The sequence below is a fragment of the Aquirufa sp. ROCK2-A2 genome (assembly GCF_054558485.1).
In genome coordinates, this window is sequence record NZ_JBPXKA010000010.1 from 1 (window position 1) to 57,671 (window position 57,671).

The 57,671-nt window shown below is 36.2% G+C and carries 53 protein-coding genes and 1 tRNA gene (1 of these 54 running past the window's edge); 30 read left to right on the forward strand and 24 right to left on the reverse strand.

What is annotated here, in order from left to right; translation table 11 throughout:
• Positions 1-52: 52 nt before the first annotated feature.
• A complete protein-coding gene (locus V7S76_RS11570) occupies positions 53-1,249 on the reverse strand; it encodes an IS256 family transposase (protein WP_459508595.1) in 1,197 nt (398 codons plus the stop codon).
• Between the two features lie 289 nt (positions 1,250-1,538).
• Here V7S76_RS11570 and V7S76_RS11575 point away from each other — a divergent pair.
• From V7S76_RS11575 to V7S76_RS11585, 3 genes are all read left to right on the forward strand, one after another.
• A tRNA-Asn gene (locus V7S76_RS11575) sits at positions 1,539-1,612 on the forward strand.
• 71 nt (positions 1,613-1,683) lie between these two features.
• Positions 1,684-1,998 (forward strand): nucleotidyltransferase family protein, encoded by a 315-nt coding sequence (locus V7S76_RS11580; RefSeq protein ID WP_459510267.1) that lies wholly within the window; start codon positions 1,684-1,686, stop codon positions 1,996-1,998.
• Complete coding sequence (locus V7S76_RS11585; protein WP_459510268.1) at positions 1,985-2,314, forward strand: HepT-like ribonuclease domain-containing protein; 330 nt, start codon at positions 1,985-1,987, stop codon at positions 2,312-2,314. Before V7S76_RS11580 ends, V7S76_RS11585 begins: the two co-directional genes overlap by 14 nt.
• 117 nt (positions 2,315-2,431) lie before the next feature.
• Here V7S76_RS11585 and V7S76_RS11590 read toward each other — a convergent pair whose 3' ends face one another.
• Positions 2,432-2,779, reverse strand: a complete 348-nt coding sequence (locus V7S76_RS11590) for a winged helix-turn-helix transcriptional regulator (protein ID WP_459510269.1) — start codon at positions 2,777-2,779, stop codon at positions 2,432-2,434.
• A 164-nt stretch (positions 2,780-2,943) separates the two neighbouring features.
• Here V7S76_RS11590 and V7S76_RS11595 point away from each other — a divergent pair, with 164 nt between their 5' ends.
• A complete protein-coding gene (locus tag V7S76_RS11595; RefSeq protein ID WP_459510271.1) occupies positions 2,944-3,627 on the forward strand; it encodes a LamG domain-containing protein in 684 nt (227 codons plus the stop codon).
• Positions 3,628-3,783: 156 nt separating this feature from the next.
• On the opposite strand, the gene V7S76_RS11600 is transcribed toward V7S76_RS11595, so the two are convergent.
• Positions 3,784-4,146 carry a MerR family transcriptional regulator gene (locus tag V7S76_RS11600; protein WP_459458660.1) on the reverse strand — a complete coding sequence of 121 codons (363 nt, stop codon included), beginning with the start codon at positions 4,144-4,146 and terminating at the stop codon, positions 3,784-3,786.
• Between the two features lie 109 nt (positions 4,147-4,255).
• Between V7S76_RS11600 and V7S76_RS11605 the strand changes: the two genes are divergently transcribed.
• Both V7S76_RS11605 and V7S76_RS11610 read left to right on the forward strand, forming a co-directional pair.
• The gene (locus tag V7S76_RS11605) at positions 4,256-5,071 is read left to right on the forward strand and encodes an SDR family oxidoreductase (RefSeq protein ID WP_459510272.1); all 816 of its coding nucleotides are present in this window, start codon (positions 4,256-4,258) and stop codon (positions 5,069-5,071) included.
• Between the two features lie 3 nt (positions 5,072-5,074).
• Positions 5,075-5,569 carry a hypothetical protein gene (locus V7S76_RS11610; RefSeq protein ID WP_459510273.1) on the forward strand — a complete coding sequence of 165 codons (495 nt, stop codon included), beginning with the start codon at positions 5,075-5,077 and terminating at the stop codon, positions 5,567-5,569.
• Between the two features lie 187 nt (positions 5,570-5,756).
• Here the strand turns inward: V7S76_RS11610 and V7S76_RS11615 are convergent, their stop codons facing one another.
• A complete protein-coding gene (locus V7S76_RS11615; RefSeq protein WP_459510274.1) occupies positions 5,757-6,203 on the reverse strand; it encodes a DinB family protein in 447 nt (148 codons plus the stop codon).
• A 206-nt stretch (positions 6,204-6,409) separates the two neighbouring features.
• On the opposite strand from V7S76_RS11615, the gene V7S76_RS11620 reads away from it, so the two are divergent.
• The 6 genes from V7S76_RS11620 (at position 6,410) to V7S76_RS11645 (ending at position 10,966) form a co-directional block, all read left to right on the forward strand.
• On the forward strand, positions 6,410-6,604 hold the full coding sequence (locus V7S76_RS11620; RefSeq protein ID WP_459510275.1) for a hypothetical protein: 195 nt from the start codon (positions 6,410-6,412) through the stop codon (positions 6,602-6,604).
• 2 nt (positions 6,605-6,606) lie between these two features.
• On the forward strand, positions 6,607-7,065 hold the full coding sequence (locus V7S76_RS11625; protein WP_459510276.1) for a hypothetical protein: 459 nt from the start codon (positions 6,607-6,609) through the stop codon (positions 7,063-7,065).
• A 438-nt stretch (positions 7,066-7,503) separates the two neighbouring features.
• Positions 7,504-8,367: a dienelactone hydrolase family protein gene (locus V7S76_RS11630; protein ID WP_459510277.1), complete on the forward strand. Its 864-nt coding sequence runs from the start codon at positions 7,504-7,506 to the stop codon at positions 8,365-8,367.
• 269 nt (positions 8,368-8,636) lie between these two features.
• A complete protein-coding gene (locus V7S76_RS11635) occupies positions 8,637-9,761 on the forward strand; it encodes a dienelactone hydrolase family protein (RefSeq protein WP_459510278.1) in 1,125 nt (374 codons plus the stop codon).
• Between the two features lie 89 nt (positions 9,762-9,850).
• The gene (locus V7S76_RS11640; protein WP_459510279.1) at positions 9,851-10,204 is read left to right on the forward strand and encodes a VOC family protein; all 354 of its coding nucleotides are present in this window, start codon (positions 9,851-9,853) and stop codon (positions 10,202-10,204) included.
• Positions 10,205-10,417: 213 nt separating this feature from the next.
• Positions 10,418-10,966 carry a GNAT family N-acetyltransferase gene (locus V7S76_RS11645; protein ID WP_459510280.1) on the forward strand — a complete coding sequence of 183 codons (549 nt, stop codon included), beginning with the start codon at positions 10,418-10,420 and terminating at the stop codon, positions 10,964-10,966.
• 102 nt (positions 10,967-11,068) lie between these two features.
• Here V7S76_RS11645 and V7S76_RS11650 read toward each other — a convergent pair whose 3' ends face one another.
• Together V7S76_RS11650 and V7S76_RS11655 are read right to left on the reverse strand one after the other, a co-directional pair.
• Positions 11,069-11,785, reverse strand: coding sequence for an SDR family NAD(P)-dependent oxidoreductase (locus V7S76_RS11650; protein ID WP_459510281.1), 717 nt, complete (start codon positions 11,783-11,785; stop codon positions 11,069-11,071).
• 280 nt (positions 11,786-12,065) lie between these two features.
• Complete coding sequence (locus V7S76_RS11655) at positions 12,066-12,746, reverse strand: ABC transporter ATP-binding protein (RefSeq protein WP_459510282.1); 681 nt, start codon at positions 12,744-12,746, stop codon at positions 12,066-12,068.
• A 1,168-nt stretch (positions 12,747-13,914) separates the two neighbouring features.
• Here V7S76_RS11655 and V7S76_RS11660 point away from each other — a divergent pair.
• Together V7S76_RS11660 and V7S76_RS11665 are read left to right on the forward strand one after the other, a co-directional pair.
• The gene (locus V7S76_RS11660; RefSeq protein ID WP_459510284.1) at positions 13,915-14,355 is read left to right on the forward strand and encodes a DinB family protein; all 441 of its coding nucleotides are present in this window, start codon (positions 13,915-13,917) and stop codon (positions 14,353-14,355) included.
• Between the two features lie 421 nt (positions 14,356-14,776).
• Positions 14,777-18,178 (forward strand): glycosyl hydrolase, encoded by a 3,402-nt coding sequence (locus V7S76_RS11665; protein ID WP_459510286.1) that lies wholly within the window; start codon positions 14,777-14,779, stop codon positions 18,176-18,178.
• A gap of 80 nt (positions 18,179-18,258) precedes the next feature.
• Here the strand turns inward: V7S76_RS11665 and V7S76_RS11670 are convergent, their stop codons facing one another.
• Positions 18,259-18,870: a beta-class carbonic anhydrase gene (locus tag V7S76_RS11670; protein WP_459510287.1), complete on the reverse strand. Its 612-nt coding sequence runs from the start codon at positions 18,868-18,870 to the stop codon at positions 18,259-18,261.
• Between the two features lie 266 nt (positions 18,871-19,136).
• On the reverse strand, positions 19,137-19,640 hold the full coding sequence (locus V7S76_RS11675) for a GNAT family N-acetyltransferase (protein WP_459510288.1): 504 nt from the start codon (positions 19,638-19,640) through the stop codon (positions 19,137-19,139).
• 309 nt (positions 19,641-19,949) lie between these two features.
• Here V7S76_RS11675 and V7S76_RS11680 point away from each other — a divergent pair, with 309 nt between their 5' ends.
• From V7S76_RS11680 to V7S76_RS11690, 3 genes are all read left to right on the forward strand, one after another.
• Complete coding sequence (locus tag V7S76_RS11680; protein WP_459510289.1) at positions 19,950-21,077, forward strand: acyltransferase family protein; 1,128 nt, start codon at positions 19,950-19,952, stop codon at positions 21,075-21,077.
• A 342-nt stretch (positions 21,078-21,419) separates the two neighbouring features.
• Positions 21,420-22,115, forward strand: coding sequence for a hypothetical protein (locus tag V7S76_RS11685; protein WP_459510291.1), 696 nt, complete (start codon positions 21,420-21,422; stop codon positions 22,113-22,115).
• A 9-nt stretch (positions 22,116-22,124) separates the two neighbouring features.
• Positions 22,125-22,490 carry a hypothetical protein gene (locus V7S76_RS11690; protein ID WP_459510293.1) on the forward strand — a complete coding sequence of 122 codons (366 nt, stop codon included), beginning with the start codon at positions 22,125-22,127 and terminating at the stop codon, positions 22,488-22,490.
• 37 nt (positions 22,491-22,527) lie between these two features.
• On the opposite strand, the gene V7S76_RS11695 is transcribed toward V7S76_RS11690, so the two are convergent.
• Complete coding sequence (locus V7S76_RS11695; protein ID WP_459510295.1) at positions 22,528-23,094, reverse strand: hypothetical protein; 567 nt, start codon at positions 23,092-23,094, stop codon at positions 22,528-22,530.
• A gap of 56 nt (positions 23,095-23,150) precedes the next feature.
• The gene (locus V7S76_RS11700) at positions 23,151-26,048 is read right to left on the reverse strand and encodes a triple tyrosine motif-containing protein (protein WP_459510297.1); all 2,898 of its coding nucleotides are present in this window, start codon (positions 26,046-26,048) and stop codon (positions 23,151-23,153) included.
• 194 nt (positions 26,049-26,242) lie between these two features.
• Between V7S76_RS11700 and V7S76_RS11705 the strand changes: the two genes are divergently transcribed.
• The 4 genes from V7S76_RS11705 to V7S76_RS11720 are packed head-to-tail and all read left to right on the forward strand — an operon-like array spanning position 26,243 to position 33,017.
• On the forward strand, positions 26,243-29,338 hold the full coding sequence (locus tag V7S76_RS11705; RefSeq protein ID WP_459510299.1) for a SusC/RagA family TonB-linked outer membrane protein: 3,096 nt from the start codon (positions 26,243-26,245) through the stop codon (positions 29,336-29,338).
• 18 nt (positions 29,339-29,356) lie between these two features.
• Positions 29,357-30,862 (forward strand): RagB/SusD family nutrient uptake outer membrane protein, encoded by a 1,506-nt coding sequence (locus tag V7S76_RS11710; protein WP_459510301.1) that lies wholly within the window; start codon positions 29,357-29,359, stop codon positions 30,860-30,862.
• A 17-nt stretch (positions 30,863-30,879) separates the two neighbouring features.
• Complete coding sequence (locus tag V7S76_RS11715) at positions 30,880-32,163, forward strand: PKD domain-containing protein (RefSeq protein WP_459510303.1); 1,284 nt, start codon at positions 30,880-30,882, stop codon at positions 32,161-32,163.
• Positions 32,163-33,017, forward strand: a complete 855-nt coding sequence (locus V7S76_RS11720) for a glycoside hydrolase family 16 protein (protein WP_459510305.1) — start codon at positions 32,163-32,165, stop codon at positions 33,015-33,017. The genes V7S76_RS11715 and V7S76_RS11720 overlap by 1 nt, the downstream gene beginning before the upstream one ends.
• A 219-nt stretch (positions 33,018-33,236) precedes the next feature.
• On the opposite strand, the gene V7S76_RS11725 is transcribed toward V7S76_RS11720, so the two are convergent.
• From V7S76_RS11725 to V7S76_RS11755, 7 genes are all read right to left on the reverse strand, one after another.
• Positions 33,237-33,992 carry a LytR/AlgR family response regulator transcription factor gene (locus V7S76_RS11725; protein ID WP_459510306.1) on the reverse strand — a complete coding sequence of 252 codons (756 nt, stop codon included), beginning with the start codon at positions 33,990-33,992 and terminating at the stop codon, positions 33,237-33,239.
• Positions 33,989-34,999 (reverse strand): sensor histidine kinase, encoded by a 1,011-nt coding sequence (locus V7S76_RS11730; protein ID WP_459510307.1) that lies wholly within the window; start codon positions 34,997-34,999, stop codon positions 33,989-33,991. The genes V7S76_RS11725 and V7S76_RS11730 overlap by 4 nt, the downstream gene beginning before the upstream one ends.
• 20 nt (positions 35,000-35,019) lie before the next feature.
• Complete coding sequence (locus tag V7S76_RS11735; protein WP_459510308.1) at positions 35,020-36,021, reverse strand: hypothetical protein; 1,002 nt, start codon at positions 36,019-36,021, stop codon at positions 35,020-35,022.
• A 109-nt stretch (positions 36,022-36,130) separates the two neighbouring features.
• Entirely contained in the window at positions 36,131-37,054 is a 924-nt protein-coding gene (locus V7S76_RS11740; protein WP_459510309.1) for a polysaccharide deacetylase family protein, read from the reverse strand.
• Positions 37,055-37,102: 48 nt separating this feature from the next.
• Positions 37,103-39,445, reverse strand: coding sequence for a TonB-dependent receptor (locus V7S76_RS11745; RefSeq protein WP_459510310.1), 2,343 nt, complete (start codon positions 39,443-39,445; stop codon positions 37,103-37,105).
• Between the two features lie 144 nt (positions 39,446-39,589).
• Positions 39,590-39,862, reverse strand: coding sequence for a DinB family protein (locus V7S76_RS11750; protein ID WP_459510312.1), 273 nt, complete (start codon positions 39,860-39,862; stop codon positions 39,590-39,592).
• 11 nt (positions 39,863-39,873) lie between these two features.
• Positions 39,874-40,044, reverse strand: a complete 171-nt coding sequence (locus tag V7S76_RS11755) for a hypothetical protein (RefSeq protein ID WP_459510313.1) — start codon at positions 40,042-40,044, stop codon at positions 39,874-39,876.
• A gap of 433 nt (positions 40,045-40,477) precedes the next feature.
• On the opposite strand from V7S76_RS11755, the gene V7S76_RS11760 reads away from it, so the two are divergent.
• From V7S76_RS11760 to V7S76_RS11770, 3 genes are all read left to right on the forward strand, one after another.
• Complete coding sequence (locus V7S76_RS11760) at positions 40,478-40,924, forward strand: winged helix-turn-helix transcriptional regulator (protein ID WP_459510314.1); 447 nt, start codon at positions 40,478-40,480, stop codon at positions 40,922-40,924.
• 150 nt (positions 40,925-41,074) lie between these two features.
• Positions 41,075-41,623, forward strand: coding sequence for a hypothetical protein (locus V7S76_RS11765; RefSeq protein WP_459510315.1), 549 nt, complete (start codon positions 41,075-41,077; stop codon positions 41,621-41,623).
• Between the two features lie 294 nt (positions 41,624-41,917).
• Positions 41,918-42,538 (forward strand): hypothetical protein, encoded by a 621-nt coding sequence (locus V7S76_RS11770; RefSeq protein ID WP_459510316.1) that lies wholly within the window; start codon positions 41,918-41,920, stop codon positions 42,536-42,538.
• 5 nt (positions 42,539-42,543) lie between these two features.
• On the opposite strand, the gene V7S76_RS11775 is transcribed toward V7S76_RS11770, so the two are convergent.
• Positions 42,544-45,477, reverse strand: coding sequence for an AMP-binding protein (locus V7S76_RS11775; protein WP_459510317.1), 2,934 nt, complete (start codon positions 45,475-45,477; stop codon positions 42,544-42,546).
• A 3-nt stretch (positions 45,478-45,480) separates the two neighbouring features.
• The gene (locus tag V7S76_RS11780; RefSeq protein ID WP_459510318.1) at positions 45,481-46,503 is read right to left on the reverse strand and encodes a hypothetical protein; all 1,023 of its coding nucleotides are present in this window, start codon (positions 46,501-46,503) and stop codon (positions 45,481-45,483) included.
• Positions 46,504-46,679: 176 nt separating this feature from the next.
• Between V7S76_RS11780 and V7S76_RS11785 the strand changes: the two genes are divergently transcribed.
• Complete coding sequence (locus V7S76_RS11785) at positions 46,680-47,714, forward strand: prenyltransferase/squalene oxidase repeat-containing protein (RefSeq protein ID WP_459510319.1); 1,035 nt, start codon at positions 46,680-46,682, stop codon at positions 47,712-47,714.
• Positions 47,715-47,744: 30 nt separating this feature from the next.
• Here the strand turns inward: V7S76_RS11785 and V7S76_RS11790 are convergent, their stop codons facing one another.
• From V7S76_RS11790 to V7S76_RS11800, 3 genes are read right to left on the reverse strand one after another with little or no spacing between them, the layout of a single operon-like run.
• A complete protein-coding gene (locus V7S76_RS11790; protein ID WP_459510320.1) occupies positions 47,745-48,737 on the reverse strand; it encodes a UbiA prenyltransferase family protein in 993 nt (330 codons plus the stop codon).
• A gap of 5 nt (positions 48,738-48,742) precedes the next feature.
• Entirely contained in the window at positions 48,743-49,711 is a 969-nt protein-coding gene (locus V7S76_RS11795; protein ID WP_459510321.1) for a glycosyltransferase family 2 protein, read from the reverse strand.
• The gene (locus tag V7S76_RS11800) at positions 49,704-50,867 is read right to left on the reverse strand and encodes a glycosyltransferase family 4 protein (RefSeq protein ID WP_459510323.1); all 1,164 of its coding nucleotides are present in this window, start codon (positions 50,865-50,867) and stop codon (positions 49,704-49,706) included. The genes V7S76_RS11795 and V7S76_RS11800 overlap by 8 nt, the downstream gene beginning before the upstream one ends.
• A gap of 244 nt (positions 50,868-51,111) precedes the next feature.
• Here V7S76_RS11800 and V7S76_RS11805 point away from each other — a divergent pair, with 244 nt between their 5' ends.
• The 5 genes from V7S76_RS11805 (at position 51,112) to V7S76_RS11825 (ending at position 54,966) form a co-directional block, all read left to right on the forward strand.
• Positions 51,112-51,609, forward strand: coding sequence for a helix-turn-helix domain-containing protein (locus V7S76_RS11805; RefSeq protein ID WP_459510324.1), 498 nt, complete (start codon positions 51,112-51,114; stop codon positions 51,607-51,609).
• Positions 51,610-51,617: 8 nt separating this feature from the next.
• A complete protein-coding gene (locus V7S76_RS11810; protein ID WP_459510326.1) occupies positions 51,618-51,863 on the forward strand; it encodes a hypothetical protein in 246 nt (81 codons plus the stop codon).
• 95 nt (positions 51,864-51,958) lie between these two features.
• Complete coding sequence (locus tag V7S76_RS11815) at positions 51,959-52,573, forward strand: class I SAM-dependent methyltransferase (protein WP_459510327.1); 615 nt, start codon at positions 51,959-51,961, stop codon at positions 52,571-52,573.
• Between the two features lie 150 nt (positions 52,574-52,723).
• Positions 52,724-54,580: a sialate O-acetylesterase gene (locus V7S76_RS11820; protein WP_459510328.1), complete on the forward strand. Its 1,857-nt coding sequence runs from the start codon at positions 52,724-52,726 to the stop codon at positions 54,578-54,580.
• A 14-nt stretch (positions 54,581-54,594) separates the two neighbouring features.
• Entirely contained in the window at positions 54,595-54,966 is a 372-nt protein-coding gene (locus V7S76_RS11825; RefSeq protein ID WP_459510329.1) for a DUF2200 domain-containing protein, read from the forward strand.
• Positions 54,967-54,992: 26 nt separating this feature from the next.
• On the opposite strand, the gene V7S76_RS11830 is transcribed toward V7S76_RS11825, so the two are convergent.
• Together V7S76_RS11830 and V7S76_RS11835 are read right to left on the reverse strand one after the other, a co-directional pair.
• The gene (locus tag V7S76_RS11830) at positions 54,993-55,922 is read right to left on the reverse strand and encodes an alpha/beta hydrolase (protein WP_459510331.1); all 930 of its coding nucleotides are present in this window, start codon (positions 55,920-55,922) and stop codon (positions 54,993-54,995) included.
• Positions 55,923-55,925: 3 nt separating this feature from the next.
• A protein-coding gene (locus tag V7S76_RS11835; protein WP_459510332.1) for an alpha-amylase family glycosyl hydrolase crosses the window boundary here: on the reverse strand, positions 55,926-57,671 show its 3' portion. It continues 1,038 nt past the right edge of the window; the window shows 1,746 of its 2,784 coding nt (coding positions 1,039-2,784); the start codon falls outside the window, past its right edge; its stop codon occupies positions 55,926-55,928.

Here is a 57,671-nt window from a genome sequence, read left to right on the forward strand (position 1 = left end):
GACACTATCCCATAAACTGTGTAAGTAAAAAACAGGGGCTTCGGATTTGCTTTTAAATTCGGAGCCTTTTTTCAAATATAGCCAAAAATTGATTCAAAATAATTCCCCAGTTGTGAATTGGCATACCCCATTTCTTGGTGGCTTCGTTGATTGCTAAATAAACGGACTTCATTAGTGCGTCATCTGTGGGAAACGAGAGCTTATTTTTGGTGTACTTACGGATCTTTCCGTTCAGGTTTTCAATCAGATTCGTCGTGTAAATAATCTTTCTAATTTCGAGAGGAAAATCAAAAAAGACGGTTAGTTCATCCCAATTGTCTTCCCAAGAGCGAATAGCGTAAGGATATTTCTTACCCCATTTAAGGCTAAAGTCTTTGAATGCGGCTTCAGCTGCTTGTTTGGTAGGAGCATCATATATGTGTTTCATATCGCGCGAGAACTCTTTTTTATCCTTCCAAACCACATAGCGACAAGCATTGCGAATCTGATGAACAACACAAATTTGCGTTTGAGATTCAGGAAAAACTGCTCGGATTGTTTGCGTGAAACCGTTTAAGTTATCTGTTGCCGTAATTAGGATATCCTCAACGCCACGGGCCCTTAAATCCGTTAATACCCCCATCCAGAAGCTTGAACTCTCATTTTTTCCTAACCACATTCCAAGTACCTCTTTGCGTCCGTCTCGATTTAATCCAATGGCTAAGTAGACTGTTTTGTTTACGACCTTGGAATTCTCTCGAACCTTAAAAACAATCCCATCCATCCACACCACTAAGTATACCGCATCAAGTGGGCGATTCTGCCAGGCGATAGAATCCTCCACAATTCGCTCTGTGACACGTGAAATAGCCGAGGTAGATAGTTCGAACTGATAGATCTCTTTAATCTCTTGTTCGATGTCACTCACGCTCATTCCTTTGGAATAAAGCGAAACAATGAGGTTTTCAACACCTGTAGAATACCTGCTTCGTTTAGGAACCAGTATAGGATCAAAGCTGGATTCTCGGTCTCGTGGAACCTCAATTTGGGTTTCTCCAAATTCAGTTTTAATCACCTTTTTCTGCGTGCCATTACGAGCATTAGAACTAGGTGTTTTTTCGTACTTGTCGTAGCCCAAATGAGCATCAAGTTCTCCTTCAAGAATCTTCTCCAAGCCTCGCTTGTGAATATCTCGTAAAAAAGCTTGGAGTTCTTCTCCAGTCTTAAGTTGCTTTAAGAAAGCATCTGTTAATGAATCTTGTGTTTTCAATTCCATCTCATTAATGTTTAAATGTAAAAAAAAAATAGTGAAGGCCGAAACCAACACTATTTTTCACTTACACACTTTTTGAGATGGTGCCGTAATAATTATAAGTTGTAGTGTATGTGTTATTAGTTATTAATATATCTAACTGATAATTAAGAGATTAAACTGTAAATAATTCATAATTCATACTTCGTACCTCATAATTCATACTTCATAATTCATAATTTTTTCCTTTAGTGCTTGCAAATTTAGAAATCTCCTCCTATTTTTGCAGTCCCAATAGGGAAGAAACTCCTTCTTAGCTCAGTTGGTTAGAGCACATGACTGTTAATCATGGGGTCCCTGGTTCAAGCCCAGGAGAGGGAGCAAACAGGAAAGTCATCAGAAATGGTGACTTTTTTTGTGTTAAGTCAAATTAAATTTCTAATTTTCCTCAAATGCATGCTGAGAAAATACATACGAAACAAGATTTATTAGAAGTGCTATTTCAACATGGCGCTACGATAAAGTCGTATGGGGTAAGCAGCTTGGGTTTATTTGGTTCGTTTATCAATGGAACATACACAGAAGAAAGTGATATAGATTTCTTGGTTGACTTTGAGCCATCGAAAAAGAGTTTTGACAATTTTATGGACTTGTCCTTTTTTTTAGAGGATTTATTAGGTCGAAAAGTGGAATTAGTGACAACTCAGTCTTTGAGTAAATTTATAGGGCCACATATATTAAAGGAGGTACAAGATGTCAGCCTCTAATCTAGAATTGGTTCGCCATATCTTGGTGGAAACCACATTTATTTTACAGCATACCGAACAGAAATCTAAAGAAGAAGTTATCAACGATGAAGTTCTTTGCCGTGCCGTTGTGCGTAGTTTGGAAATAATAGGCGAGGCAACCAAAAAGTTGGATGATGAATTTAAGTCAATCCACAATCATATTGAGTGGAAAAAGATAGCAGGAACAAGAGATAAATTAATTCATGACTATTTCGGCATTGATTACGATATTGTTTGGAATATCATTGAAACTAAAATTCACTATTTAGACTATTTTTTGAAGGAGTTGGTATAAATTTTGGTTGTAACATCCGACAAAAGGGGGAGCCACACTGGACAAGCCATTCGTCAGCTGACGAATGGCTTTTTCTTTGTCTATCAGTGAGTTAGGCTAGTTGTATCATTCTAAAAATCAAGTAAATTCTTTAATGATCTTTTTAGCAGTATAAGTACTACCCCAATTTGCAAGTTCGTGTAATAATGGGAGTAACGATTTGCCAGCGTTAGTTAAAGAATATTCTACTCTTGGCGGCATTTCAGTGAATTCAATTCTTTGAATCAATCCATATTGCTCTAATTCTCTCAATTCACCGGACAATACTTTATTTGAAATCGATGGTATGATTTGGTTTAGTTTCCCAAATCGAATTGTCCTGTCTCCAATACAGTTTAGTATGATGGGCTTCCATTTACCTCCAATGATACTTATTGTGCGAGTTACGGGGCAATTTAATGGGTTGTCGATAAATTTGCTACTCATAATTGGGTTACCTCTTGGTTACTTGTATTTACTAAATTAGTTACGAATGTATACCATTTGAAATAGATTTGTAAAAAAAATATAAAATGAAAAATTACATACAGATTATCAGTTTTTTATTAATTAAGCTCGTTTTTGTTTCCTCCGTTTTTGCTCAAACAAAATTGACTTTAGGGAAACAAGTTTTTGAATTACATAACGTGACAGGATCAATCATTAGGTTTCAAGGTGAACCTGTCCTTAAAATTGAAAGAGATTTAAACTCTTTGCCATTCGACCCAAATAGATTAGAGGCTACTGTAGATGAAAAACATTATGCAAAATTAGTTGGATTAAATGATTTTGAAAATGGAATCATAGAGATTAAGATGTACAGTCAAATTCAAGATCCATCCCCTTTTGCAGGAGCTGCCGGTTTTATTGGTTTGTATTATCGAATAGCTGCAAACGATTCTGCGTTTGAGTCAATTTATTTGCGACCTAAAGCAGGAAGAGCTCCCAATCAAATGCATAGAAACCACGCTGTGCAATATTTTTCTTATCCGGATGCAAAATTTGAAACACTTAGAAAAAATTATCCTCCTGGCTCGTATGAGGGTTCAGCACCAGTTGCTTTAAAAGAATGGATAACAATGAGAATAGAGGTAAATGGAGAAACGGCCGAAATGTTTATTAACAATATGAAATATTCTTCTTTCATCGTTGATAAAATGTTGGGTAAAGTTAAAAAAGGAGGAGTTGGACTTTATGTTGATATTGCGACAGTTGGATACTTTAAGGATTTGAAAATAATAAAAAGACCTTATAAAGCTCCAATTAAGAAAGAAGTAAAACAGGAAGGTATTTAAACTCTCTGTCAATTTACACGAAGTTCAACCCTTCAATTTCCTAATAGTCACATACTCAATCATCGCATTATTTTGCATCTTTCGTCTATAAGGGGAGCGAGTAAAAAGATAAAAGGGTTATACTTTGATAGTATGGCCCTTTTTTTATTCATAAGTCTAACACCTGTCATTTACCACGTCATCCTTGAACTGAAGTATCTGTTTCTTCATCTCCTTAATCTCCTTAATCTTCTGTTCCAAAGAAATTAACTTGTCATCAAGAATTTCAAGTTTTTGTTTCTTGGTATATTTCCTGCTATACCAGGCGTCAATGATTTGACCTATTTCTTTAATGGTAAATCCAACCGATTTGGCATCACTAATGAACTCCAATTTTTCAACGGTTACCTCATCATAGTGAAAGTAATTATTCGATTTGACTGATTCATCTTGTTTGCCCTCAATCAACCCTGATTTTTCATAAAATCGGATTGTGTGGATTGAGATGCCTGTTTTTTTGGATAGCTCGTTTATTAACATATCACAAATATAGGGTGTTGAAAAATAAATATCAACTATAGACTATGCTCTACTGTTGTAGGTTTAAAATTATCACAATATGTTTGTGAATCAAACAAATAATTAGATAATGAGACAAACAATTTTAATTACAGGCGCAAGCAGTGGTATAGGAAAAGAAACAGCAAAATTCTTTCAATCAAATGGATGGAATGTTATTGCAACAATGAGAAATCCTGAAAACGAAACTGAATTGAATGGTTTGGAAAATGTTTTTGTGACGAAACTTGATGTATTGGATTTGGAATCAATCAACCAAGCAATTAGCAAGGGGATTGAAAAGTTTGGAGGAATTGAGGTATTGCTTAACAATGCTGGATATGGTGCTTACGGCCCATTAGAATCTTTTCCAAGAGAAAAAATTTTACGTCAATTCAATACCAATGTTATTGGACTTTTGGATGTTACTAGAGCTATTCTACCGCATTTTAGAGAGAACAAAAAGGGAATTGTAATGAACGTTTCCTCAATGGGAGGTAAAATGACTTTCCCATTAGGTTCATTATACCACGGGACAAAATTCGCTGTTGAAGGTATTTCAGAATCATTAAGATATGAGGTGGAACAATTTGGGGGGAAAGTTAAAATAATTGAACCCGGCGCAATAGCCACAGATTTTGCAGGTCGTTCTTTTGATTTTAATAATGATGAAAAGTTGAGTGCCTATCAAAATATTGTAGGTAAAATTATGGCAGCCTTCCCACAAATGATTAAAAATGCATCATCAACAAATGTGGTTACTGAAGTTATTTATGAGGCAGCAACAGATGGAAAAAATAGATTAAGATATATGGCAGGAAAAGACGCCAAACTTTACAATCTATTGAATAAGTTATTGGGGAATGGCTTCATATTCAAAATGAATAAAAAGTTTTTCAAATTGTAAGATATGAATCCGATTGTTAAATATTTTACTGGTGAAAGGTTAGAGAGCTTTTTGTTTTTGGGTTTGGGAATTTTAGGATTTGCCATAGCGATATTTTTTTATTTTATTCTCAAAACATCTTTTCTAAAAGGAGTTGCCATTCCCTTTCTTTTAGTTTCTTTTTTAGAAATAGTTGTGGGGGTAACTCTGATATATCGAAGTCCAAAGGATATAATAAGAGTTGAGACTTACTTATCTGAAAAAAATGAAATGATACAAGAAGAAGAGATTCCAAGGATGGAAAGTGTAATGCGAAATTTTGTAATTTTCAGGTATACTGAAATCACTTTGATAATAGTTGGTATTATACTAATGTATGGGTTTAGGCAAAATTTGCTATTGAATGGAATTGGATTAGGACTCTTTATTCAATCAAGCGTAGTCTTACTTTTAGATTTCTTTGCAGAACGAAGAGGTGAAGTCTATCTGGCCTATTTAAGGTCTATAATTGAAAATTGAAATAATTTCAAGAAGTTCAACCTTTTAATTTCCTAATTGCCACATACTCAATCAACGCATTATTTTGCATCTTTCGTCGGTAAGGGGAGCACAAATCAAAAAGAGGTCATTTCGACCTCTATTTTTGTTTAAAAACCATCACATCTTTCTTTAAAGAGACATTTTTTGTGGTTGCAACTTTCCAATATCAATAACTTGTTATTTGCTTTAAGTGGTGTTCCAAATGAACGACATAATCATCTACCAAATAGTGTAATGTAAGCAGGTTTCCCGCAATTAAACAGGTTCGGGATAAACTTTCCTTTGGCATATTTTCGATAAGGCTAATCAAATGTTTGTTGTATGTCAACCAAAATCCAATCAAATCTCTTGAGTCCATTTGTTGGTAATAACTAAATAGGTTCCAATTCTCTTGGTCATAAACAATTTCAGGATTAGGCTCAAATTGAGCTCTCACAAATCTTTGGTGGTTATTGGTTGCACTATCAATCAAATGGCCTAAAATCTCTTTTTTACTCCATTTGTTATTTTGTTCTTTATCCGAAAACACATTGTCATCAATCTGATTTAATAAATCAGGAATAATGTCACATAAAAATCGAAGCCTTTCAACAGAATTTGTAGCCGTATCCATTTAGTATTAGAATTGATTATTTACAAAGGTAATATTATACTTACGTCATTAAACTTCATTTTAGCCCTTTAATTTTCTAATAGTCACCTAACAAAGCTACATCTTTCGTTCATAAGGGGAGCAAACAGAAAAGTCATCAGAAATGGTGAATTTTTCGTTGTATTTTGGTTTGTTTGAAGGTATAAAAATTCATAGTATATTTGAACATGCCAAAATTAGATAGGACATACAGCACTTCTGGCAACCTTTTTAAACAAAAGGAAGAGGTTACTCATTATTTAGGATTGAGTAAAGAGGAAATTGGTAAAGTTTTCGCCTATTTAAATAGTGTTTCTTTTAATTATGCTATTGGTAATCCTCCCAAAATAGACAAAACTGCATTTTCAATGCGCAAGAATTAGTCATGGGAAATATTTTTCATTCAGATTTTCAAGAATTTTTATTAGCATTGAATAAAAATGAAGTCAATTATGTCTTAGTTGGAGGATATTCTGTTATTTATCACGGATTCCCGAGAACCACAGGAGACATTGATATATTTGTCGAAGTTTCAAAAACTAATTACAATAAATTGGCTCAAGCATTTGAACAATTTCAAATGCCTCTTTTTGACATGACAGAAGAGTCTTTTCTTCATCAATCCAATATTAATGTGTATACCTTTGGAAGACCTCCAGTATGCATTGAAATTTTGAAAGAAATCTCTGGATTTACTTTTCAAGAAATTTATAACAATGCATTGGATACTGTTTTTGAAGGAATCCCTATGAAAGTAATTCACATCAATGACCTGAAAAGAAATAAGGAAATAAGTGGTCGAGCCAAGGATTTAAATGATTTGGAAAATCTGTCTAAATTGTAAGAATTGGTTACAACATCTGACGAAAGGGGTAGTGAACGAGAAAGTCATCAGAAATGGTGAATTTTTTATTTTTTAATTCATCCCTATTTCCGCCCTCGATTTTGTCAAAATCACCAAAGATGCGGAGGCCTGGCTCATCAGCATCCGACATGCAGGCAATTGGATTTACTGTTTATCCGTCTTTTTTGAAGCGGATGGCCTTGCGCAATTCCAGAAATTTGGGACTTTGGTCGCATTTCAAGGGCAATGTTTTGGTTCTCAACTTTAAACCTTTATGTTTGAGTCTTTAAAATCCAGAGGGATTCACACCGTTTATGTAGTTCACGTTTGGAAAAAATAGATTTTTACACGCGTTTTGGCATGCAAAAAACAGGAAGTTCTTATGAGAAAAACCAAAAGCAATACATCCGAATGGAATTAACCTTTTAATCCAATCTTATGAAAATCACGCAAGAAATGATTCGTCTTTTTGATGAATATACACATAGACCACTTCGTCGGGATGAGTTTTTAAGCCAACTAGCCCGCCTCGCCGGAGGTACTGTCGCCGCTATGACCATTCTTCCCGCCCTGGAAGGAAGCTATGCCGCCAGCGCTCAGGTGTCCGAAGACGATCCCTCCATCCAGATTTCCACAGCTGAATTCCCATCGCCCCATGGTAAGATGAAAGGCTATTTAGTCCAACCGACCAATGCCAAAGGGCTCCTAGGTACCATCTTAGTCATTCATGAAAATAGAGGATTGACGCCTCATATTCAGGATGTTACGCGTCGAGTGGCGAAAGAAGGATTTATTGCTATGGGAATTGATGCGCTTTCATTGTTGGGAGGCACCCCGACAAACGAGGACGAAGGACGTGCGCTCATCGGCAAATTGGACCCCAAGCAAAATGTTGAAAACCTTCAAAGTGGTTTAGCCTTTTTACGGTCCTTGAAAAATTCGAATAAAAAAACGGGTGCGATTGGTTTTTGTTGGGGCGGTGGACTCGTGAATGACCTTGCGGTTGTGGATCCGGACTTAACGGTAGGGATTCCGTATTATGGCCGCCAACCGTCCGCAGACTCAGTCAGTAAGATCAAAGCTCATATGATGATGCATTATGCAGGCCTAGACGAACGGATTAATGCTGGCATTCCAGCATATGAAGCAGCATTGAAGGCCAGTCAGGTGGATTATCAGGTATTTGTCTATGAAGGAGCGCAGCATGCCTTTAACAACGATTCTTCCCCAGCACGTTACCAAGAAGCTACCGCTAAATTGGCCTGGAAACGCAGCATGGATTTCTGTAAAAAATTCCTGTAAAGGAGTTTTTTAATTATGAAATCAGGCCATATGATTATTTGAATTTGCAAGCTCAACCAATGAAAACGACTCCAACATTCCCCCTATTAAGGGAGCCAAAAAAATTAAGTAATCAGAAATGATGACTTTTTTGTTGTCTTTCAGTGAGTTAGGGTTTTGCGTTTTTTTTATTCTGTTAAAATTTATTAAAATATCAGGCATTTAATGGCAATGATATGATAGAGGGTCATTTAAGTATATTTTTGTTGACAATCATTTAATCATTCTCAATGAAAAATTTATTTGCCTCGTTATTTCTCTTTTTTTTGTTTAGTTGTTCAAATGAGAAAAAGACAGATTCTGAAATATACATAGCAGGTTTCAAGACCATTCAGTCAAAAGACACATCAAGAATTTATAAATCCAATTCTGATACTTCAGATTATTTACATTCCCGACCTCTTGATATTGATATATGGTATCCAGCGGTCGCTTCATCAAAAGATACTTCCCTTTATTTTAGAAACCTTTTGGGTCTATTAGAAACAAGAGCAAACTATTATACAGCTTCTACTGTTGGTAATGGGTTTGCAAAACAAATGGCGCAATTTTTTTGTGAATCCTTAAAATGTTCAGATTCATCAAAAGTCTTAAATTATAAAACGGATGCCTATAAAAATGCAACGCCAGCCAAGGGCAAATATCCATTGGTCATTTACCTTTCTTCTTTTAATGGGATGGGGTATGAAAATTTCACTATGCTTGAGCAATTGGCAAAGAAAGGATTTATCGTTGTTTCGATAAATTCTATAGGTAGGTTCCCCGGCGATATGACAATGAAAAATGAAGACTTATTGGAACAAGTTAATGATGCCATATCAACACTAAATGTATTGAAAGGGAGTGATAATATTGATTTTGATAGAATTGGGATAGTAGGTTATAGTTGGGGAGGTTTGGCAGGTTCTATTCTTGCAAATAGGATACCTCACGCATCTTGTTTGATTTCACTTGATGGTTCAGAGTATCATCATTACGGGACTGAAAAAGAAGAGGACAAAGACTTTAATGGAATAAGTAGTAGCGTAGAATTCACTAAAATGAAACTTTCTATCCCTTACCTTCGATTGGAAAGTGCACCACAAGGGAATATTGGAAACAAAGAGTCTGTCTATGATTTTTCTCAAAAGCTCTCGGTGAAACCTCAAATAATAGTAATTGATTCGGCCAAACACGAAGATTTTGGCTGTTTAGTTAATCTTGTAAAAAAGACAGGAAATTGTAAACCTCAATCACAATATGATATAATTTCAAGGCTAACGATAAGTTATTTGGAAGAGAAATTACAAAACCACAAAACCTTTACCAAGGTCATTGAAGAAGAAACTACAAGAAAAACTATTCGCAAGAAGTAGCTTGATTCAAAGATTAGAAAGAACGCATTTCTTGTAAACTTGCCCGAAGTTCAACCTTTGATATTGTATCAAGCAAATTATAAAATAAAATGACATACAAAGCTTTATTTCTTAGCCCAATGATACCTTCAACTAATCTTTCGGAAACGTTAAGTTTTTTTAGAGACACGTTGGATTTCTCAACCGTTATGGAAAATGAAGCCTACATAGTTTGCCATAAAGACAATCTAACTATTCACATTTTAAAGGCAGGACAAGAGATAGGAGAAATGGAATTGTACTTGGAAGTAGACAATGTTGATGCCCTATGGTCTAAAATCAAAGAAAGATTAACTGATTTAAAATTTAAGGAGCCATTTAATCAAGACTATGGTATGCGAGAAATACATATATGCATTCCACATACAAAGGCTCTTTTATTCATTGGCCAAAAGCTGCCCTAATTTTGACTCTTGATTCAATATAATACTTCCTGCAAGTTTGCACGATGCTTATCCCTTCAATTTCCTAATGGTCACCTACTCAATCATCGCATTATTTTGCATCTTTCGTCTGTAAGGGGAGCCACAAAGAACAAGCCATACATCAGCTGAAGGATGTCTTGTTCTTTGTCTATCAGTGAGTTTGGGTTTTGCATCTTTTGCTATATTTGTTTTATGAATTCAATTATAAGTACTGAAAGATTAAATCTTAGACATTGGGTTGAAAGTGATATAACATCTCTCATACAAATGAACAAAGACGAAGATGTTATGAGGTACTTTCCTTCCATAATGTCAGATGATGAATCTATTAGTTTTTATGATAGAATATATAAGCACTTTTCAGATTATGGTTACGGGTTATTTGTTGTTGAAGAAAAAGTATCAAATAAATTCCTGGGATATACTGGTTTTATGATGGCTCAGTTCGAATCCTCTTTTACACCTTGTGTTGAAATTGGTTGGAGATTTAATAAAGAAAATTGGGGAAATGGATTTGCTACAGAAGCAGCAAAAGCTTGCTTGGAATATGGATTTTCTAAGCTCAATTTTACAGAAGTACATTCATTTACTTCGGTTCTTAACAAGAAATCTGAAGCTGTAATGCAAAGAATAGGAATGAATAAAGTCGGGGAATTTAACCATCCTAAAGTCTCTATTGATAGCCAGCTAAGGCAGCACGTAAACTATAGCATTAAAAATGACAACCCTTCTTTTTCCTAATAGTAACATACTCAATCATAGGATTATTTTGCATCTTTCTAGGAAAAGGGGAGCAGATATAAATTTAAAAGGGTTATACTTTGATAGTATGACCCTTTTTATTTAAACCCTTTTAAGAATTGAAAAGGGTATTACTTTTAATAAGAGGGCGATTAACCCCCACCTCTTGGTGATATAAACAACCTTTCGCTTTTGTTTTAAAGCTTTAAATATTTGTTCAGCAGCTTTTTGAACAGGAGCTATCCAAAAAAGACCTTCGCCTTTCGCCATTGGAGTATTAACAAATCCAGGACGTACATCAGTAATCGTGATGCTTGAACTATACTCTTTTATATTTATTCTCAACCCCTCCAAATAATTTATTTGATACGCTTTTGTAGCATTGTATGAAGGGGCAATTCCATTTCCCCTGATTCCAGCGATAGAACTAATGTTAACAAGATGGCCATATCCTTGTTGTTTAAAATATCTCAGACCCCAGTCAGCCAAACACGTAAATCCCTGAATATTCGTTTTGATTACACTATTCTCAATATCAAAAATTAAATTATTATTCTCCTCGCCGATTCCTGCTGAAATAATCAATAAATCCAAGCCACCCATTTGACTCACCAATTCATTACAGATTGGCTCTAAAGTTGATAAATCCTGAACATCCATTTTCTTAAAGAAAATTCGACAGGTCTCTTGGGTCTTAATAGATTGAAATAATTCCTCACGTCTACCAGTTACTCCCACTTCATACCCTTCAAGCAAAAGTAACTCAGCCATTGATTTGCCGATTCCACTTGTTGCTCCTATGATAATAGCTTTTTTCATTTTCATAAAATTAGATAAACCTGTTATGAATGCCAACTTCTTGTAAAATTGCACGAAGTTCATCCCTTCAATTTCCTAATCGTCACCTAATTGTGCATCGCATTATTTTGCACCTTTCGTCTGTAAGGGGAGCACAAATCAAAAAGAGGTCATTTCGACCTCTTTTTTTGTTTAAAAACCATCATGTTTTTCTGTAAAGGGATATTTTTTGTGGGTGCTTCTTTTCTAATTTAAACAGAAGTTTTTCAGCAAATTTGCAACCCAATGGCATTTCTTGGCTTTAAAGTAGTCCTAATTTTTCAATTCTATTTCCAACGGTCATTTGTTTCATTTCCATTTCTAGCGATTGAAAGTCTTCTCTTTGAACGGATTTTACAATACTCCCTTCACTTAGCAAATTGATTTCGTCGCAGGTATCACTTAAGGTGGAGAAAATATGAGATGATATAATAACAGTCTTTCCGAGCTTTTTTAAGGTATGAATAATCTCTGTTAAGAGAATGTTACTTTCTATGTCAACTCCGTTAAAAGGCTCGTCAAGTATAAAGTATTCATTACGTTGTAATAAAATGGCTGTTAATGCTAACTTCTTCTTCATTCCTGTTGAATATGTCGTTGCATATTGATTTAATGGTAAGTCAAAGATGTTTCTACTTTCAATATCATTTATTGGTATCTTCCTCGCATTACAAAGCAATTGGATATACTCTTTCCCTGTAATTTTTTCAAAAAAGAACGGCTCTGTAAGTAATAAGCCAAGATGATTTTTTAGTGGATTGTGGCTAGAATTTATAATCCCGTCATACTTTTCTAATCCTGCTATACACCGAAAAAGAGATGTTTTTCCAGCCCCATTTTTACCTACAATCCCATAAACTTTTCCTTCATCAAATTCGATATTGATATTTTTTAGAATAATATGATTTCCATAACTCATCGTTAGATCTTGAATTGTTATCATTTCAATATGTTTTTAAGACGTTTTTCGGCTTTATAAAATAAGATAGGAGTTAAAATTAAAAGCATTGGAGGGAGAGTTAAGCAAAGCGCTAGAAGTATCCCATTGGGGATATTTATTTCATTTGGGTATGAGGAATACTTGGTTACTATGGTGCAAATTACCCAGCCCCAACCAATTAGCAAGAAGATGAAGAGGAGGCCTATACTTTGTTGGAAATAGAATGAAAGTAATACCACTATTGGAATTGCGAGTGCCGAGGAGTATAGGAGTGCTGTTTTTACTTTATTTAGTAAGAAGTTTCTCGGATTGAGACTGTAGTTCCAAACAAAGTATTCGTTTTCTGTGGATAAATAGAAACTACATGATGAGCCAAAAACAATCATCAATGAGCATATACCTAAATTGAAGTTATTTACGTTCCCAGCAATGATGACAAGTGCATACGCTATTATAAATAAAGGGAAAGTATTTCTATACCCAGATGTAAATTCAAATGGCCTTTTAGAAAAAGGGGTATAAATGGTGTAATTGAAAGTAGTACGAAAATGTAAAAGCGCTAAAATTATTGATAAAAGTAAATTGAATACGATGGGTATTATAAGTTGCTTGTAAAGTAAAAATGATACGAATGGTATGGTGCAAATGAGATTTTCAGCTATTCTAATTTTTTTAAATTGCTTGTCACTAAAACAAATAGTTAAAAATTCACATCGCCGTGTTTCTGAAAGTCTTCCAACAAGATTTAGGTAGAGAAACGGATATATATATACTGCAAATTCTGTGGTTTTGAATAGATAAGTTGAGAGGAGATAAAAACCTATTGTTAAAATGAAATAGGCGAATATTGGCACAACTCCGGCATCCCGGAACCGACGATTTGTCATAGTAAATTGAAGTGCAAAATATTCTTTCATTTATTATTTTCCTTATATCAAGGATTATAAGGTGTAAAATAAAAGAATTAAAGAGAATACTTCCCTATAAATTATATTAAAGGAGTATTTCAATTATGAAATCAGGCCCTATGGTTACTTGTATTTGTAAGCTCAAACAATGAAAACGACTGCAACTTCCGACAAGAGAGGGAGCAAAAATGATAAAAAGGTTATAATTTTATCGTGTAACCTTTTTTATTTGCATAAAAATCAAACTCAAAATTATTAAAGTTGTGAAAGAAATCTTTAAAGACCTTTTGGCACAAAATATTCTCTCAAATAGTTTTTCTTTGAATATGATTGATAAAGAGAATATTTCTAAAAAATTAAATGAACAAACCTCTTCTGTGGGGTTCATTTACAGGCATATCGGAGAAACGATGCTCATGTTTGGGTATTTTTTCGGGATTCCAAGTGAGATTCCAAATACTACAATGGGCCAACAAGACGATGGTCAAGGCAAAGATTTTGAGGAAAGTAAAGAACTAATGGAAAAAGGGTATAAAATGTTAGAAGACATCATAGAAAGTACTTCAAATGCAGGTTGGTCAGAAATAATTGAAACGCCATTTTTTGGAGCGGTGTCCAAAGCTAAATTGTTTGCTCATATTCTTTATCATAATTCTTATCATTCTGGTCAAATAGGGCTTGCAATCAAGAAAGGGTTAAAATAATTTTCAACCCTTTAATTTCATGATTCTCACCTACTCAATCATCGCATTATTTTGAATTTTTCGTTAATAAGGGGAGCAACAATGATAAAAAGGTTATACTTTTAAAGTGTAACCTTTTTAAATTTTATGAATATGCTAGCTCAATTCTTTAAAAAGTACCGAAATGAAGTCATCGTGGGTGTACTTTTGTTTCTCTTTTTGATTTTCAGAGATGTGATTAAGACCTTTTTGTAAGACAAATCTGTAGGCATTTTAACCCTATAATCTTGTTGTTTATCTCCTCCCAAAATTATTTCCTCTGGGTTTTCATTTTTTCGAGTACGATTGATCAATTGTATCTATTTCTTCTAATTTAAAGCTAATCGTCTAATCTAAAGGGTATTTTAAAATTGTTCTATATATTACGCAAAAAATAAATAATATGTTAAAGTGTAACCAAGAAACACGTATGCGAATAGGGTTTTTAATTTTGTGTTTACCTTTCTTACTTCATGCTCAAAGCGATATAGGGTTAAAAGAGGGATTTATAAATCCGCCACAATCAGCTAAGCCCATTGTTTGGTGGCATTGGACAGGAAGTAATGTGACGAAGGAGGGTATTAGTAAAGATTTGGCTTGGATGAAGCGAAGTGGAATCGGAGGGTTTCAGGCCTTTGACGTATCAATCGGCGGTGGGCAAACGATTGACACGAAAGTGAAATACCTTTCGCCTGAATGGCTCGCTTTGATTAAGCATACGGCGGATGAGGCGGAACGCTTGGGTCTAGATATGACCATGTTTACTGCGGCCGGCTGGTCTGAAACCGGAGGAACTTGGGTCAAACCCCAAGAAGCGATGAAAAAACTGGTTTGGAGCGAAAAAAAGGTAAAAGGCGGACAGGTTTTCAATGGGGTATTGCCTATGCCGCCAATTTCCAATGGCCCTATTCGGGATTTTCCTAAGCGCAGTGCTATTGCTTCAGACCCAACCTTCTATGGGGATCAAAAGGTGTTAGCATTTAAAACCCCCGGAAAATCTGGAGAAGAATTGAAACCTAAAATCACGAATCAACATGGGGATGCGATTTCTGAAGGACCTTTATTGGATACAGATTTATCCACAAAAATTTCCATGGAAGTGCCCAAACCTGACAAGCCCATTTACCTACAATTCGAATACGAAAAACCATTTAAAGCACGCTCATTTTCCTTTGCCATGTTGGGTAATACGGCCTACCCAAGCACTTATATAAGGGCAGGATATGTCCAAATGAGTGATGACGGCATTAATTTTAAAACGCTTTTTCCTTTGCCGGGGCCTCAGCATGATATCCGCGCTTTACCCGTTAGGACCATTACATTTCCGGAGGTCACCGCTAAATTTTTTAGGGTTGTTTTTACCCCAGGAAATGGAAATTCAACGGTGGGGGGGCCAGATGATTTTGGTGGATTTAGGCAACCAGCGACGGCTCCTACCTCTTTCGATATTTCAGAAGCAATTTTTAGCACGGTGGCTAAGATAAACCGTTGGGAAGACAAAGCCAATTTCGGCCCTATGTTTACGTTCGAGGAGTTAAAGACACCCACCGTCCCCGATACCGATGTCATTAAAACGAATGAGGTCATTGACTTAACCTCAAAAATGAAGCAGGATGGAAGCTTAAATTGGATTGTTCCTGCGGGGAATTGGACCATTATGCGTTTCGGATATTCTCTTACGGGCGCAAAAAATAGTCCCGCAATGCCAGAGGCGACAGGATATGAGGTGGACAAATTGAGTAAATCACATTTGGAATCCTATTTAAGTCAATGGCTCAACCCAATCAAAGCAGCTGTTGGAAAAAATTTCGGCAAAAGCCTGAAGTTTTTTTTGATTGATAGTTATGAATCAGACGCACAAAATTGGACGGAAAATATGTTGTCCGAATTTAAGTTGAGAAGGGGCTATGATCCAACTAAATTTTTACCTGCATTGGCGGGTAAAATAGTTCAATCTGCCGAGGTCAGTGATCGTTTTCTTTGGGATTTTAGATTGACATTCTCTGAATTGTTGGTCGATAATCATTATGCCGCGATAACTGAATTTGCACATAAGGAAGGAATCAAAACCTATGGGGAAGTTGCGGGGATTTCCATGCCGATTATTCAAGATGCCTTAAAAACAAAAAATGCAGTGGATATTCCCATGGGGGAATTTGGGATGGGTCGGGGGCTGGGAAGCGACAAGAATTGGACAACCCCATCTGATTTGGAAATTCAAAAAGCGTATGGCGGAGCAAATGAGCGCTTAAATGCTCATCAATCCGATGTGCGGGAAGCGGCCTCAGCCGCCCATATCTACGGGAAAAAAGTAGTTGCCGCTGAGGCTTGGACTGGCGGTGGATATGAATCGCCTGGTGACATGAAATTTATTGGGGATTATTGGATGACCCAAGGTATAAATCAAATCGTATTTCATACCTCGGCCCATCAGCCTTTGGAAACCAAACCAGGGAATGTTATGGTGGGTACCCATTTTCACAGGAATATTACATGGGCGGAACAGGCCAAACCTTTTGTAAATTATTTATCGAGGAATCAATTTTTATTACAACAAGGCCGATCTGTAGCTGATATTGCCTATTATCTAGGGGAAGATATTCCTGCGGTTGTTCCATATTGGGAAAAACAAAAAAATGAAGCGCCGGAAGGCTATGATTATGATTATGTCAATGCAGAAATTTTAAACCGTTTTGAGGTGGAGAATGGTGATTTGGTATTGCCTAATGGAATGCGGTATAAGGTATTGGTTTTGCCTGAAAAACATACAATGACATTACCTATCTTGAATAAATTAACTTCCTTAGTTAAGCAGGGAGCAAAAATTGTAGGAACCAAACCGGAAAAATCACCCAGCTTAATGGGCTATCCTGGAGATGATCAAGCGATTAACAGACTCGCCAATGAATTATGGGGGCCGGCTGATGGGAAATATATTTATCAGGCCAATTATGGACAAGGAAAAATATTTAATAATGCACCCCTTAAAGGAATTTTTGGGCAATTTAATGTGATGCCTGATGTTGCCTATACGAAACCAAATTTGGATACCAAGCTTTCTTGGATTCATCGAAAAACGGCGGAAGCGGAAATTTATTTTGTATTAAATGTTCGTAATCATCCGGAAGATTTGTTAGTCAATTTCCGCGTGGAAGGAAAAAAGCCTGAATTATGGTATTCAGATTTAGGTATTTCAAAGCCTGTTTCGTTTAAAATGGAAAATGGCTCAACACAAATAAAATTACATTTAGGAGCCCAGGAGTCCGTATTTGTGGTCTTTAAAGAAGTGGAAGATCAAAAGGTATTTGAGATAGTTGACATGAAACCGATGGAAATATTGCAGGTGAATCATACTTGGAATGTAAGCTTTACGGAAAACATAAAGGAGCCGATTTCATTGCTTATCGATCCACTTGTTTCATGGTCAAATCGTCCAGAGGAAGGTATTAAGTATTTTAGTGGAACAGCGACCTACAAAAATGAATTTGAATTGACTCAAAGCCTTGTTGGGAAAAATATATTGTTGGATTTAGGTAAGGTAAAAGATATAGCCACCGTAATTGTGAATGGGAAAGAGTTAGGGACTCTTTGGAAATTACCCTATCAAATTGACATTTCAAAGGCTGTCATTATCGGCAAAAATACCTTGGAACTGAAAGTGACGAATCAATGGGACAACCGCATCATTGGTGATAAGACATCGTCAAAAGAACAAAAGGTGCTTAGCTTTATTCCTACGTTTGGCGTAAGTCAAAAATTAAAGGATTCTGGGCTCTTGGGGCCAGTCGTTTTGAAATTGCAGTAGAGAGGCCTCTAAATAATGTTTTAGCGGAAAATCAAAAAGAGGTCATTTCGACCTCTTTTTGATTTTCTTGATTCCATGTATTAACTAGCTCTGCCCACTTTCGTTGCCTCAGGAATTTCTATTAATTTTCCAGATTTAACATCGTAAATATAACCGTAAACTGGAATGTATGAAGGCACTAATGGGTGTGATTTTATTCTTTTCACATCATCAATAATACTTTCTGTTTGATTGCTAATGGTCAAGAAAGAAATGTGCTTAGCTTCATTTGAGCCGCCCTCTTCAGTAACATTTTTCCACCCATTTTCGTCAACCGAAGCAGTTGATAGACTTTTGGATAATAAATCACGGATAATTTCGTCAGTAAAATATTCCATCCCGCAATCGGTGTGATGAATAACAAACCATTCGGCGGTTCCCAGTAATTTGTGAGAAATCACTAATGAACGAATCGCATCATCGCTTGCCCTGCCACCTGCATTTCTGATTACGTGTGCATCACCTTCGGATAAACCAGCGTATTTGGCAGGGTCTAAACGTGCGTCCATACAGGTTAATATAGCAAATTGACGACTCGGAGGTAAGGCTAAATTGCTTTTTTCACCAAAAGACTCGGCATAATTAAGATTTGCGTCTAATACTTCCTGATGTACTTTGCTATTTTCTTGTTGTAAAAGTTCTTTATTTTTCATTGTTTTTGTTTTTTGTAAATGTACGTCCATTAACCACGAAATTATGATTTGTTTAATTTTATTTTTCCAAAAATGAAATTTTTTACTTGATATTTAAACATGTTAACGCCCCCATATGGATTGAACTTCTTCCAATTTGACAGGTAGTTCAACCCTTCAGTTTCCTATTAGTCACCTACTCAATCATCGCAGGGTTTTGCATCTTTACCATTGTAAATTTGGGCTTTTATTGAAGAGACGCAAACTTGTCTTAATTAATGACTTGATTACTTGTCGTTAAGTATTGTTGAGTACATCTCTAGTATCTCATCATTTTCTAGGTGGGTTTTTTCAAAAAGAAGCCCTAACTTTTTTAAAAGTTGAATGGAATTTTCATTATCACTTTTTGTAATTGCTATTATTTTACCTGTTCTATTTCGTTTGAGTTCCTCCAAATAAGTTTTTGTTGCTTCAAATGCATATCCTTTTTTTGCATATTGAGGTAACATGGCAAAACCAATATCAGGAGAATCGTGATTTTCACGAAAAAGAAATGTAACTATCCCAATGGGTGTGTTAGTGTCTTTTATTTCGAATACATTGTAAAAAAATTTATCGTTTGATAAAATTCTTTGGATATAATCAGTGGCAGACTTTACGTCTTTAATATTTCTATCTCCAATAAATTGAATCCAACCTTTGGTATTTAATAATTGAATAATAAAATCAATGTCCTTAATCATCAAAGGTCTAATACATAGCCTCTCCGTTTCTAGGGATAAATTCATCATGTAATATCAACATTTTTTATTAACCGATTGAAATGATCTCACTTTCTTTTATTTCCCTGATATTCACCTACTCAATCATTGGATTATTTTGCATCTTCCGTAATGAAAGGGAGTTAAGCCATTCGTCTGCTAACGATGCCTTGTTCTTTTTCTATTTATAAGTTAATAGAGGGAATCTTTTTATGAGAAAATGAATTAGTTATAACTTTATTCGCCCATCTTAATTTATATTGGATGAGAATAATTATGTAGGCTAAATCATAGGTTTGTCAATTGAAAAATAATTCAACATAAGGCGTTTAAACAATAATGGAAAAACAAAAAATATATTTCCCAAACCTAAACGGTCTAAGATTTATGGCTGCTTTTTTAGTAATCATTCATCATATTGAGCAGTTAAAATCAATGTTTAATTATGCCAATTATTGGGATTCCGTGCCATTCATAAAAATCATAGGTAAACTTGGTGTTGTATTGTTTTTTGTATTGAGCGGGTTTTTAATCACCTATCTAATTTTATCGGAAGAAAACTCGTTTAAGAAAATTAGTATACGCAATTTCTACGTACGTAGAATTTTACGTATTTGGCCTTTGTATTTCTTAATTATCATTTTGACTTTTTTAGTTTTGCCCAATATTAGCCTATTTACTTTTCCAAATTATGGGAAAGAAGTGGTTTATTCACACCTCTATTTAAAGTTGTTTTTATACGCGATATTTTTTCCCAATCTTGTTTTACCTCTAATAGGCATTGTTCCATACGCCTTTCACACCTGGACGATTGGTACAGAAGAACAATATTATCTCGTTTGGCCTGTCATCTTGAAATACATTAAAAAATACAGAATAGCTGTAATGCTTTTTATTATCTTCTCCTATTTAGCATTTGGAAAAATATTAACAATGCATTATTCCGACTTTCTACCTTACAAAAATGTAATTTTTGCCTTTTGGGCATCGTTTAATATTGACTGCATGGCTATAGGCGGGTTTTATGCCATATTGCTATTCCAAAAAAACAAATGGCTTAAATTAATTCAAAACAATACCGTTTTTTATATAACCATATTTTTTACATCCTTTTTGATGATTAAAGCGGTCTATATACCCAAAATCCATTATGAATTTTATTCTGTTCTCTTTGGAATTATTATTTTGAACTATGCTTCCAATGATAAAATTGGAATATCTCTTGAAAATAAGGTCTTCAACTATTTAGGAAGTATATCATACGGTTTATATATGTATCATCCTATTGCCATCGTTTTAGCATTGGTTTTATGTAGCTCAATTGGATATTTAACAAATTGGCTCATTTATCCGATTACTTTTATCTTGACTATAATTATAGCAGGACTTTCTTACAAGTATTTAGAAGTGTTTTTTCTCAAGTTTAAAGAAAAATTTACGAGTGTTTTAACTGGAAATTGGGCTTAACATAAACTTACCGCTCAAGGGGAATAATTTTTTGGATACAAGACGTAGAGAAATTAAATTTCCCCTATTTATTTTGCTAAGGTCCTTCGACAGGCTCAGGAAACGAGCTCAGCCAAACGGTATTTATTCTATTTTAGAGCATTTAAAGGAAATTGCGGTTAATCCGACGAAAAAAAACAAAGGTTGAATGACGCCATTCGAATGTTGAGATAACATTTGAATAGTTTAACCCATTCCTGAGCGTATCGTCATCTATTCAATCATCGCATTCTTTTTCCTTTTTTTGACTTTTCTTTAATTAACTTTACGACTCATTTTGAAACAAAGGAATCTGTGTCCTATATGAATGATTTTTATCAACAACCCAAAATTCTAGTTTGGATAGAATCCATTTTTTTATTGTTGCTTGGCTTTTTTGCAGCGCTTTTGATTATTGAACAGGGCTATTCCCAACCACTCTATTATGCGGCATTTATTCTATATATTCCGATTAGCCAATTTCTATTTACTCCAATTTACACATTGACGGGAGGTTACACCTATTATTCGCCTATGCTGCTTGGTTATATGGCCAATGACAAGCAAATTGATTTGCACAGCGGAACTAGCTTTGACTATTTATTCGTCTTGAGAAAATATCCTTTAGGAACAGCTTTAAGAAATAGAATAATGATGTACCATGTAGAAGGACTATTAAAACTTATTCAATTAATGGAAAATAAGCGCCTACCACAAACTGTTAAGATCATCGGGACGTCTTATTTTTTTAATGAAAGAACATTACATCATTTGGGTTTTCAACTAGAAAAGCCTTCGAATTTCTACAGAATCAACCTATTACTCAATTTTATCGATTTATTTTGGATGTATTCTCTATCCAAAGGAAAGCTTGCTATTCCTGCCGTTTGGGATGCCAAAAAAGCATCGATCACTGGAGATGCGCTACTGACTCAGAAATCAAAGTTTGAAGGACTTTATCAACAACTTAAAGCTAAACAAGCTAATCATTTTGACTCCTTTTCCAGGAATAAATGCTAATTTCAACCTATGAAAAAACTAGCTTATATTTTCACCCTTCTTTTGTTGGTTTTTTCTGCCAAAGCTCAGGACAATATTCGTATCAGCTTCTTGAATGATTATAAGGATGTTTACCATCTCTCGCTAATTATTTATACACCAGATGGGAAAATTCAAACCCGAGTAAGTAACCTAAATCCGGACCAAGTCAAATCTTATTCTTTACCTGTTAATACAGAAATTTTTATTGCCGGTTGGAAACAAGAGGCGTTTGCAATGAAGGGAAACGATATTAATTCTACAGGTGTGAAACCTTATCTTGTACTAATAGATTCAGATGACAAGAAGGTCATTCAGTTAAGTTCGGTCGGTCAGAATAAACAATCAACTCTTTAAACGATAGTTCAATCATTGACCTACGCAATGATTTGCATCAATTGACCTTATCAAATACCGTCTTCCAGTTGCGCTCTTCTTCCCAAATATTGGATTTTGCTTTGGCCAAAACCGAAATAGACTTACCATCTTGGCTCAATTTCCAAACCTCCGTCACTTTGGTAAATGCCTGTCTGACTTCATTGACACGGTAAGGAGTGCCTGTCATAAAGTAAACAATGGAATTTATGGTCATCGTTTGGCCATCATTGGACAATTTTGCAGTATATGACTTTCGGTTTTCTTTGCTAAGAACAATTTGTCTTGTTTTACCGTCAAAGATTAGCTTCTCCCGACTTTTATCCGAGATGGCGTCTGAATCAGCATTCTCTATGCTAACATAATTTCCTTGCTCTACAATTTTCATGCTTTTGGCCACCATCCGATCGGCGGAGTTATATGAACAAAAAATATTACCACCTATACTGATAGGCTCTTTGGCTTTCCATTCGCCAGCAAAATGCGTGCGATTAGGACCTTTTTTGGGTTGAGCCTGTAAAGAGAAAATTATTATTCCTGTTAATAGAATAAGTAGGCTGGAGAAAACGTAACATTTAATTTTCATCTTTTTATGGGAATCCTTGAGACTTGCCAAAGTTAATACAAAATTTAGAAAGACACTTAGATAGAAATTAAATAATCGTATAAGCTGACTTCCGAGGCTAACAGAAGCTTTTTCCTCAATCGATAGCGAGAAATTTCAACTCCACGAACCGAAATACTAGATAATTGAGCAATTTCTTTCGTGCTTAAGTTCATTCTTAAATAGGCACTTAACTTTAATTCATTGTGTGATATATCGGGATGTTTCTCTTTTAAATGAATTAAAAAATCAGAGTGTGTCTTATCAAAATGAATGGAAAAATTTTCCCACTCTTTGTCCATATGATCTTCATGACTAACGGAATGGATTAACTTTTTCAGTTGCTTTAGCAGATGAGGATCTTGAATGTTTTTAGCCACATTGAGTAAATCATTTTTAATTTTAGCTAATAATTCATTCTTTTTGACAAGATGCATGGCTGAGGAGGCAATGGCACTATTTTGATGATTGATCTCTAATGCGAGTTTCTCATTTTGAAGTGCGACAATGTCATTTTCCGACTTTATTCTTTCTAATTCTTGAATTTTCAGCAATTGATCTCGCTCATTTTCAAATTGTTCTTGCTGCTTTTTAAATTTATTTTTTTGCCATTCCACTGTTTTAATAAAAGCCATAGTTAAAACAATAAAATACGCAAAAAGAGAATAATAGTTCAGGTACCAAGGCGGTAAAATCCTAAATTGAAATGGCGTAGGAACCGACTCGCTTCCAAAATTATTCCTAACCTTCACCTCAAACGTATATTCACCTGGGTTCAAATTGGTATATTCTTTTTCACTGCGTTTTTCCCATTCTGACCATTTAGCATCTAAGCCGATCAATCGAACACTGTACTCCACATTATCTTTGTCGCTATACACATGCGCCGAATAGGCAAAACGAAGCGTTTGACGAATGTGGTCAATTTGTCGGTTTGGACTTTCGGTCACCGCAACTCCTTGTTTATTAAATGAAGAATGACCTCCAAATAATACCTGATTCTCACCACCATTGATTTTTACCTGGCTAATATAGGTCTTCAATATTCTCTTCTTTTGCTTGTATTGGGAGTAGTTTAAATGGAACATGCCCGACTCACCAGAGATAAAAATATTTTCAGCATTAATAGGATAGACATTCTCAAAGCCGCTTAGTAATTTATTCGTTAGCTCAGGGATATAAATGACTTTGGGAGCGCCCTCTGTAAAATCGATGACTCCAAGTGATTTGTCATGCACAAACCAAACATTCCCTTCATTATCCTCTTTTAAATACCGCAAACTTTGATTGCCTAATAATTGCCGATAAACCTTATCCGCTACGAATTTGTCAAGTTGATCATGATAGCTATACACACCATTTTCAGTAGCTACAACGATTTTATTTCTTATTTTAAATAAGTGATTGTTGATGCTTGAAACCAGACCTCTTGATTTGTCATATTTCTTTACAATATATTCCCCTCTCGCTGTTGGATAAATTTTGAAGACCCCATGATAAGGATGTGAAACCCAAATCTGTTGCAATTCATCGATGGCGACATACCTAGACGATTCATAAAAATCTCGAATGGTTTTTTCCAAGAAAAGACTTGATTTGTTCTCTGAAAACAAGGAAATTCCTTGGTAATTCCCTGCAACAATGGAAGGTAATGCTTCACCAGTTGGTATCAATTGAAAATTCCAAAAACCTCTGCCTTTGCTAAAATGTAAGAGGCTATTTCCAGAAAGAACATAAGCTCCGGTGTGCATTCCGACAAATAAACGTTGATTCAACACTTCTAAATTCCAAACTTGACCTTCGGCCTTAGGCACCATAGAAAATCGGCCAATGCTAAAGCTGAGATCTTTTTTATTGGCTTCTAATGGGGTGGAATAGAGTCCGTTCGATGTCCCAATAAATAATTTATTCTGAAAAATCGCAGCAGCATAACCCGAGCCTCCTATGGCTAGGGGATTAATTAATTTAATTGCACTATTGTAGGTAACAAGCGACAATCCATTGTTGAGTCCAAACCACAAATTTTGCTCTTGATCAAAAAACACATGCAAGACATTATTGTCAAGCAAACCTTCCGTTTTAGAAAAGCGTTGAACAATTTGTAAGTTTTGATCTAAAATATAAACACCCGAACCGCTTGTACCAAAAGCATACCTGTTCCCATTTAGATAACTTGTTGAATAAATCCGATGCTGTTGTAATTCCGATAAAATAGGCGATTGAAGTTTCGTAATCTGACCCGATGCGGAAAAGCTAAATAGCCCATTTTTTAATGTGGCAATCAATATTTTTCCATTTATAGATGGTAAAATACCTGTGACAGGATCATCGATGGATAACTTTTGAATGGAATTCGGGGCCAATTCCTCGAAACGATTAAACTGAAATATCAATAAGCCCAATTGATAATCATGCGCATATAATTGACCATTCACCTCTTTTAAATAGGACCATTCTGAAAAGGCTGGATAGGTCTTAATGGAATGAAGATTATAGCTAAAAATTCTTGAACTAGAACGAAAAAACAGTTCTTTGCCAACTGTCGCAATATCCCACACATCTCCAAAATTTCGATCATTCTTAGGAATTAATTCCCTTAAAGAGTGAAAAACAAGTTCTCCGTTACTTTGTGGGAAAAAATAACCAATTTCATCTTGGCCACCTACATAGATCTTTTGATCTTTACTGACATGAACAGCCCGAACAATCGTTTTATTCGGCAAAGGATAAAGTGTCCAAGCATGTCCGTCAAATGCCAACAAGCCCTCATTGTTCGCCACGTAAATATGCCCATCTTTATCTTGATCAATTTCCCAATTCTGTAATCCTGCGGAGTATTCTTTTTTGGTGAAATTAGTGATATCAGGTAGCCCAATGGTGTTTTGGGCCATTGAGACAAGGGGAAATAGCCAGAATAAAACAATCCGTTTTATCATAATTATCTAATAATGACATAAAGCTAAAAAAATAATCCTTGATGTAGTATTGATGAGTTAAAAAGACGCTCAAAAATTGTCTAAATCTATCTTTGATGTAGTAATGATGTAGTTAATAATTATACAATGAGAAAATGGTTTTCGAATTTCGTCCCGTTAAAAAAATCAAAAATTTCACTTTAAAACACAATTTTATGAAAGTACAGTTTAAAATAGTGTGTTGCTGTGTTTTTCTAGTCTTGTTGGTGACGAACGTCTTTGCTCAAAGTCTGAGTGTGAAGGGGACCATCACGAATAAAGAAACAGGGGAAAAGCTTATTGGGGCAACCATTTCAATTGATGGCACAAGTAAAGCGGCCACCTCAAATGAAAAAGGGGAATTCTCCATTAGTGCCTCCAAGAATGCAGTCTTAACCATCACACATGTTGGGATGCTTCCTTTCAAGTATACCTTAAAAAATTCTTCTAACCTGGATATTGCCCTAGAAGAATCCAATAAAGATTTGAATGAAGTTGTTGTGATTGGTTATGGATCACAAAAACGAAAAAATCTCTCCACTTCCATTTCGTCAATCTCTGCCAAAGAAGTTGCGGCTACGCCAGTAGCTGATGCCGCTCAAGCCTTGCAAGGTAGAGTAGCAGGTGTTACGATTGTTCAAGGAAGTGGCGCTCCAGGTGGTACAGGCGGAACATCTATTAAAATTAGGGGTATTTCTTCCTTGACAGGAACAAACAATCCTTTAATTGTTGTGGATGGTTATCCATTGCCAGACCAAGGGGCTGACAATATTCTGAACTCTTTTGGTACTGGTGACATCGAAAGCATCGACGTTTTAAAAGATGCGGCAGCAGCGTCTATTTATGGAGTAAGAGCTTCTAATGGGGTTATTCTTATCACGACCAAAAGAGGAAAATCGGGGAAGGCTAATATCAACATTGATATGTACACTGGTTTGCAGGAAGCATGGCAATTGCCATCTATGCTAAATGCAAGAGAATATGCTGTCATTAATACAGAAGCTAGAATTGCCTCAGGATTAGAGCCAATTTCAAAATTAAAAGATGCGAATGCAATCGAAGGTATTTATGGAAAAGGATTTGATTGGTTAAATCAAACCTTTCGTAAAGCAGCCATTCATAACATCAACATGACCGCTACAGGAGGATCCGATAAGGCATCTTATTTGCTTTCTGCCGGATATTTTAAGCAAGATGGTATCATTGATCAAACGAATGTAGAAAGATTTAATCTACGATTCAACGGAGATATTCAAGCGAATCGTTGGCTAAAAATAGGCAACTCTTTGTCCATGAATAGATTAATCGAGCACAGTGCCGATACCTACTCCCCATTTAATTCGGTTATTTTATTAGCCCTTATGGCACCTCCGACGGTTTCTTCAACGAATCTTGATGGAACTTGGGCGGGCGGTAATGGTAGCTTAGACGGCTTTAATGAACCAAATCCTATTTATCAATTATATGTTCCAAAAAATGAATTTACCAAATACCGTATCAATGGTAATATTTTTGCTGAGGCCACATTTTTAAAAGACTTTAAGTTTAAAGTATTATTGGGAGGAGACTTTAACTATTACAACCGAACAAGCTTCAATCCTGCTACACCTTCTACGGGAGGAAGACCTATTAGTATTTCGGGCTATTCTGTTCAAAATGGACTTAATCCGGATTATCTAGCAGAATTTACCTTAGCGTATGATCATACATTTGCACAAGATCATCATGTCAACGTAGTCGGTGGATATACTTTTCAAGAGAATCAATATTCATTTTTGTTAGCAGGTAGAGGAGGGAATTTTGCTCAATCGATCCCAGCATTAAATGATATTGTTTTTAGACCTACTGATATTTCACAAACGTATAATGCAAGTGAAAATGGTGTTAGTAGCCGCTTGATTTCTTATTTTGCGCGTGTAAATTACGATTTCAATAACAAATATTATGCTGGATTCTCCATCCGAAGAGATGGTAGTTCCAACTTTGCACCAGCCAATAAATTTGCCGTTTTCCCCTCTTTTTCAGCTGCTTGGAGAATCAATCAAGAAGATTTTATGAGCGATGTTAGCTGGATTTCGGATTTAAAATTGAGAGCAAGTTATGGATTTACGGGTAATCCAAATGTAGCTGGATTTGCTTATTTACAGTCGGTGAATCAGTCGTTCCAATATACGTTTGGTAATTCAACTTCCTCTGGAGGAATCGTTGGGGGTGCTGCTCCTAGCAAATCGTATAATCCCGATATCAAATGGGAGAAAAATGAACAATTAAATATCGGTTTAGATGGAACTCTTTGGAATGGAAAATTAGGGTTTGCTTTAGATGTTTACCAAAGAAGATCCAAAGATTTGATTTTATACGTGGCGCCACCTTACCTTTCAGGAACGTATGAAGCGGTACCTTTTAACACAGGTACCTTACAAAATAGAGGTATCGACATTAGTTTAAATTCCAAAATCGTAAATTCGAACAAATTCATTTGGACCATTTCGGCTATTGCTTCGACCTACCAAAATGAGGTAATTTCTTTAGGACTTTCTGCTCCATTGGATGGATCATTTGCTAGAATAACAGGTGGCTCATTGAGAACAACCCAAGGTATGCCGGCAAGCTATTTCTTCGGTTTCGTAACAGATGGAATTTTCCAGTCATACGATGAAATTAAAAATCATGCTGTTCAAACGGCAGGAACGAATCCAGCAACTTCAACTGCACCGGGAGATATCAGATTCAAAGACTTGAATAATGACGGTGTCATTAACGACAAGGATCGTACCAACATTGGTAATGCGAATCCCAACTTTACGTACGGATTAACGAATACATTATCCTATAAAAACTTCGATTTAACCGTATTTATTCAAGGTTCTGCAGGAAATAAAGTATTAAATTTTACCCGTTGGTATACAGAGGGAGGAGTTAGTAATGGTAATTATTCCAAAGAAGCCATTAATCGTTGGACTGGGCCAGGGTCGAGTAATTCTATGCCAAGAATGACATTAAATGACCCGAATGGTAACAACCGAGTTTCAGATCGCTTTGTAGAAGATGCTTCCTATGTCCGTTTGAAAAACGTTCGTTTAGCATATAATCTTCCTTCTGCGATTGCGAATCGCTTCAAATTTAATAAAGCAACGTTTTATGTAAGTGCACAAAATGTATTCACCTACACGAAATATACTGGAATGGACCCTGAAGTAGGGGGTGGCGTTGATATAGGATTTTATCCTCAAGCTAGAACTTTTACAGCAGGTTTAAACTTTGATTTTTAATCTATTAAGGTATAAAAGATGAAAAAGAATATATTTAAAATAATAGTTGCTAGTACCATGTTACTAGCCTGTAAAGACGAAATGTTAACGATTGATCCTGCAATCCCGATCAATTCAGTGGACAACTTTTACAAAACGGAGGCAGATGCTATTGCTGCAGTAAATGCAACTTACACTCCTTTATCAACCATCTATAATGGATCTGCTTGGCACTTAGGAGATATCATGAGTGATGACTCTGATCTTGGAGGCGGAGGCGGTGGTGATGGTGTTGAAGTGCTTGAATTAGACAACTTCAGCGTCACATCGTTTAATCCCATCATTAACGTTATGTGGTCTCAGTGTTATTTTGGAGTTTTAAGAGCCAATATAGTGGTGGAAAAAATTCCATCGATTTCCTCTATGAGTCCTACTTTGCAAGCTAGAGCCATCGGTGAAGCCAAGTTTTTGCGCGCCCTTTATTATTTTCATTTAGTCCGTTTATTTGGCGATGTACCCATGTACACCAAAGTCATTACCGCTGAAGAGGCTGCAGGCATTGCTCGAACACCTAAGGCAGATGTTTATAAACAAATCATTGAAGATCTTAAAGCAGCAGAAAAAGTTTTGCCAGCAACCTATGGTAGTGCCGATAAAGGTAGGGCCACAGCAGGAGCGGCGAAAGGAATTTTGGCCAGCGTTTATTTGACCATTGGCGACAAAGCAAATGCGGCAGTAAAGGCAAAAGAAATTATTGATAATAAAAATGCGTATGGCTACGACTTACATGCGGATTATTCGGACAACTTTAAATTGGAAAACGAAAATGGCAAAGAAAGTCTTTTTGAGGTACAATTCAGAAGCGGCGGAGGCACATGGTCTATTTATGGTGCAGGAACACCCATGAATACATTTTTTGGCCCTCGTGCTCAAAACATTGTTCCTGAATCAGGTTATGGTTTCAACGTCCCGACCAAAGATTTTGTTGATCAATATGAAAAATCTGGGGCAAGTTATGCGACCATAATTGACAAACGTAGAAACAGATCTATTTGGATTCCGGGGGATGTGTATGGTTCATATACCCAACCGACTTCTTTGGTTGGTTCGCCGAATGGATTTAACGTAAAGAAATTCTTTATCCCAATTGAAAACCAAACAGGTGATGATGGTCAATGGAGAAGTGCTTTGAATGTTCCCATAATGCGCTATGCAGAAATTTTACTTATCTATGCGGAAGCCGCTGGCCCAGCAGCCGGAAAGGCAAGTCTCGACTTAGTTAGAGCTAGAGCAGGATTAGCTCCCATTGCAGCAGGGATGTCAGATTCTCAATGGTTAAGTGCTGTTTACAAAGAGCGAAGACTAGAGTTTGCTTTTGAAATGCATCGTTGGTATGATTTATTGCGTCATCCGGATTCAAATTACTTTGTAAATGTGCTGAAAGCAGCTGGCAAAACGAATGTTTCCACAAAGCATCGATATATGCCAATACCTCAAGGGGAACGAGATAAAAACTCCAATTTAACTCAAAACGAAGGCTATTAATTTTAAACATGACGAAGATGAAATTCTCAAATTATCTATATTTTGCCTTATGCTGTAGTACTATTTTCGTACTTAGTCAGTGTAAGCCAATGGACCCTGAATTATACGGTAATGCCTCTACTGCGAGCTTTACCTTTACTCAGGCAGCACCCGGTGATACGTTGCCATTTGTTCCAAAAGTGACTTTTACCAATAACTCAACGGATGGATTTTTGTATCAGTGGAACTTTGGCGATAACTCTGCTCTATCAGCAGTTGCCAATCCTGTTCACACTTATAAAGTTGGCGGTAATTATACCGTATCTCTTACTTCGGTGGGAACCAATGGAAGTAATTCTAAAAGTGCAACAGTCCCTGTTTCAGACGCGAGCTCCAATCCATTTTTCAAAAATTTAACCAATGGTTCGTTTAGTGAATGGACATGGAGCAATGACGCAGATGCCATAAAAGTACTTTCTCCAGATGGTAATGATGTGTATTTTAGTGGAACTCCAGCAGGATGTCAAGCAGATGATATCTATAAGTTTTCAGCAGATGGGACTTTCTCTTACGATGCGAATGGAAGTACTTTTGATGTGGCTGCTGGTTATTCTTGTGTTGGACCAAAAGACAATGCTAGCAAGTTCAAGGTTATTGCCAAGTCTGGATCACCAACAAGAATTCTTCTGAACAATCCTACAGTAGGTAGATCATTTATTGGAACAACGGATTTAAAAGAAAAAGATGCTTATACCGTTACGACGTATGGTGAAAATAACATGACATTGAGATCAGTCATTGAAAATTCAGGCGGAGTTCTTATTGAGACTAAGTTAATTCGAGTGGTTAAATTGACTCTGGATGATATTAAGCGAATTTTAACGGGAGGTAGTTCGAAAAAATGGCGCCTAGATCCATCTGCTGGAGCAAATCCTATTGTGGTCGGAACGGAAGACGCTCCTTCCCAATATTATGGTGGAGGTCCTTTAGATACGAATTGCCAGTCGGATGACGAGTACACGTTCTCGGCAAACAATACATTGACCTATGATGCAAAAGGATCGACCTTCGATGCAAGGGCTGGATATACTTGTGCTGGCGATTTATCGTTCAATCAATCATATACGTTTAGTGCCACTTCTCCTGGATTAGCAGGTTTAGCAACCATCCAACTTCCAGTAGGAAAAGGGTTCATTGGTGTAACGGACGTGCCGGGTGAAAACACTTACAGAATCATTGAAATTAGTAATAACAAAATGGTTTTGAGAGCGGGCAATGGTTCGGGAACAGTTTTCCAATTCAAGTTTATCGCAGTTAATTAATGATGAAAGAGTTAGCAGGCAACAAAAGAAGCATATTTGTCCTCTTTGTATTCATTTCTTTGGGAATCATGGGTTTTAAAAAACCGAATGTTACACCAAAACATGCTAGGGTTTCAGACAAAGTTTATACGTTTGAAAACACACCTATCTGGTCAGATGAATTTACAAATGCTGGGGGATTAGACCTTAGTAAATGGGGCTATGATCTTGGTGGAAACGGATGGGGAAATGGAGAACTTCAGTATTATACCGAAGGGAAAAACCTACATATTCATAATGGTATGTTAACCATAGAAGCCAGAAAAGAAAATTTGGGGAGTAATCATTATACGTCTACCAGAATTTCTACCAAAGGGAAAGGCGATTGGTTATATGGAAGATTTGAAATGAAGGCCATTGTCCCAACTGGCAAAGGGACTTGGCCAGCATTCTGGATGCTTCCTACCGACAATGCATATGGAATTTGGCCTAATTCAGGTGAAATTGACATCATGGAACATGTGGGGTATGATCCTAATCGAATTCATTCTACGGTTCACACATTGGATTTCAATCATATGAAAGGTACACAGGTAGGGAATCAATTGAGCATTCCAACGGCTACTACTGATTTTCATGTATATCGAGTAGATTGGACTCCGGATTATATTAGAGGATTTATCGATGACAAGCAATATTTTGAATTCAAAAATTCGGGAAAAGGCTTTGGTGCTTGGCCGTTCAATAAACGTTTTCACCTTTTGGTCAATCTCGCTGTTGGTGGAGGCTGGGGAGGTAAAGAAGGCGTTGATCCTTCGGCTTTTCCTGCGGAATACAAGATAGATTATGTGAGAGTCTATAAAATGAAAGAATAATCCATTGAGTAATGGAAAAAGAAAGCCTCAGGAAACTGGGGCTTTTTTTGTATCCTCGGATGGAATCTGTGGAGAGAGGATACAATCGGCATGCACATCTACATGTCCTCTCCACGGATTCCATCCGCGGTTATGCATATTTAACCCCTTCGGGGTTGCGGTACACACGTTGCAACTCCAGCATCAATTAGCCTGAAAGGCTGTAATGTGCATAACCTTCTAATTATCCAACCAATTTTTAAAATCATTTACTCGCTCTCGGCTCACTACGTTGGAATCGCCCTGCAATAATTTTGTGGTTATCGAAAGTCTGCCGTTAAAATAGGTAGTCACTTTTTCAATGGCTTTTATGTGAAGAATTATTTTTCTATTGATTCGAAAAAAATCTTCGGGTGATACGGTGTCTTCAAGTTGGTCAAGTGTATAAGCAATGGCATAGCGACGGCCTTTGTTTGTTATCAAAAATGATAGGCTATCGTGGGTTTCAAAGTGGTGAATTTCATCTGTTTGGATACTATCAATACGCTGCCCCGATTTGACCAAAAACCGAGTTTTATATTTCTTATTTAGTTGTTGATAAGCGATGGTAATATTATCAATGAGTTGTTTTTGTGGGATTGTTTGTTGTTTTTTAAATTTTTCAATAGCAAATATTAAATCATTCTGCGAAATGGGTTTAAGTAAATAATCAACACTATTTTGCTTGAATGCTTGAATAGCGTAGTTGTCATACGCAGTGGTAAAAATGATCGGAATTTCTGTTTCAATTTTGTCAAAAATTTCAAAGCTGTTGCCATCTGCTAAATGAATATCCAAAAAGAGCAAGTCGGCTTGTAAGCCTTCTTCAAACGCCTTCAAGGTTGCCTTAACCGAATCTAAGTATTTCAACACCTCAATTTGGCTATCAACCCGTTTCAACAACAGCGTTAGATGGTCAGCAGACAGCTTTTCATCTTCAATAATTACAACGTTCATAGTCTTGAAATTAATGGCAATGTTACCTTGAAAATTTGATCCGTATCATTTACCTGTATCTTTTCATCTGTAAAAAATTGATACCGAACTTCCATGTTTTTTAAACCTGTTTGCGAACTTTCAGCTTTATCACTTCTGGGTTGAATAGGATTTTGGATAATCAAACGATTATTTTCGGTGAAAATACGAATATACAAGGGCTTTGCTTGTGACGTTTCATTGTGCTGAATGGTGTTTTCAACCAATGTTTGCAGGCACATAGGCAGCAAATATTTTTGTTTATCAGCCTGATCAATCGAAATGTCAAATGAAATGTTTTGGCCAAATCGGATTTTCAACAAATAAATATAATGTTCTAAAAACTCCAACTCTTCTTGCAAACTGGCAAGTTCGTTATTTTTATTGTCCAAAACATAGCGGTAAACTTTCGATAATTCATTGATAAACTCAATGGCTTTGTCTTGATTTTGATACACCAAAGAACTCAAAACACTTAAATTATTAAATAAAAAGTGTGGATTGAGTTGGTTCTTTAAATTTTGCAATTGAGCATTGATACTTTCAGTTTTGTATTTTTCGATCTCTATCAAACTTTGTTTCCACGCTTTAAAAAACTGATAACCAATGTCCATTGCTAAAATGGCAATCGTAACAAAAGTAGCAGGAATCAGTACTTGTCGCATTTTAGGATTCATTGCTTCATAATTTCCTGTTTTTAAAATATGAATAATAAACATTAAGATATACAATGAAAATAGGGTGTATATCAATGAGGTTAAAAATTGAGTAATTACCCGTTTTTTAGGCAAAATTGCCCAAGAATATTTTTTATTCAAGGATGCATCAATTCTCAAATTTCCTTCAATAATGACAACGGTAGCAATGATAATGGTGAAGAAAACATCATCAAAAAATGGCTCTCTTCTAAAAAATAAGGGTTTGAATAGGCTTGAAATGACCAAACCTAGGCATAGCATATACAGTATTCTGTTCTTTTTATCTTTCATTTTGAAATCGTAAATCGATACTACTCAACTATCTTTCTCAATAAAACCAAATTGTCCAATTTTAGATTAGAAGACCAAATAAAAATGGCATCTTTTGACGGATTGTCAAAAACATCAGCAATGTTGGTGTAAGATGATTTGTTATCTACACCAACGATGCTATTGGAAAAAGTGGTTGCCGATGGCCAGTTGGAATCATCAAATGTAGCAATGTTCCAATTGTTAGGTACCGCCCAATGTATGCCATAACTATTGGCTGCTCCAACGGATGAATTACAGTTAGTTGATAAACGAGAGTTACCACTTTCAGAAAGGCAAGCTAAATCGGAAATAGGTGAAATGTAATACGTTTGAGCCTTCCAAGTATTATCTGTAATTCCAACTATACTTCCCGAAGCATTTTTAAAGAGTGCTACAAAACCACCATCGCCAATATAATTGGATGAATTTCCTTGCTTCTCTGTGCCCAGTCCAAGATTCTCTTCCCAGTCGACACATTTTACGGCAACCGTAAAAGGTTTTTTTACTTTAAAACGGATAATACAAGAGTTGAAATCGGTATAAGGAACAGGGTCTTTGCCAACTGGAACGCCATTGACATACATTTCAAAATAATTATCTCCAAAAATATAGGCTGTAAAAATCTCTCCATCAGCATCCACGGTTACAATATTATTAATCGAAAGTGCCGCAGTGGCGGTCGCGCTATTGGCATAATTATATCCCGAAACGTAAGAATTGTACAAATCGGATGCAAATGGAAAGGATGTATTGGTAAAATTAACCTCGGAAGGCAGCGCCCACGTTTTGTTATCTGTTGAAGGAATTGTTCCCAATGCCGCAACTCGAATCCCTGATGGAAATAAATTGGCGCTAGTGGTAGTTCCTGCCCCTTGTGTGACCGAACCTGTGCCTTTGTATTCACTAGTTGTAACGATTGCAGTTTGTTCGCAACTTATAATACCCATCAAGGTTATTGCCAATAGGGTCAAAAGGCTGATTTTTGATTTACTAAAATTCATACTGATCAATTTGAAAGTTAAAACCGCACTTTATAAACCACATTCGGAAATAAGGCAAGCTGTTTGTTGTATTTGTTTCCTCGCTTTATCAAAACACTTGCGGCGCATATTAATTTGCCAATACAAGTGTTTTTCCTGCCAAAACAGAATAGACTACGTGGTTAATTTTAAAGAATACAGTCAATGAACTTGGATTGTACACGATGTTTTTGTCAACAGAAAACGTTAAATTTCGAAATGCATGTAGGTAATCCACCAAGTCTATTTGAGAAGAATAATAAATATCAGGATTATTTGACAATAGTTTGAAGCATTTATTTGTTTCGTCCCACTTGTTTTTTAATTCCCAACTATGCCCCCAAATATCCAATACGGCTAAATCTTTCGTGCTATTAAAATCATTGATTATTTGATAAAAATGGGCTAATTCTTTTTTGTCATTTTCGGTATCATTGGGTTTCCAAAAGGCTTTTGCAAATAAGTGTACGGTTGGATGCCATTTTAGAAAATCCTCTGGAATCTTAAAATTATATGAATCCTCAACGGTTCTGGCATATTCAATGCCCAATCCCTTGATGGCATCAATAACCATGTCGTTATGATTACCAAAAGGATATGCCATTCCTCTGACAGGATAACCCACTAATCGTTCTAATGCTTTTCTATCCTCTACCACTTCATAGACCACGTCATTTTTTGTTAATGCAGTCAAAGCAGGATGATCAGCTGAATGAACGGAAACCTCATGTCTTGCAAATAGCTGTTTAATTTCTGCTTTATTCAAATAATCATTCGTGCCTAATTTATTAGAATTAAGGTGAAATGTTCCAATTAAGCCATAATTATCCAAGAGTTTCACCAATTGTCTATCCTCTGTTTTTCCATCATCAAAACTAAGGATCAAAGCCTTTGTTTTCCCTTGTGGAAAAAGCATTTCGATTGGTAATCCACTTTTTGCAATGGACATATCTGACTGGGCTTTAGTCGCATTTATGGAGAGTAAAATTGCGAAAACGAAAATAATTAGTTTCATTTTTTAGAAATTTGTAATTAACATAATTTTTCAAACTTTTTAAGATTACTAAAACTGCACTTTATAAACCACATTCGGAAATAAGCCAAGCTGATAATTCGTTTTTATTGAGTTGCTTCCACCATTATACGATTGAGAAAAAATATTTTTGTGATTCGTAATATTCTGAATATCCAATGAAATGGTTTGCGATAATTTTCTTTTGGCACTGTTTATGGTATAGCCCAGCTTCAAATCCATCCTAAAATAATTGTCATAAAAGTCGGAAAAAGCGTTGTTTGAAAGCACTTCCCGCCCTTCGGCATTCGATGCAGTTAAATTGATAGGCGTATATGCTCTTCCGCCTGCGTTGGTGTATTTGAAGTCTAGACTAAATTTGTTTCTATTGCCTATTGTCCACTCTTTTCCTGCCAAAAGATTAATGACATGTTTGCCATTGAAAGCCGTATTGTGTTCAACTCCATCACTACCTTTGTATTTTGAATCATACAAAGAAGAAGTAAACAAGGCATAATAGCCTCTGCTGAAAAACTTTTCGATGGTAAGTTCCACCCCATAATTTTTTCCAGTGCCAGCATTCGTCAAATTATCTTCCAAATCTGTTTTGAAACTAGCTCCTGTATTTAGCATGGAATAAGAGCTTGAAAAAGTATTTACGGGTACATCATATAGCGACTGATAATAGGCTTCTGCTTTCAAACGCCAATCTACAAAAGGTTGTACATCATAACCCAGGACAAATTGATGGCTTTTGGTAAAATCTAAGTTTTTATTGTTGTAAGAATAAGAAGCGTCGGCGTTTTGAGTTTGCAAGAAATACACATTGATGGGCTGCATTTGGGCATGAAGTCCATAGCCAAAACTCAACGTACTGTTAGGCGTCACATCGTATTTTAAGCCAAATCGAGGTTCGAGCGAAGTCGATTTATTCAAGAAAAAATACTGAGAATGTATCCCCGCATTCAAGGTCAATTTGTCGCTGAAACTATATTTGGCGTGGGCATAAGCTTGTGTTAGATTGGTGTAGCTGTTATAATCCCAAATTTGTTTCCAATTGGAGTTGATATTTTGCTTTGTTCGGTAAAAAAGATTCAAGCCGATCAATTCATCTTGAACGCCTATTTTTAGAAAAAGTGTTGCGTTGATTTTTGCATGATAACTGGTCGAGAAGTGGTAACTCGTTTTAGCTACATTGTTTTCTTCTTTGGAATAATATTCGTTGGTAACACGGTCGCTACCATAATTAACTTGGTCAGTACTTGAATAGCTTAGCCCAACTGTTGAACTCAAAAAGCTATTTTTGTTCAATTGTTTGAAATGATTTAAGCCCACAATTCGGATTTTACTACTCAAATCATTTCCATCTTTTCCGCCATATAGAGAACCCGAATTTCCTCCACTAATATTAATGCTGCTTGATGCCAAAATACCAAAAGTGGAAAATTTACCCCATTTGGTATTTCCGCTGTTTAGTTTGAAGGATAAATCGGAATAACTTGGCGTGGCAGTTGTTCCAATATCTACTCCAACAGCCTGTGCAACACCTGCCAAGGCATAACGATATCCGACCAAATAGGAGGATCCTTTCTCTTTGCTGATGGGCCCTTCAGTAGTAGCTTCCAAACCTGTTATAACACCTGCTTGTACCGTAGTTTCTCTTTTTTGCGAATTTCCATTTCTAAAACCCAAATCAAAAACCCCCGAAATCGCATTCCCATATTCGGCAGGCCAAGCCGAGGTGAAGAAGTCGGAACTTTTCAACAGGTTGGTATTCAAAGCACTTACCGCCCCGCCAGTAGTACCAACAGAAGCAAAGTGATTGGGATTCGTAACATTCATGCCATCGATTCGCCATAAAACTCCTACAGGCGAGTTACCTCTAATCACAATGTCATTTCTACTGTCATCTGGGGCACTTACTCCAGCAAAATTTGCTGCCAAACGAGCAGGGTCACTTCGTCCACCAGCATAGCGGTTTACCTCTTCCATTGAGAAGGTTCTGGCACTGATGCTGGCTAATTTATTGACGGTATTGGCTTTGTTTGAGGCTTTTATAACAACTTCGTCCAGTAATCGCAAATCTTCTTCCATTGAAATATCCAATATCACTTCCTTTCCAGAAGTAACCACTACATTGGGTATGACAACATCTTTATAACCGATACAAGAGATTTCGATTTCATAGCGATTGGGGGCAATATTTGATAGCGCATAGTGCCCATTTACATCTGTCTGAGTGCCTAATTTTTCGGATAGCATCTGTACATTAGCACCAATAACAGGGCTTTGAGAAAGTTTGTCGGTTATTACTCCTCTAATATTTTGTTTGTTATTCTGTGCAAAAGATGCATTTGCGAACAGAAGAGAAAGAAAAATAAGGTAATATTTCATGCTTTAACGAGTTAGTTAGGCCGTAAAGCTAATTTTTGCCTTTCGTTTCAAGAAACACTAAACCTTTGAATTGTAGAAAAACCTTGTTGAATGGCATAAAAGGTTTTTTGTTTTAAAACCGTGCAAACACCTTTGAGCAATATTCTATTCATCAATTTGAATATCACCTACTCGAAATGACCATTCCATGTGTTTATCAAAATTTTGTCGTAAAAGTAGATTAAGTTGCGCTGTATGATGCTGTGTATGCCTCAGGTTATAAAGTAAAATTTCTAAAATAGGATAATCCATATCGCCTGGTTCGTCTCCTTCCTTGAAACGCTGTTTTATGGTTTCATCAGTTAACGAATGAATCAATTTTTTACATTTCTCTCGACTTATTTTTAAATAGGCCAAAATCTCCTGCTTATTGTACATTTTGTCAGGGATTAAATCCCCAATTGAATCTTCAGGTAAGTCTTTTGCGTCTTTTTGGGTAAAGGAATAGCATTGGGCTCTTTAGGGGATTCTAGTGGATAAATGGTTCCATCTTGCGCCTGGGTAGTGAACGCAAAGGCAGTTAAAGTTAGATAAATGAGGATTGGCTGAATTGTTTTCATGAATGATTAATAGGTTTGGAATGACAAGTTAATTATTTTAGTACTAAGTGTTATTCTTCTGTATTATTTTCGATAGATTTTGGACAAAATAACATGCTATCTAGCATGAATGATTATATCTAAATATTTGCTTTAGATGTTACCCTACAAAGACTTCACTTAGAGGACAATATCGAAAAAACGATTGTTTATCGATATGAAAAGAGTCCCACTTTAGAGGAGATCCGACCAATGTATGCTTCTTATGCATTCATTGGCCATATCCAAAAAGTTCTAAAATTGTATCAATTTAAAAATGTGACCTTTCATTTGGATGAGTGGGCAGGCGGACAAATATTCATTATTTTTCTTTTCATGAAGACCCTATTTAACGTGTGTACAAAACATATTTCTTTACATAATTTGGGAAAGAAAATGTAATTTTGCGATGGTTATGGAAAAGGAAACAAATGTCGTTTTTAGGTCTTTATGCCCAATAGCAACCGGATTGGATGTTTTGGGGGATAAATGGACATTACTGATCCTAAGAGATATGATATTTCTCCATAAATCGACCTTTAACGAATTCAAAGACGCACCAGAATTAATGCCTAGTAAAATGTTGTCGAATCGCTTAAAGAAATTAGAAGCCATCGGATTTATTTCTAGAAAAAAAGGAGAAACGAATAAGAAGAATGTCCATTATCTATTAGAAGAAAAAGGATTGGAAACGTTCCCCATTATGGTGGAATTAGCGCTATTTACAACTGATTATTATTATGATCACTTAGGTGAAACCTATACGGAAGTGGTAAAAACCAGAATGAAATTCGACAAAAAAAATTATATTGAAGAGATGATTAATGGCTATCGAATGTTTAAAGAGAATTTCATTTTTTAAAGAATTCGAACATGTCAAAATAAGGAGCCTCGGGTAATTTTACCGGAGGCTTTTTTGATGCCTTTTATTAATTTTGGACATTTTTCTTTTTAGTATCAAAATGATACTTATATTTGGGGAAAATAACAATTTCTAAATTTTAACATCCTTATGAAAAAATTACTATTATCCCTGATGGTCGCTGCAACCATGTTTGCTTGTTCATCACCAGAACCAAAAACGGCGGAAGTGACAACTTCTGACACAGAAACAGGTACTTTTACATCGCAAGATGACAAGTCAAAGAAAGTAAAGGAACTTTTAGAAGCCTACATGAAGAATGATTCTTCCAAGATTTACGATTATTACGTTGATACAGTGAAGATTTATGATCAAATGGGGAATCACCAAGAAAATGGAAAAACCATTGCTAATCCGGGAGGCAGATCAGGTTTTGCAGCAAATGAGCGCATGAATCACGACTATTTTACCGATATCAATGTAACAACAGATAACATCAAGACCTTTGTTTTTGCCGATGGCAGAGTTCATACGGGTGTTTGGTGTATGTGGACGGGTAAAGGTAAATTTTCCAATAAAGATATTACTTGTCCTTTGCACCTAGCATTTATTTGGGAAGGAGATAAAGTAGTAAGCGAATACCGCTTTTTTGACCCAACGGCTTTGAAAGAAGAAGTGGCTACCTCACAAAAGAAATAAGCGTATTAGGTTAATATTCTGCCATTTTTGTGGATTTTCGAATCTCATACATGTAGGGTTTGAATGACAAAGGGGACAAATTCGTCCCCTTTTTTTATAATTAGAAGTTTGTATACCGTTGATTATTCTTTAAGTGTTATATTTTCAACCTTTTAGTTACGATTAATGAGCAATAGTAAGTTGGTCATTAATAAATTCTTCATTTAGTTTTTTCGATCCCTACCTATAAATAAAAACCCATTTGTGGTGGGGCATCTTTTTTTTAGCTTTGCATAAGATTCCTTGGATAGCTAAATGAAGGTACATATTTTAAATGGCGATTGTCTACAAGAAACGCTACAAGCAGAAAATGCCTTGATAGTTAGGGAAATGCTCGTAGAGGGACCCATTGAGTTCGAAAATTGGGAAGTATTTTTCACTAAAAGAGCTATTTATTTAGACAAAACCTATTCCATTCCTGCTGAAGAATATCAAATAAAATCTGTCGAAGAATTCAATCAGATGCGACAAATCGCTAATCATGCAGAGGTGTTTCTTTGGTTCGATTACGACTTATTTTGTTTCGTTAATTTTCTATTTGTTCTTCAAATACTGAGTCAGAATAAAACATTGAAATTATTCCTTGTTCGTCCATTACGAAAAAGGGAATATCGAATTTGGAAGGGATTTGGTCAACACACAAAAGCCGATTTAATGCAGGCTTATTCCCAAAATATTCCTCTTCCAAGGAAAGAGGTAAACGACCTTTTAGGCATTTGGAGAAAATTGGGGAAAAAGTCAGTGATCAAACATCACCAGCATATTCCTTTTTTGCACAAACATCTGAGTGATTTTACCTTGTACTCACAAGCAAAAAAAATACAAGCTCGTTGGGGTTTTACGGAAGGGCAAATTAATCGCATACTCAATCAATAATGTGCCTATTTTTCTGGAAATTCATGTTTTATTCTTTTTCTCCATTCGACTTTTATCATAGCCGAAAGAACATCAAATGCTAAGATAAAATGTTTGATCAAAGGCGCTTTCGGTTGGTCATGCAATTTATTTATCCTTGCTAAGCTAATTTCAATGGCCAATATATTTAAAGGATATATTTTTGGAATATTTTCACTGAATAGCCAATGGGTATTCCGGCTAATCCGATTATTCAAATAATGGATAATTCTTGAATTGGGCCATTTTTTCAACGCAAAACACATTAATTCCTTACATTTTTTCGCATCTTTTTCTAGGGCCATTAAAAATAGGCTTGTAAGGAAATGGTCTTGTTGGAACATTTCAGGCGACTCTGTAAATTCTGATAATACCTTCGCCAAGGAAACCCGACAACCATTTAAAGCTCGAAAAATGTGCACACCAAGTAGGTCAGGTGCATGCTCGCTTATTTTTATATAATTGCTAGTTTCCGTATTATTCAGGAAACTATTCAGAGTATCTTTTGCCATCCCTAGCATATTCCATTTTTGCATCTCCAAATGATCAACTGTCGGAAGCTCAATCAATAATTGGATAGGATCATTTGCATTCCATGAAGATGTGCCAATTCCTTCAAAACCAACCAATGGTAAGCCTTGTCTACGTATATGAATAACCGTTGGTTGTGAGGATTCTTTGTCAAGATTCAAGGCTTTTGTGAGTGCCCGAGTTTTGAATTTTTTAAGTCGATGCAGCGCAGGGGCATCAACCATGATTACAAATTTAGGACAATGAGGCGTATCAGCTAAAAGTCGAGACACCAGCCAGGCCAATCCTCCTGCAAAAGAATATCCGAAAATGATATTAGGAGTTGGAATCGTACCGGCTTGAATACCTTCCACGATATCAAATGCGACTTTTTTTAACTTGTTAGGATCAAGTAAAGATTCTCCTTTCAAGGGGATGTTGACCACCCAAATATCATGGTCATCCAAGAATCCTGCCTGCTTAAATGGATAAGCGGTTGACCACCCATCGTAGGCAGGCATGGCTAATGCTACCCCTTTAGTTGTATGTAAACTTGGCCAAAAGAAATCTGCATCTAGTTTTTTATTCTTTTCTTTTTCAGTTAGAGGAGGTGTTTCAATTTGAAGAATAGCAGCTAAGGCACTCAAGGTGCTATTCTCTCGAAATTCTTCTAAGGGTATTCGATGTCCAAAATGTTGTTCTATTTCAACAGATAGCATCATCAGGCTAAGCGAGTCGCCACCAAGCGCAAAGAAGGTTCCCTTTTGTCTATGCGCTCCTTTCCATAATATGGAATCCCATAATGTACATAGGCGGACAAAATCGTCTTTTTCTAAAATGTCTATTGGGATTTCGGAAGAATGTGGAACTTGATTCATGAGTGTCATATAATCAACTTTCCCACCTGCTAATAATGGAATTTGTGGTACAAGTAAGATACTTTTTGGAATCATATAATCTGGCAAACGGGAAGCAAGCCAGGTATGTGCTTTTTCTGCAGAGACATTTTTCTCGGCAGAAATAAATCCGTAAAGATTAGATGTCTCCTGCTTTTTCTGCTCAACTACTGCAGCAGCAGTGACACCGGGTATTGAACGCATTTCATTCTCAACTTCCGTTAGAAATACCCGATTGCCGCGAATTTTGACCATTCTACCCATGCGCCCAAGGTGAATGAGGTTGCCATCCGCCTTTTGCTGTACGATATCTCCTGTGGCATAAACCCGATCTTCAATATTTTCTTCGAATAAAGTAAAACGTTCTTTATGGATTTTGCCATCATGTAAATCTCCTAATGCATGAAAAGCAGATCGGATCAAAAGCTCACCAAAACCATTATTTTCTTTCTCATTTTCAAGAGGACGAATCGCATAGGAAGCATGAGGGTATATTTTTCCAATTGGAATCGTTGATTCTTCTGGAAATAGCGTATCATCTGTGTTGCTCCAAATGAATAATGCACTTTCTGTACTACCATAAATATTTTGTATCAGGCTTTCTGGTTTTAAAAGTGATTTTGCTAACCTAAGATCATTTTCTAAAAGGGGTTCTCCAGAAAAACGGACTCCATCGAGAAGGCTTAATGCGTCAAACGCTTGTGGTAAAATGGCAAGTTTACGAAACAAAGAAGGCGTAAAACGTACATGGCGTGCACCTTGTTGAGTGATAGCTTGTAGGATAGCATCAAAGCCTTTTGATTTTATATCTGCAAGACACAGGGAGCCTCCAGAAAGCAGAAATACCAAAGCATGATGCAGGAAACCGTAATTTCCGTGTGAGCTAGCAATCATTACTCTAGCACCTAGTGGGATCTGCATTTGTTTGATGGAACTCTGAACCTTTACCTGCATCGTTTTTGTGCTATACACAATCAGTTTGGGTTTTCCAGTCGAGCCAGAGGTTGGAAATATCATTGCAGGTTCATCGGAACGAAGTCCTTGATTTTCTTGAATAATTCCCATCCGTCCATCGGAGATTAGAAATTTTTCTTTGGGGAAATTCAATAGAATTTGGGAAGTCTTATGATCTCCAATCACTAAGGCACATCGGGAATTTTCAATTATTTCAAGTAGACGAGCTGGTGGATGATCCGGTTCTAGAAGAACAAAAGGTCTTCCTGCTATGGAGCAAGCAAACCATGCTGCAATTGCATCAAAATCAAGGGATTGTAACAAAGCAATAGGCCCTGGAGCAATTGCCGCCTCACTAATTTCTTCGGCTAGTCCAGCTGCCCGTTCTGCTAATTCTTGAAAATTATAGGTTTTTTCGTTGCTAACAATGGCAATAGATTTTGGCCAAATGCTTGCAGCTTTGGCCAATGATTTGGGCAGGGATTCAAAGATGATATTTTCACCAAGTGGAGAAAAAACAGAGGGATGCCAAATAAGATCATTAAGTTTTACAGAGTCCAATGCTTATGAATGATTAGTTATGGCCCAATTAAATTCATAATGGACACAGGTAAGACCCTGCTCTTTTACACTTTGGGATGTAATTAGTTTTGGACTAAGAACATTATTCGTATACTGAAAACCAAAGCTCCCATTTTGGATACGTATTGCACCACCTGGAAAAGGACGAAAAGAAAGCATGTCTGGATGAGCTATTTGTCTAAGCATGATGGCATCTTTTTCTCTAGCCAGGGGAGATAGATCTTCCTCCCATTTGGCCTCTGCTAACTGATAAAGGTCAGAACGAAACATGGCTTCTTGTTGGGTGCAAGAACGCCCTAAAAAACGTTCGACTATTTGATGTTCTTTTTCTGTCACAAGGGCAGTTGATGGAATGGATGAAGGGGAAAATTTCGGATTGTATCCTGAAAGTTCTGATTGCAGAAGGACACGAAGCTTTTTTTCTGCGCCAATTAATTGGATCATGTCTCTCAATTTTTTAGCATAATTTTCTGTATCAATGAGGGGTATTTCATTCACCCAATGTGCGACACCATTGTTTAAAACAATATTAAACTCAATTCCAGGTTCATAAACAGCATCCATTTTATTTTTCAATAAAGTAATTTGATACAGAAGCATTAATTCTGTTAGATCCGGTTCAAAAATCAAGGATTGCTTATTTGGGAACGATGAAGCACGATAGCCTCCATTGTACAAAAGAAAAAATCGAATGGGGGAATGATTGGTTATTTGTCTAAGAAGTGTATTTTTAAGCTCGGGAATCAGTTGACTCAAACTACTTTTCGATTGAAAATTAAAAATTCGATGGGTAAGTATTTTAATAATTTGATTTGATAGAACCTCCGGATTAGCAATGAACTGTTGTTGATGATTTGATTGGGATGAAGACCAAACCTCTTTGAATAATTTGGTTTTCGTTTGTATCCATGTATTGACTAAATCTGTTTGTTCTTTATCAATGATTGAGTATCCATTGTCGAGCGAGGATAGAGAAGAAAGGGGTAAAATCAATGGATCTTTCATAGACGATAAAGGGATTAAAATAGCCTTTAATTTTAAATAAACTGTTTAATTGATTCATATTTCAAACAGGGTTAGATTTCCATTAGTTTATCTGAAAGATAGCTGATTTTATTGAATGTGTAATGAATATATAGATTTATCAGACAGGTATTAGTGGAGGAAATTTGAAAAAAATTATGAAAAATAACTTAAATCAAGCGATCGAGCGCGGGATAGCTTATTTAGAAGATCATCAATTACCCAATGGAGAATTTTTAATTTACATGTCGGGGGATGTTGCCATGCAAGGCTGGAATTTACCCGAAAGTTGTAACTTTCCCGCAGCCTTAATTGGGAATTGTTTATTAGGCTTAAAAAAGAGAGATAAAGTCGAACAAATTCTCTTAAACACCGCTAATTTTTTGAAATATCAAATAGATAGAGGAGGCATTTGGAATCACTATACCATTCTTCATCGTTTGAGAAATATATGTCCAAATGATGTTGATGATACGGCTTGCATTTCTGTCTTTTTAAAAACAATGAATTTCGATTTCCCAATGTATCGTAATCAACAATTGATATTGGACAATCGCCGAGGGGATGGTTTATTTTATACGTGGATAACCTTTCGATTACGACCGAATAGCAATGTAGTGTATTGGTATTATGCCCTCAAAGAGTTGAAATACCTGTTTAGAAGCCTAATTTTTTGGTATAAGTTTGAGTGTTCAAGATATGACGTGGATACCGTTGTTAATTCCAATGTGTTATTTTATTTAGGTAAAAGAAAAGAGACGGAACCTATCATAGCTCATTTAATCCAAGTTATTAAGGAAAATAAAGTGGATCATTGTGATAAATGGTATCACAGTCCTTTAATTATCTATTATTTCATTTCAAGGAATATTCATGCAGGAATTAGTGAATTACAAGAAATTCAACCCGAATTGATCAAAAGAATCGTATCGAAATCGCTTAATAATGGATCTTTTGGCGAATCGGAATTGGAAACAGCTGTGGCTATTTCTTCTTTGATTTACCTCGATTACCTGGGACCCGAAGTAGAAAAAGGAATCAATTATCTGATAGAAACTCAATCAGAAAGAGGTCATTGGAAGAGGTGGGGCTATTATTTTGGAGGTCCCAAAAAACTTGTATGTTGGGGATCGGAAGAATTAACCTCCGCTTTTTGTTTGGAAGCTCTAGGACTATATGAAAATCTATGTTAAAAAAATAAAGCAAATAGGATGGATTAAAACTTAAATAAACCTTTTTATTCGCATCATCAAAAGGATGTTTTTCAATAAGATTTTAAGTTTAAAGGGGAAAAATAGTACATGAAAAGGGATTAAAATGAGGCAAATGGGATTTTCAATACTACAAGAAATAATAAGAGAAAAAGGCAATAGAATTTGATAGTAATCACTTAAAAAAATAGGCGAATTTTTATCATTTGTAAGTATTAAAATGACTTCTTGATTAAGTTTTTTGTAGCCAATGAGTAGGATGAAATAAACAGCTAGAGCTACTAAAGGGAGAATTTCACCTACAGTGATAAGTATAATAACCAGCATACCCAATTCCATTAGCGCAATAACTTTTTCGGCATGTTTCATGGATGATATTTGAATTTTGCCCGCAAAGGTCGGATGATTGATGGAGAGGTCATTTTCTCTATCCAAAAACTGATGCCACAAAATACCACGAAGTCCATATAGAAATGACCAAAATCCAATCATTGATAACCAAAAAAGGTCGAATGCTTGGCCCATTTTATCAGTCATAGAGGCCACGATAAACAAACTCACAAAAAGATGCGCTCCTCCAGCATCTGCCATAACCCCTAAGAGACCTTTGTTTTTTAAACGAAATGGAGGAATGGAATATAGCATAAATGCCAAATAGGTTGAAAGGCAAAAACAAAGTGTCAGGATGGAGTCAACAAAAATGTAACTAATACTGATGCTTGTGATAAACGAAATCAACAATATAAGCGTTCTTTTGAAGGGACTAAATGGGGCCAACCTATTCGATTTCTGGCTAGCTAAATCGTAGGTTAAATCAGTATAATCGTTTAAAATACTCACGAAAACGGCACCTAATGCGATAGCTAAAATTAAAAACAATAGCCAAACAAAATGCGCCAATATATTTTCATTATAATGGTTTACTGTCATATAGCCAACAACTAGCAAAGGAACTATTTTGGGTTCCCACCAATCGTTTGCCCTAATTAGAGAAGCAATCTTCATTTATATTACGTTATATCCGTCTTTTCTAAAGGTTTATTTTTTACTATTTTATTTACTAGTTGGAAGAATATATGAACCGAATGCCTCGGATGTTCGGAAAATGCTTTAAACAGATAAGAAATAGATTTTTTTAGATTTTTATCGCTCAACAATGATTCTTTTGAAGCATTCATTAAATTCAAGATATAATGTTTTTCTAAGACTTTAACTTCTGATATGCTTAGAAGTGGTCTGTATCTATTGAGTAGATTCAAATTATCTTGAACAAATAATCTTAAAAGGTTCAATTTGTTTCTTCCATCGTAAATATTGTCACCATTCACATTTTTTTTCCATAATGGTTCAGTGGTGTACGCTGCCTTGGTTTCTTCGTTCAAAATAATATCCAAAAGCATACACCAATCATCTGCAATGTTCATATGTTCATTCCAGCCTATTTTCTTTAACGTTTTTGCTCTAATTACAAGAGAAGAGGAAGGTGAGACGCAGCCTTCCAGATAAATTTGTCTTAAATCACTCGACTCTAAATTTACCCAAACATTACCTGTCCTTGGCAAATGTGCAGGTAGGTATTGATATCTTGAAAGAAATTCAAAATAGGCTTCGCTGTCATATTGTTGTTGCCAATTGGCAAATGCAAAGTCTAAATGATTTTCTTCGATATAGGTAATTATTTTTTCTAGAAAATGTTCTTCCCAACTATCATCTGAATCGAGCGATGCAATAAATGTCCCATTGGCGTGTTTTAAACCTGCATTACGGGCAGAGGCTTGTCCTCCATTTGTTTTATAAATATAAATAGCCTGCGGAAAATGGCTAATCAATTGTTTCGTATCATCCGTTGATCCATCATCCACAATGATAAGTTCAATATGTTGATAGGTTTGATTAAGCACACTTTTGATGGCATTTCCCACCACATGCCTGCGATTATACGTTGGAATGATGACAGAAATTAATGGCGAATTATTCATGTGTAATTGAAATTATTTGATTGGCAAAATCAATTTCTGCATTGCTTATTATTTGATTCTTCAGGTAATTAGAAGCTTCTATCCCGATAGATTCCCATCGATGACGATTTTCCCATGCTTTTTCTAATGTTTGTTCAAAACCACTTTCGGTAGCATCACCTATAAAACCAGTTACTTCATCTTCCACAATTTCCATTGTCCCACCAGCTTTTGTCGCAATGATGGTTCTTCCAGCAGCCATTGCTTCCAAAATGACCAGTGGCATACCCTCGCTTCTTGACGGCAATACCAAGGCGTGATGTTCTAACCAAATTTGTTGTATATCTTCTTGAAAGCCCAAAAACGCCACATTTTTTATATCTAGCAAATTCGCCATGGCTTTTAGACCTTCTTCATCAGGCCCTGATCCAATTAATGATACTTGTAGATTTCTCTGTTTCCATTTTTCCTTGGCCAATATTCTAAAAAGGATATCTTGCCCTTTGTCAATGATAAATAAACGCCCAATTAAGGCTAATTTGAATCCAAATGAAGTGCTTGGATAGGGTAGTATTGTCTTGCTAAGTTTATTAGGATTCGAAATTATTTCCGAATTGCTAAATCGAAAACCAAATTGTTCTTCGGTTAAGTTTTTATTGTGATGTGAGACAAAAAAGCACTTTTTGGCATGTTGAAATACATGAATCATGTTGGCCCTTTCATTTTTGGGTGGCCAATAAAATTCAACGGCTTTTTGAGAAACAATCACAAATTCAACTTGCTGTTTTAAACAGATATTTCCGTAGGAAAGACCATCAAAATTGATGGCTTGCGAAATAATAACAAGTTGTGGTTTTTGCCTCTTGAGGTATTTTTCAAACCTGTGTAATTGGAAATTTGTTGCGGGTTTAAAAAGTCTAAAATAAGCGGTAACGAAAAGCTTAAAAATTCGATGCAGCGTTTTATTAAGCTCAAAAAATGAAACATTGGCTTCTTTTAATTGTGCGATTCTTTTGTGTTTAAGATTGACGTGTTCTTTTAAAACGGTTATCGAAAAACCTTCTTTTTGTAAGTAGGGAGTACTCAATGCCCATAATTCTTCACATCCTCCCCAATCATCTACAATGGTAGAAACAATCGCGATGTGTTTTTGCTGATTTTTTGGAGAATTATCCATTTGGCTCATCTTGAGTAGATTCAGGTGTTGTTTTAGATTTGTTGACTAAAATCAGCAAGCTTTTTCAGTGATTATTCGACAGATGAATGAACTTGTTGACCTTTCTAGATCGTGCAATTGTCGCTCATTAGGGAAGGTCAGCCTGTAAAATACCATGGTAAGATTTAAGATATAAGATAGATTTAAACCCTAAAAATAACCTTTTTTTATTTCAAAAATGAGCGTTTACAATTGTTTAAATTTTTTGGAATTATTTATTTTTTCATCTTCTGTAGGTATTATTGCATTATCGACGCCAAAATGTCGCTCATATGACGCCTATTTGTCAAAAAAATCTCGTTCACTTATATCATATTTGCAAATGGAATTGGGTCAAAGATTAAAAGAGATCAGAACATTTCGAAATTATACTCAAAAAGAACTTTCCGAACAGTCCGGTTTAACACTGAGAACGATTCAGCGAATTGAGAATAATGAGGTAAAACCAAGTCTTCATTCATTGAAAGCGATTGGAGCAGTTTTGAAAACAGATTTGTCCGAATTCGATCATAAATCGGATACCAAACCATATGAATTTACTATTTACTTTAAAATCACAGATATGAATCAGTTAATGAATGACCTTAAAGCGCTGGTAAAAAACAATTGGAAAATTCTTCTTTGGATTATTCTAATTGTTTTTTTTATTTCGAATTATACCGATATTAAATCTGGACTCATGGACGGGTGGAATGCCAAGTAGTTTTCTAAATGATGACAACAAAATTCAACAAGTATATCTATTTGGCCTTAGTTATATTAGGCAGTTTTTATTTATTTGAAAAATCCATTGGACAAGCCCTCATTTCTTTAGGGATTGCCCTCGCGTTTGACCCTTTTCAGGTTGAACAAAAGTGGGATGACAGGCCAACATGGCAGAAAATGATTCTCTTGTTGCATCTTGCCATCGTTTTTGGTTTGATTTTTATTGAAATCTATCAATTGGTATTTCATTGAGTGAGATTGGGTATATTTTCTTAGCCATTTTCCCATCCATGTTTCGAGTGATATTTATCACATTTTTTGACAGAATTTTTGGCAAAATTTGCTGAATGAAGGAGAACATCAAAGAACATTGGGAAACTATTTATCAAACAAAACAGCCTCATGAAGTAAGTTGGACACAGGATATTCCAAAGGCTTCCTTGGACTACATTCATCAATTCAATGTCCCCAAAACAGCTAAAATCATTGATATTGGGGGTGGAGATAGCAAATTAGTAGATTGTCTACTGGCTGAAGGCTATACCCATCTTTCCGTGCTAGACATATCCGAATCAGCCATTCTAAGAGCTAAAGAAAGATTGGGTGAAGATGCTCATAAGGTAACATGGATTGTCTCTGATATTTTGGATTTTCATCCAACATCAACCTACGATGTTTGGCATGATAGAGCAGCATTTCATTTTCAAACCGAAACAGACAAAATAGATCAATATTTGGAAATAGTCAAAAATGCGGTTGACGGCATGGTGATTATCGGGACTTTTTCGCCAGATGGCCCCCAAAAATGCAGTGGTTTGGATATAAAACAATACGACGAAGATGGCATGAAAGAAAAATTCCAACAATCTAATTTTAAAAATTTAGCGTGTAAGCGGGAAGATCATATTACTCCCAATGGCGCCATTCAAAACTTTGTGTTTTGTAGCTTTCTCAAACAATAAGGATATCCCACTTTTGAATAATGTAAATGAAAGCCCAAAGTACAGTAACAATTCCCAACCATTAAACCCGAAAGGAAGGATCTTGTCATTTGTTTTTTATCAAAAAGAAACGAGTAATTTTATAAATTCTCTTTTCTTAATTTAAGTCAGATGAAAAAATATCTATTCCTATTAATCAGTTTTACTACTTTTTCTCAAATTAAATTACCTTCTATCGTAAGCAACGGCATGGTACTTCAGCGAGATACCCCTCTTAAAATTTGGGGTTGGGCGAAGCCAGGGCAGAAAATCACCGTTCAATTCAAAGGCCAGAAATTACATACCCTTACCGACTCAAAAGGCAATTGGCAAACCAAACTTTCCGCAACTTCAGCAGGAGGGCCTTATGTTATTCAGGTAAATGATATGGAAATCAAGGATATTTTGTTTGGAGATGTTTGGCTTTGTTCGGGGCAATCGAACATGGTGATTAACATGGAACGAGTAAAAGAAACGTATCCAGAGGATATTGCTTCGGCCAATTTTCCAAAGATTCGACATTTTTTCTTACCAACCGCTGTTTCAAAAGTAGAGGCTTTAGACCAATTACCTGCTAGTTCCTGGCTTTCCGTTAATCCTGAAAATGTATTAAAAATGGGTGCAGTAAGCTATTTTTTTGCTAGAGAACTGTACCAAAAATACCAAATCCCTATTGGAATCATCAATGCAAGTGTGGGAGGTTCGCCCATTGAATCTTGGATCAGCGAAGAAGGTTTAAAGCCCTTTCCTGATTTTCAAAAAGACACTACTAAAGCACCAACTGCGGCCGCCGTGTCCGTAAAATCCGCCGACCGAGGTTTGACAGAAAAATGGGCAGACCCTTTGTATAAGCCTAAAGGTTGGAAACGTTTTACCATTCCAGGTTTTTGGGAAGATCAAGGTCTGCATGAGCTAAATGGTGTCGTCTGGTTCAGAAGAGAAATAGAAATTCCAGCCTCTCTAGAGGGCTTAACGGCCAAATTATTTCTAGGGCGCATCGTGGATGCCGACCAAGTTTTTGTGAATGGTGTACAAGTGGGAAATATCACTTATCAATATCCTCCCAGACGATATGAAATCAAAAGCGGACTTTTAAAAACAGGGAAAAATGTGCTAGTAATTCGAGTAACGAATACCGCTGGGAAAGGAGGATTTGTGCCTGATAAACGTTATGAAATGATCGTCGGACATCAATCTTTTGATCTTCAGGGCGATTGGTCTTATAAGGTTGGGGAGGTTTTTCCTCCGAAGAAAGACATGCCTGCAGCTCCTATGTACACGCCTACTTCTCTGTATAATGCAATGATCGCTCCACTTCTTCCTATCTCATTGAAAGGAATTGTTTGGTATCAAGGAGAATCGAATGTGGGGAAACCTGAAATCTATGAACATCTTTTACCAGCTTTAGCCAAAGATTGGAGAACACAATTTAAACAATCCGAAATTCCATTTTTGTATGTTCAATTACCTGGATTTCAAGACCGCACATTTCTGCCAACAGAAAGTGCAATGGCTGTTTTACGGGAAGGACAATTGAAAAGCCTTTCAATCCCCAATAGCGGTATGGCTGTCGCACTGGATTTAGGCGAATGGAACGATATTCATCCTTTGAATAAAAAACCCATCGGAGAAAGACTCTCGAAAATAGCTAGAAAACTCGCCTACCAAGAATCCATAGTTTCCTCTGGCCCCATTTATCAATCCAATCAAATAGAAGGCCATCAAATCCGTCTCTTTTTTCGTGAATTGGGCAGTGGCTTGGCAATTAATCAAACAGATGAAGACGAATTGATGTATTTTTCCATTGCTGGAAAAGACAAAAAATTTGTTTGGGCCAAAGCGAAAATTGATCAAAATAATGTACTTGTTTGGAGTGATGAAATTAAAGAGCCCATGTATGTACGCTATGCTTGGGCGGATAATCCCGAAGGGGCCAATTTGATCAACAAGGAAGGATTTCCTGCATCTCCATTTCGTACCGACTTTTAAAAGAGCGAATCAATATGAAAGAGACCCCTTCTCATACCGAAAGAATTTATAAAATGCTTTTTTCGACTGTATATCCACTATACCTCGCTAAAATAGAGCGAAAAGGAAGAACAAAAGAGGAACTAAATCAAGTCATTGAATGGCTAACAGGCTATGATTCAGCTGATATTGAACGACTCGTCCAAGAAAATACAAGTTTTGAGGAGTTCTTCCAAATGGCCCAATTGAATCCCCAAGCGAATCTAATTACTGGACTCATTTGTGGCTATCGAATCGAAGATATTATAGATCCATTGACCAAAAAAGTGCGTTATTTAGATAAATTGGTGGATGATTTGGCCAAAGGCAAAAAGATCGAAAAAATGCTATCCTTCAAAAATCAATGATGAGAAAAAAAGCTAAGATGACTTCTTTATCGACTCGTTTTTCCCAACAAGAATAACATTGGAATATGGAGACGTTTGCTCCAAGATAATTCACTGTGATTGTCTCCAGGAAAAAATTGGGTTTGCCAATGCTTACTAGAAAAATGTTTCTTTTTCATCACTTCATCTACCTTTTTCTGCAAAGGAGGATATAATTCATCTAAGGTTTGATCCCCATAATCAAAATAAATTTGGTGTGTTTGGGGTTCAGGTAAATGAGTATTTAGATAACTTAAAAAAGCATTGGGGATTGGATTGTTCTCAACCGAAAAAGTGCCAGGCCAATGCGTACTTAAACAAGCGGCTCCACCAAAAACTGTCGGATATTCACAAATGGCATACAGGGAAATTAATCCACCCATGCTACTTCCCGCAATGAACGTATGATTTTTGTCGGGAAAGGTGGAATAGTTTTTGTCAATAAATGGCTTTAATTCCTTGACCAAAAATTGCAGATATTGATCGGAAATAGGCTGAAAAACCTCTTTCGTTCTTGAAGCTCTTTGCAAAGTGGCGGTAATTGAATCTCGCTCAATTTGGCTTAAGCTTTCATAGGGTTTTTGTGGAAAATATTCCGCGTGGCGCATCTTTTGTCCATTCCAAATTCCTACCACTATGACATCTTGGATTTTGTTTTCTATCAATAATTTCGAAAGCACATCATCTACCTCCCAACTTTGATGATTCCAAGTAATGCTGGAATCATACAGGCTTTGCCCATCTTGCATGTAGAGAACGGCGTATTTCTTTTTTTCTTGGTAGTTTTTTGGAAGCCAAATGTCAATGTTTCTTGCATCAACATACTTCGAAGAAAAGTTGGCTAATCGTTTTATTTGACCAGAAATTGGCTTTGGCATTTGCGAATATCCCCAATGATTTCCCACAACCAATAAAAGAAACAGAAAAAATCGATACATCGTCTATTCAACAATTAATTTACGAACTTCATTTCCTACTTGAATAAAATACATCCCAAAACCGGATAAATCCGTTTTAGCAAATTCATATTCATTTTTGGCATTTGGAACCTGAGCAATCTTTTTGTTTACCACCAATCGGCCTAAGTAATCGCTTATTTTTAAATCTACTTCTTTTTGATTGGTAGCCTCCCAGCTAACCCGAATAAGATCTTGGGCAGGATTGGGATAAACGGTTAAATTCAAATTCCGCTCTTTTTCGATTCCCAATACTTGGAAATTCGGGACATCCCAAGGAACTAAATTTAAGTTTTGATTATTCCATTCTTGGTTAACAAATAGGTGAAACTCGCCACTAACTAAACTAATCGGTACGGTTTTGTTCGTTACTTCAAACGATTTTCCTGTAAAATAATCATACCATTTACCTATTATAGGGAATGTAAAGGACAAGGATTGTGGTTCAGGTCCTGAATTAGCCAGTAATAAAACCTGATTATTTCCTTCTGTTAAGTTGATTTGTTTGACAACATTGGCCACATCCAATTTAAAGTCGCTGGTTTGGAAAATGGGTTTATTCAATCTTAAATTGGCCATTTGTTGGTAAACACCCAATAATTTAAGTCGTTGTTTATCTTCTAAATAATTCCAAAAAAGAGGTTTGGTGCCCGTACGTCCATTGGAATTAATGGAAATATCATAGCCTAATTCCCCAAATTGCCAGATCATTTTTGGGCCAGGAATCATGAAAAATAAGGCTGCTGCCATTTTCATTCGATCCAATTTTTCACTTTCTGTGAAGACTTTTCGAGCGGCCGAGCTGGCTATTTCCACCATCAAACGCTCTTCGTCATGACTTTCTATGTAATTTACCAAATTTGGCTTGCTGAAGCCCCTTGTTTTGTATGAAATCCAATCGTAATTAGTGGGATATGCTTGTATGATTTTGGTCATGTCAAATTTAGCATTTGCCCATAACATCATCCCATTATCTGCTAATTCCTTCTCTTCTGAATTGTCGGCAAAATGCTCCAAAATCACATAGGCATTGGTATCGTAGCTGCGAATTTTACTGTAAATCCTTTTCCAAAGCTTAATTCTGCTAGCATCGTATTTGCCCCATAAATCGACGTTCGTGCCAGAATTGATTTGAGTAAAGCCCTTCGACAAATCAAAACGGAAACCATCCATTTTGTATTCATTTAACCAATATTGACAAACAGTATCTACAAGCCATTGGGTATGCGGACTCTCATGATTAAAATCGAAGAATACGCTGAATGGATGGGTTGCCGTGACATTAAAAAAGGGACTATTGGCAGTAGGTTTTGTTCCATCCCAATACATTTTTACGTAGGGATTTTCCATATCAGCTTGATTCAGGACCATATCCAAAATAACAGCGATTCCATTTTCATGGCATTTGTCAATCAGATATTTCAAATCATTTTTAGTGCCATAAGCTTTATCCGGTGCGAAATAAAAGATGGGATTGTAGCCCCAAGAATCGTTTCCTGTGAATTCCATTACGGGCATTAATTCCAGGGCATTGATGCCTAATTTCTTCAAATAAGGCAGGGAGTCGGCCACCGTTACATAGCGTTTATCGGCTATAAAATCACGAACTAGCAATTCATAAATATTCAAATTGGATTGAGCTGGCCGAACAAAATTTTTGTTTTTCCATGGGTAGTCAACCTGACCTGTTGAAAAAACGGAAACGATTCCCGTAGCGCCAGCAGGATATTT

What these genes read in the sequence shown, in the direction of transcription:
- V7S76_RS11580 (WP_459510267.1), top strand. Translation starts at nt 1,684, where the DNA reads ATGCATGCTGAGAAAATACATACGAAACAAGATTTATTAGAAGTGCTA.
- V7S76_RS11585 (WP_459510268.1), top strand. Translation starts at nt 1,985, where the DNA reads ATGTCAGCCTCTAATCTAGAATTGGTTCGCCATATCTTGGTGGAAACC.
- V7S76_RS11590 (WP_459510269.1), bottom strand. Translation starts at nt 2,779, where the DNA reads ATGAGTAGCAAATTTATCGACAACCCATTAAATTGCCCCGTAACTCGC.
- V7S76_RS11600 (WP_459458660.1), bottom strand. Translation starts at nt 4,146, where the DNA reads ATGTTAATAAACGAGCTATCCAAAAAAACAGGCATCTCAATCCACACA.
- V7S76_RS11605 (WP_459510272.1), top strand. Translation starts at nt 4,256, where the DNA reads ATGAGACAAACAATTTTAATTACAGGCGCAAGCAGTGGTATAGGAAAA.
- V7S76_RS11610 (WP_459510273.1), top strand. Translation starts at nt 5,075, where the DNA reads ATGAATCCGATTGTTAAATATTTTACTGGTGAAAGGTTAGAGAGCTTT.
- V7S76_RS11615 (WP_459510274.1), bottom strand. Translation starts at nt 6,203, where the DNA reads ATGGATACGGCTACAAATTCTGTTGAAAGGCTTCGATTTTTATGTGAC.
- V7S76_RS11620 (WP_459510275.1), top strand. Translation starts at nt 6,410, where the DNA reads ATGCCAAAATTAGATAGGACATACAGCACTTCTGGCAACCTTTTTAAA.
- V7S76_RS11625 (WP_459510276.1), top strand. Translation starts at nt 6,607, where the DNA reads ATGGGAAATATTTTTCATTCAGATTTTCAAGAATTTTTATTAGCATTG.
- V7S76_RS11630 (WP_459510277.1), top strand. Translation starts at nt 7,504, where the DNA reads ATGAAAATCACGCAAGAAATGATTCGTCTTTTTGATGAATATACACAT.
- V7S76_RS11635 (WP_459510278.1), top strand. Translation starts at nt 8,637, where the DNA reads ATGAAAAATTTATTTGCCTCGTTATTTCTCTTTTTTTTGTTTAGTTGT.
- V7S76_RS11640 (WP_459510279.1), top strand. Translation starts at nt 9,851, where the DNA reads ATGACATACAAAGCTTTATTTCTTAGCCCAATGATACCTTCAACTAAT.
- V7S76_RS11645 (WP_459510280.1), top strand. Translation starts at nt 10,418, where the DNA reads ATGAATTCAATTATAAGTACTGAAAGATTAAATCTTAGACATTGGGTT.
- V7S76_RS11650 (WP_459510281.1), bottom strand. Translation starts at nt 11,785, where the DNA reads ATGAAAAAAGCTATTATCATAGGAGCAACAAGTGGAATCGGCAAATCA.
- V7S76_RS11655 (WP_459510282.1), bottom strand. Translation starts at nt 12,746, where the DNA reads ATGATAACAATTCAAGATCTAACGATGAGTTATGGAAATCATATTATT.
- V7S76_RS11665 (WP_459510286.1), top strand. Translation starts at nt 14,777, where the DNA reads ATGTTAAAGTGTAACCAAGAAACACGTATGCGAATAGGGTTTTTAATT.
- V7S76_RS11670 (WP_459510287.1), bottom strand. Translation starts at nt 18,870, where the DNA reads ATGAAAAATAAAGAACTTTTACAACAAGAAAATAGCAAAGTACATCAG.
- V7S76_RS11675 (WP_459510288.1), bottom strand. Translation starts at nt 19,640, where the DNA reads ATGATGAATTTATCCCTAGAAACGGAGAGGCTATGTATTAGACCTTTG.
- V7S76_RS11680 (WP_459510289.1), top strand. Translation starts at nt 19,950, where the DNA reads ATGGAAAAACAAAAAATATATTTCCCAAACCTAAACGGTCTAAGATTT.
- V7S76_RS11685 (WP_459510291.1), top strand. Translation starts at nt 21,420, where the DNA reads ATGAATGATTTTTATCAACAACCCAAAATTCTAGTTTGGATAGAATCC.
- V7S76_RS11690 (WP_459510293.1), top strand. Translation starts at nt 22,125, where the DNA reads ATGAAAAAACTAGCTTATATTTTCACCCTTCTTTTGTTGGTTTTTTCT.
- V7S76_RS11695 (WP_459510295.1), bottom strand. Translation starts at nt 23,094, where the DNA reads ATGAAAATTAAATGTTACGTTTTCTCCAGCCTACTTATTCTATTAACA.
- V7S76_RS11700 (WP_459510297.1), bottom strand. Translation starts at nt 26,048, where the DNA reads ATGATAAAACGGATTGTTTTATTCTGGCTATTTCCCCTTGTCTCAATG.
- V7S76_RS11705 (WP_459510299.1), top strand. Translation starts at nt 26,243, where the DNA reads ATGAAAGTACAGTTTAAAATAGTGTGTTGCTGTGTTTTTCTAGTCTTG.
- V7S76_RS11710 (WP_459510301.1), top strand. Translation starts at nt 29,357, where the DNA reads ATGAAAAAGAATATATTTAAAATAATAGTTGCTAGTACCATGTTACTA.
- V7S76_RS11715 (WP_459510303.1), top strand. Translation starts at nt 30,880, where the DNA reads ATGAAATTCTCAAATTATCTATATTTTGCCTTATGCTGTAGTACTATT.
- V7S76_RS11720 (WP_459510305.1), top strand. Translation starts at nt 32,163, where the DNA reads ATGATGAAAGAGTTAGCAGGCAACAAAAGAAGCATATTTGTCCTCTTT.
- V7S76_RS11725 (WP_459510306.1), bottom strand. Translation starts at nt 33,992, where the DNA reads ATGAACGTTGTAATTATTGAAGATGAAAAGCTGTCTGCTGACCATCTA.
- V7S76_RS11730 (WP_459510307.1), bottom strand. Translation starts at nt 34,999, where the DNA reads ATGAAAGATAAAAAGAACAGAATACTGTATATGCTATGCCTAGGTTTG.
- V7S76_RS11735 (WP_459510308.1), bottom strand. Translation starts at nt 36,021, where the DNA reads ATGAATTTTAGTAAATCAAAAATCAGCCTTTTGACCCTATTGGCAATA.
- V7S76_RS11740 (WP_459510309.1), bottom strand. Translation starts at nt 37,054, where the DNA reads ATGAAACTAATTATTTTCGTTTTCGCAATTTTACTCTCCATAAATGCG.
- V7S76_RS11745 (WP_459510310.1), bottom strand. Translation starts at nt 39,445, where the DNA reads ATGAAATATTACCTTATTTTTCTTTCTCTTCTGTTCGCAAATGCATCT.
- V7S76_RS11750 (WP_459510312.1), bottom strand. Translation starts at nt 39,862, where the DNA reads ATGTACAATAAGCAGGAGATTTTGGCCTATTTAAAAATAAGTCGAGAG.
- V7S76_RS11755 (WP_459510313.1), bottom strand. Translation starts at nt 40,044, where the DNA reads ATGAAAACAATTCAGCCAATCCTCATTTATCTAACTTTAACTGCCTTT.
- V7S76_RS11760 (WP_459510314.1), top strand. Translation starts at nt 40,478, where the DNA reads ATGGAAAAGGAAACAAATGTCGTTTTTAGGTCTTTATGCCCAATAGCA.
- V7S76_RS11765 (WP_459510315.1), top strand. Translation starts at nt 41,075, where the DNA reads ATGAAAAAATTACTATTATCCCTGATGGTCGCTGCAACCATGTTTGCT.
- V7S76_RS11770 (WP_459510316.1), top strand. Translation starts at nt 41,918, where the DNA reads ATGAAGGTACATATTTTAAATGGCGATTGTCTACAAGAAACGCTACAA.
- V7S76_RS11780 (WP_459510318.1), bottom strand. Translation starts at nt 46,503, where the DNA reads ATGAAAGATCCATTGATTTTACCCCTTTCTTCTCTATCCTCGCTCGAC.
- V7S76_RS11785 (WP_459510319.1), top strand. Translation starts at nt 46,680, where the DNA reads ATGAAAAATAACTTAAATCAAGCGATCGAGCGCGGGATAGCTTATTTA.
- V7S76_RS11790 (WP_459510320.1), bottom strand. Translation starts at nt 48,737, where the DNA reads ATGAAGATTGCTTCTCTAATTAGGGCAAACGATTGGTGGGAACCCAAA.
- V7S76_RS11795 (WP_459510321.1), bottom strand. Translation starts at nt 49,711, where the DNA reads ATGAATAATTCGCCATTAATTTCTGTCATCATTCCAACGTATAATCGC.
- V7S76_RS11800 (WP_459510323.1), bottom strand. Translation starts at nt 50,867, where the DNA reads ATGGATAATTCTCCAAAAAATCAGCAAAAACACATCGCGATTGTTTCT.
- V7S76_RS11810 (WP_459510326.1), top strand. Translation starts at nt 51,618, where the DNA reads ATGATGACAACAAAATTCAACAAGTATATCTATTTGGCCTTAGTTATA.
- V7S76_RS11815 (WP_459510327.1), top strand. Translation starts at nt 51,959, where the DNA reads ATGAAGGAGAACATCAAAGAACATTGGGAAACTATTTATCAAACAAAA.
- V7S76_RS11820 (WP_459510328.1), top strand. Translation starts at nt 52,724, where the DNA reads ATGAAAAAATATCTATTCCTATTAATCAGTTTTACTACTTTTTCTCAA.
- V7S76_RS11825 (WP_459510329.1), top strand. Translation starts at nt 54,595, where the DNA reads ATGAAAGAGACCCCTTCTCATACCGAAAGAATTTATAAAATGCTTTTT.
- V7S76_RS11830 (WP_459510331.1), bottom strand. Translation starts at nt 55,922, where the DNA reads ATGTATCGATTTTTTCTGTTTCTTTTATTGGTTGTGGGAAATCATTGG.